Source organism: Carboxylicivirga longa (assembly GCF_050589825.1).
Classification (GTDB): Bacteria; Bacteroidota; Bacteroidia; order Bacteroidales; family Marinilabiliaceae; genus Carboxylicivirga; species Carboxylicivirga longa.
The window spans coordinates 403,700-461,370 of the sequence record NZ_JBNGOZ010000001.1 but is presented as its reverse complement, the minus strand read 5'-3'; the positions used below and the strand labels follow the sequence as shown (position 1 = coordinate 461,370).

At 41.7% G+C, this 57,671-nt stretch carries 41 protein-coding genes and 1 tRNA gene (2 of these 42 running past the window's edge); 18 read left to right on the top strand and 24 right to left on the bottom strand.

The window, feature by feature from the left end; all coding sequences use genetic code 11:
• Window positions 1-1,434, bottom strand: the 5' portion of a protein-coding gene (locus ACRD7A_RS01765; protein WP_430809621.1) for a S9 family peptidase. 699 nt of this gene lie to the left of the window's left edge; the window shows 1,434 of its 2,133 coding nt (coding positions 1-1,434); it begins with the start codon at window positions 1,432-1,434; its stop codon lies off the left edge, out of view.
• A 274-nt stretch (window positions 1,435-1,708) separates the two neighbouring features.
• On the opposite strand from ACRD7A_RS01765, the gene ACRD7A_RS01760 reads away from it, so the two are divergent.
• Window positions 1,709-2,143 carry a hypothetical protein gene (locus ACRD7A_RS01760; protein ID WP_430809620.1) on the top strand — a complete coding sequence of 145 codons (435 nt, stop codon included), beginning with the start codon at window positions 1,709-1,711 and terminating at the stop codon, window positions 2,141-2,143.
• Between the two features lie 56 nt (window positions 2,144-2,199).
• Window positions 2,200-5,286, top strand: coding sequence for an ATP-binding cassette domain-containing protein (locus ACRD7A_RS01755; RefSeq protein ID WP_430809619.1), 3,087 nt, complete (start codon window positions 2,200-2,202; stop codon window positions 5,284-5,286).
• Window positions 5,287-5,331: 45 nt separating this feature from the next.
• Here ACRD7A_RS01755 and ACRD7A_RS01750 read toward each other — a convergent pair whose 3' ends face one another.
• The 8 genes from ACRD7A_RS01750 to ACRD7A_RS01715 form a co-directional block, all read right to left on the bottom strand.
• Window positions 5,332-5,712 (bottom strand): DUF1987 domain-containing protein, encoded by a 381-nt coding sequence (locus tag ACRD7A_RS01750; protein WP_430809618.1) that lies wholly within the window; start codon window positions 5,710-5,712, stop codon window positions 5,332-5,334.
• A 16-nt stretch (window positions 5,713-5,728) separates the two neighbouring features.
• Window positions 5,729-6,277, bottom strand: coding sequence for a SiaB family protein kinase (locus ACRD7A_RS01745; RefSeq protein WP_430809617.1), 549 nt, complete (start codon window positions 6,275-6,277; stop codon window positions 5,729-5,731).
• 155 nt (window positions 6,278-6,432) lie between these two features.
• Window positions 6,433-7,356, bottom strand: a complete 924-nt coding sequence (locus ACRD7A_RS01740) for a serine O-acetyltransferase (protein WP_430809616.1) — start codon at window positions 7,354-7,356, stop codon at window positions 6,433-6,435.
• Entirely contained in the window at window positions 7,349-7,894 is a 546-nt protein-coding gene (locus ACRD7A_RS01735) for an AAA family ATPase (protein ID WP_430809615.1), read from the bottom strand. Before ACRD7A_RS01735 ends, ACRD7A_RS01740 begins: the two co-directional genes overlap by 8 nt.
• Window positions 7,884-8,492 carry a nicotinamide riboside transporter PnuC gene (gene pnuC, locus ACRD7A_RS01730; RefSeq protein ID WP_430809614.1) on the bottom strand — a complete coding sequence of 203 codons (609 nt, stop codon included), beginning with the start codon at window positions 8,490-8,492 and terminating at the stop codon, window positions 7,884-7,886. The genes ACRD7A_RS01735 and pnuC overlap by 11 nt, the downstream gene beginning before the upstream one ends.
• A 23-nt stretch (window positions 8,493-8,515) precedes the next feature.
• Entirely contained in the window at window positions 8,516-10,108 is a 1,593-nt protein-coding gene (locus ACRD7A_RS01725; protein ID WP_430809613.1) for a S41 family peptidase, read from the bottom strand.
• 113 nt (window positions 10,109-10,221) lie between these two features.
• A complete protein-coding gene (gene guaA / locus ACRD7A_RS01720) occupies window positions 10,222-11,751 on the bottom strand; it encodes a glutamine-hydrolyzing GMP synthase (RefSeq protein WP_430809612.1) in 1,530 nt (509 codons plus the stop codon).
• 167 nt (window positions 11,752-11,918) lie between these two features.
• Entirely contained in the window at window positions 11,919-13,097 is a 1,179-nt protein-coding gene (locus ACRD7A_RS01715; protein WP_430809611.1) for an aspartyl protease family protein, read from the bottom strand.
• Between the two features lie 115 nt (window positions 13,098-13,212).
• On the opposite strand from ACRD7A_RS01715, the gene ACRD7A_RS01710 reads away from it, so the two are divergent.
• The 3 genes from ACRD7A_RS01710 (at window position 13,213) to ACRD7A_RS01700 (ending at window position 15,576) form a co-directional block, all read left to right on the top strand.
• The gene (locus tag ACRD7A_RS01710) at window positions 13,213-13,728 is read left to right on the top strand and encodes a UpxY family transcription antiterminator (RefSeq protein ID WP_430809610.1); all 516 of its coding nucleotides are present in this window, start codon (window positions 13,213-13,215) and stop codon (window positions 13,726-13,728) included.
• Window positions 13,729-13,801: 73 nt separating this feature from the next.
• Complete coding sequence (locus ACRD7A_RS01705) at window positions 13,802-14,776, top strand: SDR family NAD(P)-dependent oxidoreductase (protein ID WP_430809609.1); 975 nt, start codon at window positions 13,802-13,804, stop codon at window positions 14,774-14,776.
• 11 nt (window positions 14,777-14,787) lie between these two features.
• Entirely contained in the window at window positions 14,788-15,576 is a 789-nt protein-coding gene (locus ACRD7A_RS01700) for a hypothetical protein (protein ID WP_430809608.1), read from the top strand.
• A 213-nt stretch (window positions 15,577-15,789) separates the two neighbouring features.
• On the opposite strand, the gene clpB is transcribed toward ACRD7A_RS01700, so the two are convergent.
• A complete protein-coding gene (gene clpB / locus ACRD7A_RS01695) occupies window positions 15,790-18,387 on the bottom strand; it encodes an ATP-dependent chaperone ClpB (RefSeq protein ID WP_430809607.1) in 2,598 nt (865 codons plus the stop codon).
• A 532-nt stretch (window positions 18,388-18,919) separates the two neighbouring features.
• Here clpB and ACRD7A_RS01690 point away from each other — a divergent pair.
• From ACRD7A_RS01690 to menB, 7 genes are all read left to right on the top strand, one after another.
• Window positions 18,920-20,863: a glycogen debranching enzyme N-terminal domain-containing protein gene (locus ACRD7A_RS01690; protein WP_430809606.1), complete on the top strand. Its 1,944-nt coding sequence runs from the start codon at window positions 18,920-18,922 to the stop codon at window positions 20,861-20,863.
• Entirely contained in the window at window positions 20,860-22,170 is a 1,311-nt protein-coding gene (locus tag ACRD7A_RS01685; RefSeq protein ID WP_430809605.1) for a glycosyltransferase family 4 protein, read from the top strand. The genes ACRD7A_RS01690 and ACRD7A_RS01685 overlap by 4 nt, the downstream gene beginning before the upstream one ends.
• Before the next feature lie 6 nt (window positions 22,171-22,176).
• Window positions 22,177-23,475, top strand: coding sequence for a glycoside hydrolase family 57 protein (locus tag ACRD7A_RS01680; RefSeq protein ID WP_430809604.1), 1,299 nt, complete (start codon window positions 22,177-22,179; stop codon window positions 23,473-23,475).
• A 130-nt stretch (window positions 23,476-23,605) separates the two neighbouring features.
• Window positions 23,606-27,829 carry an alpha-glucan family phosphorylase gene (glgP, locus tag ACRD7A_RS01675; protein ID WP_430809603.1) on the top strand — a complete coding sequence of 1,408 codons (4,224 nt, stop codon included), beginning with the start codon at window positions 23,606-23,608 and terminating at the stop codon, window positions 27,827-27,829.
• 312 nt (window positions 27,830-28,141) lie between these two features.
• Complete coding sequence (locus tag ACRD7A_RS01670) at window positions 28,142-29,221, top strand: chorismate-binding protein (RefSeq protein ID WP_430809602.1); 1,080 nt, start codon at window positions 28,142-28,144, stop codon at window positions 29,219-29,221.
• A gap of 13 nt (window positions 29,222-29,234) precedes the next feature.
• Window positions 29,235-30,926, top strand: a complete 1,692-nt coding sequence (gene menD, locus ACRD7A_RS01665) for a 2-succinyl-5-enolpyruvyl-6-hydroxy-3-cyclohexene-1-carboxylic-acid synthase (protein ID WP_430809601.1) — start codon at window positions 29,235-29,237, stop codon at window positions 30,924-30,926.
• Complete coding sequence (gene menB, locus ACRD7A_RS01660) at window positions 30,923-31,744, top strand: 1,4-dihydroxy-2-naphthoyl-CoA synthase (protein ID WP_430809600.1); 822 nt, start codon at window positions 30,923-30,925, stop codon at window positions 31,742-31,744. Before menD ends, menB begins: the two co-directional genes overlap by 4 nt.
• 86 nt (window positions 31,745-31,830) lie before the next feature.
• On the opposite strand, the gene ACRD7A_RS01655 is transcribed toward menB, so the two are convergent.
• The gene (locus ACRD7A_RS01655; protein WP_430809599.1) at window positions 31,831-32,469 is read right to left on the bottom strand and encodes a LysE family translocator; all 639 of its coding nucleotides are present in this window, start codon (window positions 32,467-32,469) and stop codon (window positions 31,831-31,833) included.
• A 337-nt stretch (window positions 32,470-32,806) separates the two neighbouring features.
• Here ACRD7A_RS01655 and ACRD7A_RS01650 point away from each other — a divergent pair, with 337 nt between their 5' ends.
• Both ACRD7A_RS01650 and ACRD7A_RS01645 read left to right on the top strand, forming a co-directional pair.
• Complete coding sequence (locus tag ACRD7A_RS01650) at window positions 32,807-35,056, top strand: inorganic phosphate transporter (RefSeq protein WP_430809598.1); 2,250 nt, start codon at window positions 32,807-32,809, stop codon at window positions 35,054-35,056.
• Between the two features lie 162 nt (window positions 35,057-35,218).
• The gene (locus ACRD7A_RS01645) at window positions 35,219-36,238 is read left to right on the top strand and encodes a hypothetical protein (RefSeq protein ID WP_430809597.1); all 1,020 of its coding nucleotides are present in this window, start codon (window positions 35,219-35,221) and stop codon (window positions 36,236-36,238) included.
• On the opposite strand, the gene ACRD7A_RS01640 is transcribed toward ACRD7A_RS01645, so the two are convergent.
• The gene (locus tag ACRD7A_RS01640; protein ID WP_430809596.1) at window positions 36,228-37,157 is read right to left on the bottom strand and encodes a hypothetical protein; all 930 of its coding nucleotides are present in this window, start codon (window positions 37,155-37,157) and stop codon (window positions 36,228-36,230) included. The two genes, ACRD7A_RS01645 and ACRD7A_RS01640, sit on opposite strands and share 11 nt — an antisense overlap.
• Window positions 37,158-37,353: 196 nt before the next feature.
• Here ACRD7A_RS01640 and ACRD7A_RS01635 point away from each other — a divergent pair, with 196 nt between their 5' ends.
• The 4 genes from ACRD7A_RS01635 to ACRD7A_RS01620 all read left to right on the top strand — a co-directional run bounded on the left by ACRD7A_RS01635 (window position 37,354) and on the right by ACRD7A_RS01620 (window position 40,744).
• Window positions 37,354-38,058, top strand: a complete 705-nt coding sequence (locus ACRD7A_RS01635) for an SAM-dependent methyltransferase (RefSeq protein WP_430809595.1) — start codon at window positions 37,354-37,356, stop codon at window positions 38,056-38,058.
• Window positions 38,059-38,217: 159 nt separating this feature from the next.
• Window positions 38,218-38,874 (top strand): BamJ family beta-barrel-assembly machinery protein, encoded by a 657-nt coding sequence (gene bamJ / locus ACRD7A_RS01630; RefSeq protein WP_430809594.1) that lies wholly within the window; start codon window positions 38,218-38,220, stop codon window positions 38,872-38,874.
• 283 nt (window positions 38,875-39,157) lie between these two features.
• Window positions 39,158-39,242 (top strand) — tRNA-Ser (locus tag ACRD7A_RS01625).
• Window positions 39,243-39,514: 272 nt separating this feature from the next.
• On the top strand, window positions 39,515-40,744 hold the full coding sequence (locus ACRD7A_RS01620; protein WP_430809593.1) for a site-specific integrase: 1,230 nt from the start codon (window positions 39,515-39,517) through the stop codon (window positions 40,742-40,744).
• A gap of 70 nt (window positions 40,745-40,814) precedes the next feature.
• Here the strand turns inward: ACRD7A_RS01620 and ACRD7A_RS01615 are convergent, their stop codons facing one another.
• The 12 genes from ACRD7A_RS01615 to ACRD7A_RS01560 form a co-directional block, all read right to left on the bottom strand.
• Window positions 40,815-41,855, bottom strand: a complete 1,041-nt coding sequence (locus ACRD7A_RS01615) for a hypothetical protein (protein WP_430809592.1) — start codon at window positions 41,853-41,855, stop codon at window positions 40,815-40,817.
• Window positions 41,856-41,880: 25 nt separating this feature from the next.
• The gene (locus tag ACRD7A_RS01610; protein WP_430809591.1) at window positions 41,881-44,064 is read right to left on the bottom strand and encodes a trypsin-like peptidase domain-containing protein; all 2,184 of its coding nucleotides are present in this window, start codon (window positions 44,062-44,064) and stop codon (window positions 41,881-41,883) included.
• 249 nt (window positions 44,065-44,313) lie between these two features.
• Window positions 44,314-46,017 carry a hypothetical protein gene (locus ACRD7A_RS01605; RefSeq protein WP_430809590.1) on the bottom strand — a complete coding sequence of 568 codons (1,704 nt, stop codon included), beginning with the start codon at window positions 46,015-46,017 and terminating at the stop codon, window positions 44,314-44,316.
• Between the two features lie 91 nt (window positions 46,018-46,108).
• A complete protein-coding gene (locus tag ACRD7A_RS01600; RefSeq protein WP_430809589.1) occupies window positions 46,109-46,999 on the bottom strand; it encodes a hypothetical protein in 891 nt (296 codons plus the stop codon).
• 64 nt (window positions 47,000-47,063) lie between these two features.
• Entirely contained in the window at window positions 47,064-47,618 is a 555-nt protein-coding gene (locus tag ACRD7A_RS01595) for a glycoside hydrolase family 108 protein (RefSeq protein WP_430809588.1), read from the bottom strand.
• Entirely contained in the window at window positions 47,605-48,027 is a 423-nt protein-coding gene (locus ACRD7A_RS01590) for a hypothetical protein (protein ID WP_430809587.1), read from the bottom strand. The genes ACRD7A_RS01595 and ACRD7A_RS01590 overlap by 14 nt, the downstream gene beginning before the upstream one ends.
• Window positions 48,024-48,356, bottom strand: coding sequence for a hypothetical protein (locus ACRD7A_RS01585; protein WP_430809586.1), 333 nt, complete (start codon window positions 48,354-48,356; stop codon window positions 48,024-48,026). Before ACRD7A_RS01585 ends, ACRD7A_RS01590 begins: the two co-directional genes overlap by 4 nt.
• Before the next feature lies 1 nt (window position 48,357).
• Window positions 48,358-48,885 (bottom strand): P-loop NTPase family protein, encoded by a 528-nt coding sequence (locus tag ACRD7A_RS01580; protein ID WP_430809585.1) that lies wholly within the window; start codon window positions 48,883-48,885, stop codon window positions 48,358-48,360.
• Window positions 48,886-49,004: 119 nt separating this feature from the next.
• Window positions 49,005-49,871, bottom strand: coding sequence for a hypothetical protein (locus tag ACRD7A_RS01575; protein ID WP_430809584.1), 867 nt, complete (start codon window positions 49,869-49,871; stop codon window positions 49,005-49,007).
• 1 nt (window position 49,872) lies between these two features.
• Window positions 49,873-52,197: an LPD1 domain-containing protein gene (locus ACRD7A_RS01570; protein ID WP_430809583.1), complete on the bottom strand. Its 2,325-nt coding sequence runs from the start codon at window positions 52,195-52,197 to the stop codon at window positions 49,873-49,875.
• Window positions 52,194-56,141 carry a strawberry notch-like NTP hydrolase domain-containing protein gene (locus ACRD7A_RS01565; protein WP_430809582.1) on the bottom strand — a complete coding sequence of 1,316 codons (3,948 nt, stop codon included), beginning with the start codon at window positions 56,139-56,141 and terminating at the stop codon, window positions 52,194-52,196. The genes ACRD7A_RS01570 and ACRD7A_RS01565 overlap by 4 nt, the downstream gene beginning before the upstream one ends.
• Before the next feature lies 1 nt (window position 56,142).
• Window positions 56,143-57,671, bottom strand: partial view of a hypothetical protein gene (locus ACRD7A_RS01560; protein ID WP_430809581.1) — the 3' portion only. The gene runs 265 nt beyond the window's last position; 1,529 of the gene's 1,794 nt are visible here — the last part of the coding sequence; its start codon lies off the right edge, out of view; its stop codon occupies window positions 56,143-56,145.

Sequence of the window (57,671 nt, the reverse complement as noted above, 5' to 3'; positions counted from 1 at the left end):
CACCATGCGGGCATTCAAATCGAACTGTCCGTCTTTGGTTTTGAGCTTCAGCAACTCAACCTTGCCGGTCTCAATGTCTTTATAGGGATTATCCACCGTTTGCAAAGTACGAATATGACGTCCTCGTGTGTCGTTAAGGTTAGTTTTGGAAGGCACATCGAGAGATGAAAAAGTGGTTAGTGCATAGCGACCATCCTTGCTGACCTGAACACGATGCACACCGGGCTCACGCGTGATGCGCACCATCTTACCCGATGCCAGACTAAGTTTATACACGTGCCGCTCTATAGCACTTTCCCGGGTAGTTTCGATGAACAAATTTTTCGCTGCCTTATCGAAGCCAAGCACATTGGTCACTTCCCAATCGCCTTGCGTCAACTGCTTCTTTAGCTTACCATCAATACCATAGACGTAGAGGTGGTTATAGCCATCGCGCATGCTTTGCCAGATAAAATCTCCTTTTTTATTGGGGATGAACAAGGCGGGATGCTGTGGCTCGGTCCATCTTTCATCTTTTTCTTCAAACAAAGTAGCCACACAATCGCCCGTTGCGGCATCATATTTTTTCAACTGCATATGATTCTGACCCCTGTTGAGCTCTGCGATCATCAGGTAGCGGTTATCAGGTGTCCAACAAACATTGGTGAAGAAGCGATCTTCAGGCGCGCCAGTCTTCAGATATACCGTAGTCTTCTTTGCCAGGTTATAAACCCCTACGGTAACCTGATGACTCTCCATACCAGCCATAGGATATTTGATATTCTCAAGCTTAGCCACCCGCTGATCCACATCCACCAATGGATAATCCGTAACCATGGTGTTATCCTCGCGGTAAAATGCCAGGCACTCACCATTGGGCGACCAGAAAGTTCCTTTATTGATGCCAAACTCGTTACGATGCACCGTATGACCAAAAATTACTTCGTTATTTTCATCGGATGCAACAGAAATAACCTGTTCGCCCTTATTTATATACAAATTATTATCAACAGTATAAGCAAGGGCAGCCACATCTTTATTTAAATCATAGTTGGCACCTCCTTCGGCACGCGGCACAAACATCATTAGCTCCTCATTAGCAACATCCAGTGTATAATATCCAGCACTTGTAACAAAAGAAATATGACTTTGATCGTCCCAACTCAAACGCGGCAGGCGCTTCAGGGCATCATGTCCGGCCTTCTCAAGAATACCACTCAAGTGTTTGACATCAAATAAAAACTCCTGCTCATCACTGTTGAAGGACTGAGTAAACACAGAATCGCGACGCTGATGTACCAACAAATTAGCATCTCCTTTAAAACCCACATTCAGGGCACGCGGATAATACTTAAAAAAGGATTCGCCCCCGTGTATCACATCCTCTAAAGTCAACTGTGCACTTGCCGAAACCAGCATCATAACAGCGACCATCATTAAGAAAGCTCTTTTCATTATTTGTTTATTTATTGTTATAATAATAATTTACGCACGCACAATTAAGTCCATCTCCCAAGCGTTATTCAAGCGGCGCATAATTGGCAATAATCTGTTAATTAAACAATGACAAAGATAAAATTGGTAAACAGAAATTAAAATTTTGTGATTTATTAGCATAAATAATTATGATTTTTTAATTTTTTTGAGCCGCCGATATTAATAATTAGCAGTTTTTGAATATCTTTCTGAAAATTTTGAACCTGTTAAACCTCAATTAAACAACCTTAAGATGAAGAAGCACTCGCTATTATTCTTGTTACTGGCCTTGCTTACACTAGCGTCGCCACTGAAATTAAACTCGCAAGAAGATGTGTTATTCAGCAATTGCATCAACCAGCTAAAATCTCCTTTTGTAGCCAGCGGTCAACCTTTCAGAGCATTTCTCACCGGCGATGAGGTAGCCGAGTTTCACACCACCTTTTTTTCAGGCAGTTTATACCGTGTGGTGGCGTGCAGCCATCAGGACAATAATATTCTTTTCTCCATTTACGACAAAGATCGCAATCTACTGTTTACCAATGAAGATTATGAAGCTACCGGAGCCTGGGATTTTAAGGTAGAAGGCTCAGTGGAATGCATCGTAGAAGCACGTCTTAACCCCGAAAAATCCACTTCGGGCATTGCCATGCTAATGATTGGCTTTAAAAGCATTGAAGAGGCATAGAAAGCGATGAGCAAGGGTGCCTTACCGCATTACCGAAACCTTAAGTTGATGAGTGTATGAGCGAAGAGATATTAAAAGCCCTGATTCAGCTATTTGCGCTCATCGCCTTTCCTCGCACCGAGATCAAATCACGGCGCATCATCGTTAAGTCATTGCTCAATCAGCAACTGAACTCCCAGCTTGTTGATGAGTACCTTAACCTGTTCGACCGGCTTCAGGAAGAGCATGAGCAGCGCTTATCGGACAAGGATAAATTTCATAAGCGACATGCTGCCAGCTCGGTAAAGGTACTAAAAATAGCCACCGGCATCAATGAGGCACTGACCTATTATCAGAAGCTTATTGTATTGGTTCAGCTAGTTGAGTTCCTGAATATCGACATTGAAATGAGTGACTACGAGCGTGAATTTATCATTACCGTAGCACAAACCTTTAACCTACCTGAGGACGAGTACCAATCCATAATAAAATTCATCACCCGTCCTTTTTCTGAGCTACCGGAATCGGGCAATATACTCCTTGTCAACAGCAATCCCATACCCCCTGCCAATGTAAAGCATCTGTATTGGGAAAACCTGAAAGGCGAGCTGCGTGTGATCCACCTGCAATCAGTCAATCTTTTTGCCTTTCGCTTTAAGGGCTACATGGATTTAAGCATGAATGGCCAGCTGATTAACGAGGGGCGCGTTCAGATACTGAATCCTGGCAGCTCACTGCGCAATAAGCTCATAAACACCATTTTCTACAGTGATATTTTCAGTCAGTTTGTGCGCGATAACGCTGGGAATGAAATTGACTTTCGCTGCGAAAACGTAGAGTATTATTTTAGCAAACGTGCCATTGGCCTGCACAAAACTTCCTTTGCCTCCAAATCGGGTAAGTTAGTGGGCATCATGGGCTCCAGCGGCGCCGGTAAAAGCACACTGGTGAATGTATTGAGCGGTATCAACAAGCCCAGCAACGGTCACGTTTACATCAACGATATTGATGTACACAACAACCTGGATCGGACCAAAGGCCTTATAGGCTATGTGGCGCAGGACGATTTGCTAATGGAGGACTTAACCGTTTACGAAAACCTGTATTACAACGCCTGCCTTTGCTTTGATAACCTGCCGGAATACCAAATAAAGCGCAAAGTACTAAAGCTATTGCAATCGCTGGGACTTTACGAGATACGATTTATGAAGGTGGGTAGCCCACTGAATAAGAAGATAAGCGGTGGACAACGCAAACGACTTAACATCGCCCTGGAGCTTATTCGTGAGCCGTCTATCCTCTTTCTGGACGAGCCCACCTCCGGTTTATCATCGCGTGACTCGGACAATATTATCGACCTGCTCAAAGAATTGTCCATTAAGGGAAAGCTGGTATTTGTGGTGATTCATCAGCCATCGTCCGATATATTTAAGATGTTTAATCAGTTGATTGTGCTCGACACAGGTGGCTACCTGATCTACAACGGCGACCCGGTGGAAAGTGTGAATTACTTTAAGGCGTGCATCAACCATGCCAACCGCGATGAAAGCGAATGCCCCACCTGCGGTAATGTAAATGTGGAACAGGTGCTAAACATTGTTAACTCCCAGGTGCTGGACGAATATGGTAACTTCACACAAACGCGTCGCATCGCCCCTCATGAGTGGTATCAGCTATTTCATGAGGGATGGGAAGCTCACGAACCCACTCCATCGGAACACAACACGCTGCCCAAAGTAAGTTTTCAGATACCCAAACGACTGAAGCAGCTTTGGATTTTTATGAAGCGTGATATCGCCTCGAAGCTGGCCAACACCCAGTATTTACTTATCAACCTACTGGAAACACCTGTATTAGCACTACTACTGGCCAGCATCATACGCTACTACGATGTGGATCAAAGCAAGGCAGCCATCTATCATTTTTCGAAGAATCCGAATGTTACGGTTTATATCATTATTGCGGTTATAATCGCGCTTTTTGTGGGCCTTACAGTCAGTGCTGAAGAGATTATTAACGATCGAAAGATCAAACGGCGTGAGTCTTTCCTGAACCTCAGCCGCCTCAGCTACCTGCTATCCAAACTATTTATCCTATGTGGTATATCCGCCATACAGTCGGCACTGTTTGTACTCATTGGCAACACCATTATCGATTTGCATGGCATGTTCCTGCAATACTGGTTCATCCTCTTTAGCTGCTCGGTATTTGCCAACATTTTGGGACTTAACATTTCCGATACCTTTAAGAAAACCGTTAATATTTACATATCCATCCCATTCCTTATCATCCCCCAACTTATTTTAAGCGGGGTATTTATCAGCTTCGATCGCCTCAACCCAAGACTATCGAGCCCGGAAAAAATACCTTTATATGGCGAAATAATAACCGCCCGTTGGGCTTTTGAAGCCCTTGCCGTAGAGCAATTTACCAACAATGCCTATGGCAAAACTTTTTATCCCTACGAAAAATTAAAAAGCCAGGCCAAGTACCGGAAGGACTTTTGGATACCAGCCTTATACAATCATCTTCAAAGCATTGCCAACAACAAAACATTGGACAATGACAGCATTACAGAGCGTCGCAACTACTCGCTACACTTGTTTAACAAAGAAATTGAAAAGCACCACACACTCTATCCGGGGCGGGTTGCTGATAAGGTACTATTACCCACGAAGGCACTGGGCGATGAGGATCTGACAGCCGCCTTTGACTATATCGAAACCTTAAAAAATTACTATAAGGCACTGTATAATCAATCGGATCAGCAGCTGGATGATAAGATTAAGGAAATGACAAAAACAGATGCTGAACGCCGTGCATTTATTGCCAATAAAAACAAGCATCACAATGCCGACCTGGAGCGCTTTGTTACCAACTCCAATAATTTTTTCTCCAATAAGATTATTGAGTACAATGGGGAGCTGTGGCAAAAGATGGATCCTATCTATCAGGATCCGCAAAGCAAATGTTTAAGGGCACATTTTATATCGCCCACAAAGCGCATCGGCCAGCACCACCTCAGCACTTTTACCGCCAATGCCATTGTTATATGGCTGATCAACCTCTTTTTGTTTGCAACACTTTACCTGCGGGCACTGCCAGCCCTCTTCTCTGCCAAAACAAAGGCTGGTTGGTACTTTAAGGACAAGAAAAAAGGCTGAGCAACACAACGGTCACCCAGCCTTTTTCAAATATTATTCGGCGTATTATTCTTCCATCTCAATCATTTTAAAGGGAATATTGATAATTGACTGATAATCCTCACCAGCCTCAAACATATCTTCATCATCTTCTTCGTAATACCAGTTGATCTCCACCGGATGACCCTTTTTATGAATCAGCTCAAGGCGTTTGAAAATATCCAGGATACATTTTGACGAACTGGTGTTAAAATACTCCAACTGAATATTTACATTGGTTTCATCTGACGGTGAATCACCAAACTTCTCCAGCCAGTCGATGATTGGCTTGTAAAACTCAACAGAATTTTCAGGAATAGAGCGGCCCTTTATTTCAACCACTCCTTTCTCTCCGTCCAGCCTTACAAAAGGTGTTTTAGGACTTCCCTCACGAATTATTGTTTCCATACTCGTAGCTATGCAGTTAACTAATGTATACATCTAGCGAGAAAAAGATGTATTCATCATCAAATTGATAAAAATAATACTCTAACTTATTGCCTGTTTTCCTAACAATATCAAGCATCCCCAGGCCTCCCCCGCCTTTATCAGAATACTCATCGTTATTTAAAATATCCCTGTATAACATACGAACTTCTTCGTCGGACAGGGAATTAACCTGATCAATACGATCCTTAATGTAATTTAATTTTTCTTTTTTTACAAAATTGCCCGTTGAAATACGGTAAAAAGTACCATCCTTGCTCAGTATGATAATTCCAAAGCGTGGACTCTGCTCAACCTGAGCCGAAACCGGAGGATAATCAACATGATGATACAAATTCTGCAAACTCTCTATAAAAACATTATATACTTTTTTTCGAACGCGATTTTTTTCATTTTTCAGGTTCAAACTCTTCTCTATCGATTCCAAAGCCTCCGCAATAACTTCCGGCGTAATACTGCCGTTATATTCTAGTATAACATCGCCTTGCTTCTTCTCTAAATACCAATTTTTTAATTCAAAAGCCATTTCAATTGGTCTAATTGCCTACAAATATATAAAAATTATGATTTCTTCCGATTTCTCGCAAGTTTACATTAAATACGGCATAAATCGTTTAATTGATATACATATTTGGTAAAGACAGTAGAAATGCTGATAAAAACCTTATTTCAGGCGATTTATCAGATGCCTGTACCTTCGTTAAACAACAGATCGCGGTGCTTAAACTGTACTATTTTCGTACCGGCAGGCACCGTATTGGTCACCCATACGTTGCCCCCAATCACTGCATTAGCACCTACGGTAATGCGCCCCAGGATAGTTGCCTGGGCGTAGATAATCACATTGTCTTCTATGATAGGATGGCGCGGAATACCCTTAATCGGATTCCCGTCCCCATCCAAAGGAAAGCTTTTGGCTCCGAGGGTAACTCCCTGAAACAGCTTAACATTATTGCCAATAATGGAAGTGGCACCAATGACCACACCGGTGCCATGGTCAATGCTAAAATAAGTGCCAATGGTGGCGCGTGGATGAATATCAATTCCTGTCTCGGAGTGTGCCATCTCGCTGATCATACGGGGAATAAGTGGTACTCCGATGCGCAGTAGAGCGTGCGCTATGCGGTAATTCGTAATAGCACGGATGGCCGGATAACAGAATATAACTTCTCCCTTACTTTGGGCTGCAGGATCGCCCAGGTAAGCGGCTTCCACATCAGTCACCAGCATACGCCGTATCTCAGGCAGCTCCTCAATAAATTGTCCGGCATAGTCATGGGCTACCTGACGGCGCTCATTCAGGTCGAATGATTCCGGTGTATCACACACAAAACACAGACCCGCAAATATTTGATCGGCCAGCAGGGAAAATAAATTTTCAGTATTCACACCGATATAATAACGCAGGCTATCGGGGCGTATGGAGCTGTCACCAAAATATCCCGGAAACAGGATTTTGCGCGAAAGCGACACAATTTGCTCCAGTGCCTGAATCGACGGCATTTTGTGATCCTTGAAATGAGGATGACATACACCTTTAAAACTCTCTTCCCTTGACAAAGCATCAATGGCCGTTTTTATCCTTTCAAAATCTTGTTTACCCATAACTGGCTACTATCTTTAGGTGTTGATAAATATGCTGTAAAGCGGCATCTCGCCGTGCTTCTCCCTGGCCCCGTACAAGGGCATAATCAAAACCATAATGCTTCAATTCCTGCTCGTAACAGGCATACAAATAATGACGCTTATCCTTGTTCTCGCGCACCCCATCATCCACCCAGTCAATATCCGGATAACACAAGAGGTGCAAATCCACATGCATGGATTGCAAGAAAGCATCAATCCATTGAGGCACCTCACCATACACCTCCTTCATCCATATTTTGGTGATGATCAAAAAGGTATCAAAAACGATCACCTCCTTTTTGCTTCGCAAGGCCTCTTCATAAGCTTCTTTCTGGAGCTTGGCAATGGCTTCCACATCATCAAAAGTATAGGAACGGTTTAAACCTTCCACATAGGTACGGGCATGCTCGGGCACCCAGAATGCATTCAGCTGATGCGCCACCGCTTTAGACACCGTGGACTTGGCCGTTGACTCGGGTCCGGTAAAAACAATGACATAGGGACGGTTATACTGCATCGCGTTTCATATTGCGTTTCCACTCGAAATAACCCATTGCGGCACCAATGGTATAGACCAAAAACAGGAAACTATAAAAATACAAGCCTTTGTAAATATACATCCCCATGGAAACCAGATCAACCACAATCCAAAACAACCAGTGATGAAGATACTTACGAGCCAGCATCCAGGTAGCAATAACCGATGCGGCCGTTGTAAAGGCATCCAGATATGGCATATCTGAGCTGGCAATATGCACCATGGCCGGTAGCTTTAATAAGGCCCACAGCAGCACCAGATAAATGGCTGTACCAATCAACAGTAGCTTAAGCAATAAACGGCCACCCACAGGCCTGATCGGCACATCGGAAGCGCCTTTTCCGGGCTGCCCACTCATCCAGTACCACCAGCCATAGGCACTGATGGACACATAATAGAACTGCAAACCCATATCGGCATATAGCGCCGACTGATAAAATACCAGCAGCGAAACCGCCGAGGCAACGATACCCCAGGGCCACAGCCATACTTTTTCACGGATTGAATAAAAAAGATAAACAAGAGAGGCCACAGTACCCGTTACCTCAAGACCATACTGACTTATTAATTCACTCATGAACAGTTACAGAGATGCTGTTTTTAGTTAAGATGTTGCGAGTAATCGCGTTTTGACTCCACAATGTCGATGGCTTTATTAAAGGCTTCAGACATAGGATTGATGCTTTGAAAATATTCAGACGAACCAAACAGATCGCGGGCGATCAGGGCATGAATCTGTGCCTTAATCATTGGGCGCGACACCTCCAGCTCTTCAGCATTAAGTGACACATCGGCCTTCTCACCTTCCTTGATCAAGCGCTCCATAAGGCTTTCATCCACCTCAAAGTGTTTATTGTAACGTTTAAAATCGCTGAAGTCCGCCTGCAGGGCTTCACGATGATGATCCACATAATTGATTACCATCCGATTGAGAGCACCACTGGCAATCAAGTCGCGATAGTAGTTGGAGTACATACTGGTATCGACCCCCACAAACACATCGGGCATTATACCGCCCCCGCCATAAACGGTTCGGCCACTCACTTTGGTTTTGTATTCCAGGGCATCGTCAAAATGTATGCTATCCACATTGGACAGCTCTCCATGCTGATAACGCTCGCCCAACTCTTGATAATAGGCATCAAATCCATCATTGTAATCCTTTTGGATGCAACGACCCGCCGGCGTATAATATTCGGCTATGGTCAGGCGTATCATCGAACCATCAGGGAAATCAAAGGGACGCTGCACCAGCCCTTTACCAAAACTACGGCGACCTATAACCAGTCCACGATCCCAGTCCTGCACGGCACCCGAAACAATCTCACTAGCAGAGGCAGATCCTTCATCAATAAGCACCACCAGGTTACCCTGTTCAAACAAGCCCTTTTTACTGGCATGATGATTACGGCGCTGACTGTTTTTACCCTCGGTATAGACCAGCAGTTTATCATCATCAAGCAACTCATCGGCGATGTCGATGGCTGCTTTGAGATAACCCCCTCCATTACCACGAAGGTCGAGTATCAGGTTTTCGTAGCCCTCTTCCTCAAGGGTCTTCAGAGCCTCTACAAATTCATCGTGTGTATTAAGTGCGAAGCGTGATATTTTCACATAAGCCGTTTGTGGTGTGGCCATATAAGCTGCTTCAACGCTGTGTAAAGGTATTTTATCGCGTACAACCACAAAGCGCAAGGCTTCAGCGGTTCCCCTTCGCATGATGCGAAGCTCGACCTTGGTACCTTTCTTTCCCCGAAGATACTTAAAAACATCGCTGTTTTTAATTCCCACGCCAGCCACATTTTCGCCATCGATGGCCACAATACGATCACCGGCACGTATACCCACTTTCTCTGAGGGGCCACCAACAATGGGGTTGACCACCATCAGCGTGTCATCTAAAATATTAAACTGAACACCCACGCCTTCGAAGCTTCCATCAAGGGGTTCATTCATGGCAGCCACTTCATCGGCTGAGATATAAACAGAATGAGGATCGAGACTTTTGAGCATCCCCACGATGGCCTCCTCCACCAATGCTTCATTGTTAACCGTATCCACATACAGCGAGTTAATCAACTGGTAGGTCAGCTGAAGCTTTTGCACATTTTGATCAAAGCCCTGTGCACGGACTCCTCCCACCATAGCCATTAAACCTACTGCAAGTGCTATCAAAGGTCGTTTACATCCCATCGTATCCGTTTTTAATCAGGACCCATTTGGCAGATCCATTATTACAAAGATACACAAAGGCCGGAAAGAAAAAATTCTAACCGGCCCTGCTCCTATGCTTTTTTGCCTGTGGCTTACTCCCATTCAATGGTTGCCGGCGGCTTCGAACTGATGTCGTACACCACGCGGTTAACCCCTTTTACCTTATTAATAATATCGTTCGATACTCGTCCTAAGAAGTCATAAGGAAGATGCACCCAATCGGCTGTCATACCATCGGTTGATGTTACGGCACGCAAGGCCACTACCTTTTCATAGGTGCGCTCATCGCCCATTACTCCTACCGACTGTACCGGTAGCAACATAGCACCGGCCTGCCACACCTGATCGTACAAATTATTATCTTTTAGGCCCTGAATAAAGATGTGATCCACTTCTTGCAGCAAGGCTACTTTTTCAGCTGTTATATCACCCAAAATACGAATGGCTAATCCCGGACCCGGGAAAGGATGACGACCCAAGAGGTTCTCATCAATGCCCATGGCACGACCTACACGACGCACCTCATCTTTAAACAGCAACTTGAGTGGTTCCACGATCTTAAGGTCCATCTCTTCGGGCAATCCACCCACATTATGGTGGGATTTAATGGTGGCTGATGGTCCATTTACCGAAACCGACTCAATCACATCAGGATAGATCGTACCCTGTGCCAACCATTTAACATCTTGTATTTTGTGTGCCTCAGCATCGAATACCTCAATGAAGACACGACCAATTATCTTACGCTTAGTTTCAGGATCAGATACTCCATCCAATTCACCCAGGAACTCTTTCTTGGCATCAACACCAATCACATTCAGTCCCATGTGTTTGTATGAGTCAAGTACTGCCTCAAACTCGTTTTTACGCAGCAAACCATTATCTACAAAGATACAGGTAAGATGTTGTCCGATAGCCTTATGCAATAACACACCGGCCACGGTACTATCCACCCCACCTGACAAACCAAGCACCACTTTATCGTTGCCTAGCTTTTCCTTTAGCTCAGCCACGGTTGTTTCAACGAATGAGTCGGGTGTCCAATCCTGGGTACATCCACACACACCCACCACAAAATTCTTAAGAATCTGTGATCCTTCGGTGCTGTGATACACCTCGGGGTGAAATTGCATGCCATAGGTTTGCTCAGCTTCTATTTTATAGGCTGCTACTTTCACATCCTTTGTACTAGCCACAATCTTATATCCCTGGGGCAGATTAACAATGGTATCGCCGTGCGACATCCATACCTGCGAATGGGCACTTACACCGGTCATTAGCTCACTACTGCTATCAACAAACTCGAGGTTAGCACGACCGTACTCACGGGTTTTAGAGGGCTGCACTTCGCCACCGTAAAACTGCGACAGATACTGGGCACCATAGCACACTCCCAGCAAAGGCATCTTCCCTTTAATAGCAGTCAGATCGGGTTTTGGTGCTTCTTCGTCGCGCACACTGTAGGGGCTTCCACTTAAAATAACACCTTTAACGGACTCATCCAGTTCAGGACAGTTGTTAAAGGGATGTATCTCGCAATACACATTAATCTCGCGCACGCGTCGGGCAATCAACTGCGTGTACTGCGAACCAAAATCCAAAATAATGATTTTCTCCTGCATTAATATCTGCCTTTTTATTCTTGGCTAAAATTATTGAACATATTCTTGACTACAAACAGTCAATCAGCATATTTCACTCACTTTAACCAAGGGTTATACCTTTAGAAATTTTGCGCAAATATACGATTTTAAATTTTATTATGGCGTTGATAAGTACACAGAAAGCATTAAAACTTAATCCGCGAGAGGCTTACCTCCCGCTCCATATCATCGCGTCGAAAAACAAATGTTAAGCGCTCTTTACTGCGTGTGGTATGTTTCAGCGAACGATAAATATCACAAGGGGCTTGATTGGCAAAATTAAACCCTTTTATATCCACCAACACATCACCCTTTTGAATACCCGCACTATCGGCAGCAGTGTCCTGCCATACACCATTAACGACAAAGGTGTCGTTATACATAATAAAATCCAGCCCAAAGCTGCGGATTAACAAGTCCACGCATTCCTTATTCGCAGCAATGAAAAAGCGCTTTTGAGGATAATCCATAACAAAATCGCCCCGCTCCAACACCTGCATGCCAATTTTCGACTTACCGGCTCCGGTCTCAATAATAGGCCCATAAAACTGCTGCCTACCAACAGTCATGCTTTCCAAATTGTATATATCAGCAGCATAACTACCGGCTCCCCACGCACCATGCGAATTGGTGCCGTTTGATTGATAAACAGGCGCTGCCAAAACACCTTTTTTACGCAACCAGTTGGCCGTGATATGATACAAGGAAAATGAATCACCGCTACCCGTATCTAATAGTACCCACTTGATATCCTTACCATTCACCTTTACCTTAACAAAGGGTGAACTCTGCTGCTTATTAACCCGCATTTTACTGCCTGCTGATGCATGCATGCCCAGGGTTTGATAATCTTTGGCAATAATGAGTTTATGCGCTGCCCAATCGACTTTAAAAGCTCCAAAACGCAATAAGTTACTGCCAATAATACCTTTGTAACCCAAACACTTAAAAGGACCTTTAAACACATCGATATATAAAGTTGGAATGCCCTCATAGCGCAAACCACCAATTTCAATCAGGGGCATATCTACCACACTGGCCATCTGCTTCTTACCCGTTGCATCACCGATACGCAGCTCCCGTGCATTGGGAAAATCATGAACCACAGAGTCTTTAAACAGAATACACATGGCACCCGTATCCAGCAAATAGCGTCCTTTTACGCCATTTATGGCAGCCTCCACAACAATGGCATCATGCACATAGTCAAAGGGTATTTCGGTATAAAATGCATCACTTACCATACGCCCCCCATTAAACTGAGCCAACACTCTACTGCCCGGCAATAGCATCAGCACTAAAATCATTATTTTACATCTGTACATTATGCAACTGCTTACGTTCATATTCGGAACACTAAAAAAATTATCATCACTACTGATCAAATATGGCTAATTCGTAGCACATTTTTTATTACTTTCGTTTTTAAAAGTAGTCATTTTGGAAAAAAATCAAGTTAAATACTGGTACGCACTATATACAAAGTCGAGAGCCGAAAAAAAAGTTTACGAGCAGCTTAAAGCGCTGAACATAGAGACTTATCTACCCTTAAAGAAGACATTACGGCAGTGGAGCGATCGAAAAAAATGGGTTGAAACACCCGTGATCAGCTCTTATATCTTTATTAAGATACCACGTCGCGATTACGAGATGGTTTTTGAGGTACCCGGCGTTGTTGCCTATGTGTCGTACAAAGGACAAGCCTGTATTATACCCGAAAAAGACCTGGTTGCTATGCAACGAGCCATTGAGAGCAAACTGGACTTTAGCGTGGAGACTAATGAAATACAAAAGGGACAGGAAATAACCGTTACATCCGGACCGCTGGAAGGCGTGCAGGGTGAGGTTATGGAGGTGCAAGGCAGTAAAAAAATCATCCTGCGCATAAAAGAGATTGGCTATACCCTGATTGTGAACCTGGAGGAGTCCACTTTTACTAGAAACCCGAAAGCCTGAGGCACCTAAAAGCAAGAAGACCTCGCCCAAACACCTGATCCGCCATAAGCAAAAAGATAAAACACTGCCATAAATGAAAATATTAATTACAGGTGCCGCCGGGTTTATTGGCTTTCACCTGTGCAAACAACTGTGCAAAAGCGGATTCAACATCGTGGGCATTGACTCCATCAACAGCTACTATTCGACCGCTCTAAAGGAAGATCGCCTGAAGCAGTTGGAAGAATATACCAATTTTCGATTTTTAAGAATTGATATCTGTGACAAGAAGAGTCTGGACGATTTATTTGAAAAAGAACAATTTGAGACTGTCATCAACCTGGCAGCCCAAGCCGGCGTGAGACATAGCATTGAGCAACCTTATGCCTACATCGACAGTAACCTCATCGGCTTTATAAACATCCTGGAGGCTTGCCGTCATTTTCCTGTGAAACACCTGCTGTACGCCTCTTCCAGCTCAGTATATGGTAATTCCAACCAGACACCCTTCACTACTTCAGCCGCCTGCAACGAGCCCGTTTCCTTGTATGCCGCTACTAAAAAATCCAATGAGATGATGGCGCACAGCTACGCCCACCTCTACAAGGTACCGATTACCGGGCTTCGTTTCTTCACTGTTTATGGCCCCTGGGGACGCCCCGATATGGCCTACTTCTCCTTCACACGCAAAATTATGCTGGGAGAAACCATTCAGATATATAACGAAGGACAAATGGAACGCGACTTTACCTACGTGGATGACATTAGCACAGCCATTGAGAAATTGATTGATTTGCCCTTTAACAAAACAGAAGAAAGGGATAAACCCTACCGCTTATTCAATATTGGCAATAACAAACCGGTTGAGCTGATGCAATTTATTACTACCCTGGAAAAGCACCTTGGAAAAACAGCCCGTAAAGAATTTATGCCCATGCAAAAAGGGGATGTATACCGTACCTATGCAGACATAAGCGCTTTGGAACAGCGTATCAATTTTAGGCCTGTAACCGGTATTGAGGAAGGACTGAAGAGATTTACCGACTGGTATAAAACGTATTACCAATAAAACACAACAACATGTACGAAGAAGATTTACCCATTGAAGAATATATCTATACCGAACCCTTAAAGGAACGTCACTACGATACAGAACGCTTTAGAGCATTGATTGCACTTAACGACAGCAACGATGAAGAGGCAGCCACCGAACTACTATTTGTAAGCAAGCGCCTTTTTTATAATCACCATGGCCTTGACCAAATTATGGCAGCTCGCAATACTTTGCTGCATTTTTTTGATGTGGAAACCAACGACGACATCATACCCAACTCCATGAATGGTGGCATTGCCGAGCACAACGAACTAATTGAAACAGTGCTAAATGCCCTGAATGATACGGAAGATCTAAAAAAACTTAACCCTAAAAAGCTGGCCAATCGCTATCCGGAGGTTGCCTTCTTATCGCTGGTTAAGATCATTCTCATGGAGATACAGGAAGAAGCCCCTAAAAAAATCATGCAACAGCTTGAAGATGCCCTGTCTATCTACCCCGATGACTTACTGCTGCAATTGGAAAAAGAAGCACTGCTCAATCGCCAGGGAAAAGAAGGCTCACTTATCAAGCGGAAACTCCTTGAAGAACACACGGCAGCACACCTGTTTAAGCGCAGCATGCTCCACTCCTTCGAGCTAATGAGTCTTCACACCGCTTTATTTGAATACCTGGTTACCCAAAAGGATTTATTGCACCTTGATGCATTTATCTTTGCCACCCAAACACTCTACCCTGAGTGGACTGAAACCTGGAGCGACAAGGAGCTGTACAGCGAAATTATGAAAGTTGAGTTTTGCAAAATGATCGTTTAAGATAACAGTAAAAACCTGCAAAGCCACCACCAAAGAGGTGAGGTACAAAAATAGCTTACCACATTCAACACCTAAGGCGCTTTCCCTTACCCATGCGAGAAAAAGGAAGCGCCTTAGATATTTTACCCACTAAGAGCCACTGGTATTAAACATTTTCACATTTTGATATAAACCCGCAGCCCTATAACAGATTCTTCTGCCATTCTCAAAACATTAGCCGGGCATTTCATTACTAAAAACCAACTCTCCGTCCTGAACATCAATTGATATAATTGCCGACTGACTTAATTCGCCAGATAATATCTTCTTGGACAAAGCATTCAGCACCATACGCTGAATCACGCGCTTAATGGGACGGGCACCGAACTGCGGCTCATAACCACTTTGCGCCAGCAAATCAATGGCCTTATCACTCACACGCAGCGTCCAGTTCTTCTGCGCCAAGGTCTTTTGCAAAGAAGCCATCTGGAGACTCACAATTTCCTTCACCTCTTCAACATTCAAAGGCGTAAACATCACCACCTCATCAATACGATTCAGAAACTCAGGACGTATGCTCTGCTTAAGCAATGCCAATACATCCCTTTTGGTATCCTCCACAAACTGTGCACGGGCATCCATATTAAGTCCTTCCAGCTTACCCTGTATAATATGAGCACCCATATTCGAGGTCATGATAATGATGGTATTCTTAAAATCAGCCACCCGCCCTTTATTATCCGTCAAGCGCCCTTCATCCAGCACCTGCAACAAAATATTAAAGGTATCAGGATGCGCCTTCTCAATCTCATCGAGCAACACCACCGAGTAGGGCTTACGCCGCACCGCTTCGGTCAACTGTCCACCCTCATCATACCCCACATATCCCGGAGGGGCTCCTACCAGACGACTCACCGCATGCCGCTCCTGATACTCACTCATATCGATGCGCGTCAGGGCGTTTTCATCGTTAAAAAGATAGTCAGCCAGGGTTTTGGCCAGTTCGGTCTTACCCACTCCTGTAGTACCTAAAAACAGGAAAGAACCGATGGGTCGCCGACTATCCTGAAGGTCGGCACGCGAACGCCGCACAGCATCCGACACCACCTCAATGGCTTCGTCCTGACCCACTACACGGCGGTGCAGTTCATCTTCGAGCCGCAATAGCTTTTCGCGCTCACTACTCATCATCTTAGAAACCGGAATACCGGTCCAGCGTGCCACCACCTCGGCAATATCATCGCTGGTCACCTCCTCTTTAATCAAGGCATTCTCCTGATTTTCATTCACCAGCCGCTGCGCCTCATCCAGTTTACCCTCTTCTGTCTTAATCATACCATAACGCAACTCGGCCACACGACCAAAATCACCTTCACGTTCGGCGCGATCTGCCTCCTGTTTAAGCTGATCAATACGTGTTTTTATGGCCTGCACATCTTCGGCAGCCTTGCGCTCGGTCTCCCATTTGGCATAAATACTATTGCGTCGCTCCTTTAAATCGGCCAGCTCCTTTTTAATCTGTGTAATCTTCGGTTTATCATTCTCCCGCTTAATAGCCTCCAGTTCAATCTCAAATTGCATAATGCGACGATCGAGCACATCCAACTCCTCGGGTTTGGAATTCATCTCCAAACGAAGCTTTGAGGCCGCTTCATCCATCAGGTCAATAGCCTTATCGGGCAGGAAACGATCACTGATATAGCGATGCGACAGCTCCACAGCCGAAATAATAGCACTATCCTTTATCCGCACCTTATGATGTTTCTCGTAGCGATCTTTAATGCCGCGCAGGATAGAGATGGCACTTTCCTTATCCGGCTCGTTCACCATCACCTTCTGAAACCGGCGCTCCAAGGCCTTATCCTTCTCAAAATACTTCTGAAACTCATCAAGTGTAGTGGCACCGATGGCACGCAACTCACCCCGCGCCAATGCAGGCTTCAGAATATTGGCCGCATCCATGGCCCCCTGACCACCACCGGCTCCAACCAGTGTATGTATCTCATCGATAAACAATACTATACGACCTTCTTCCGACACCACTTCTTTTACCACAGCCTTCAGGCGCTCCTCAAACTCTCCTTTATATTTAGCCCCGGCAATCAGAGCTCCCATATCCAGAGAGTAAATAATTTTATCTTTCAGGTTCTCGGGTACATCACCGCGCACCAAACGATGTGCCAGCCCCTCAGCAATGGCTGTTTTACCGGTACCAGGCTCACCTACCAGCATAGGGTTATTCTTGGTACGGCGCGATAATATCTGAAGGATACGGCGTATCTCATCATCACGACCTATCACCGGGTCGAGCTTTCCCTCATTGGCCAACGCATTCAAATTGCGGGCGTATTTCTCCAGGGACTGATAGGTCTCTTCCTGCGACTGAGAAGTCACACGCTTACCTTTGCGCAGCTCATCAATGGCTGCCATCAGCTCTTTCTCGGCAACACCACTGTCTTTCATCATTCGGGCCAACTCATCTTTAGCACTTAACATGGCCAGCAATATATGTTCGATGGATACATATTCATCCTTCATAGCCTTAGCCTTAGCAGCTGCCTTAGTAAGCATCTCGCCCGCCTGACGCGACAACATGAGATCACCCCCCTGCACCTTTGGGTAACTTTGCAGCACACTATCCAAGGTATTCTGAAAAACACCGGTATTTACTCCGAGCTTATTAAGTATGAAAGGCAATACATTTTCGTCAACAGCAAAAACACCCTTCAATATATGGGCATTTTCAATTTGCTGATGCTCCAGGCCCTGCGCAATCTGTTGCGCTTGCTGAATGGCCTCCTGCGATTTAATTGTATAATTATTGAAGTTCATGGCTTGTTTAATTTTAAAAAACTCAGTCAAAACCCATGCCCGATGATAAAGCACGCCACACCGACATACTAAGCAAGTACAAGGGAGTCATTTTGTCGGTATTTCATTGTTTTACATGACAAAAAATCACATATGAGCTGTTTTTTTATTCACTACCCCACCCAAATATTATGCCTCACCACAATTAATACCTAGTAAAAATCACATACTTCTTCAGGGTAAAGGGAGCTATATTGCAACCAGATACTCAGATATAGCTTCAAATTAACACAAGCAATGCGAATAAGCTTGCATTTTTCTACCGAATACTCTTAATCATTAAAAAAATGATTTTCATCGCATTTTTTCTCGCTTTGATTATAAAAATACTTAAATTTGAGAGAGTAATGGAAGATTAACACCTCACATACAAGCACTAACAAAAGTCCATTTTTACGGAACTGTTCCCGAAGGGAGTCACAATAATAATCATTGCAAGAAAAGAAAGTAGGCCAACATAAACATTGTATAATCCAGCAATTACCATTTGCGTATGAGTTACCTTAAATTTGATAAAGCACAACTGGTCAACACAGAGTACTCGCTACAAAGAGAATTTTTACGAACCAATAAAGCGGGATCTTTCGCCAGTTCAACCATAATAAACTGCAATACACGTAAATATCACGGCCTACTCATCTGCCCAATCAACACTTTTAACGGACAGAATCATGTGCTGCTATCATCGGTCGATGAAACGCTCATACAGCGAGGTGCCGAGTTTAATCTGGGCATTCATAGATATCCGGGCACCTATCAGCCCAGAGGACATAAATATATTAGCGAATACGAGGTAGACCCCACCCCGGCCATCACCTATCAGGTGGGGGATATTAAATTAAAGAAAGAACAGTTACTGGTAGAAAAAGAACAGCGCATATTGATTAAGTATACTCTTTTGGAGGCTCAGTCTCCCACAGTAATCCGCTTTCAACCCTTTGTTGCCTTTCGCAATATACACGACCTTACCCGCGCTAACATGACTGCTAATACACGCACCGGTAAAGTCAATAATGGCATCAGCCTAAAGCTTTACGAAGGCTTTCCAACCCTTTATATGCAAACTTCGCGCGAGTCTGAGTTTATTCACGTACCCGATTGGTACCACGACATTGAATATACAGAAGAGAAAAAACGTGGATACGACTGCCATGAAGATCTTTTTGTGCCGGGTTACTTTGAGCTGCGCATGAAAAAAGAAGTACCCATTATTTTTGCAGCAGGAACCAAAGTGGCCAACCCAGCATTTATGGTACGCCAGTTTAATGCTGAAATAAAAAAATGGGTCAGTCGCGATAGCTTTGAACGCTGCATGGACAACGCAGCAGAGCTATCCATTGCGCGCAAAGGGAAGGCGACCAGCGTCATCAACGGACTGCCCTTTCTCAGCTATAGCGAACGCAACACATACCTGGCGATTCCGGGCCTATGCCTGGCCCGCAACGATGAAAAAACCTTTCTAAGCATATTGGATGCCACTAGCCAAAAGCTGCTTCATCGTTTTTCGCCCGATCCAAGCCTTAACAATGAACGCACCTCGGTGGATGTGCCCCTTTGGTTCTTCTGGACCCTCCAGAAATACATTGAATACGGTGCTGACAAAAAAAATGTATGGCAAAAATATAAACGCACATTAAAAACCATACTCAACACGTATCAGCAGGGATCTCACCTACCTATTGACCTTCATGACAATGGCCTTTTATGGGTTCGACAAAAGGGAGTTACCTGGATGAAGGTAAGAAACAACGGCACCTTTCTGCAACAACGAATGGGTTATTTAGTGGAGATCAATGCCCTTTGGTACAATGCCGTTTGCTTTACACTGGAGCTTGCAGCCACCACGCGCGACCGCACCTTTATCAGTAAATGGAAAGATCTGCCTGAGAAAATCACAAACAGCTTCAATGCCGTTTTTTGGAACGCCGAAAAGGAGTATCTGGCAGACTACGCAACCGATGACTATACCAGTTGGAGCACCCGCCCCAACATGCTTTTTGCCGCCTCCTTGCCCCATTCCTGCTTACAAGCAGAGCAAAAAAAGACCATCCTTGATAAAATCGAACGAGATCTGCTGACGCCCCGCGGCCTCCGCACACTATCGCCCGATAATCCAGATTATGTGGGAATCATCAATGGCAACGAATATGAGCGCAACAAATCTTTTCACAATGGCTCGGTGTTTCCTTGGCTATTTGGTCACTATGCCGATGCCTATTTATCACTCTACAAAAATTCGGGTATTGCTCATATTAAGCGATTATACGAAGGATTTGAAGACTGCGTTAATGAACACGGCATCGGCTCAATATCACAGTTATACGATGGCAATCCTCCATACAAACCGAATGAAGCCACCTCCTATGCTCTCAGCGTTGCTGAAATCATCAGGGTGGGTAAAATGATCGATAACCTAACAAAAGAACTGAGCGAATGAAAGTATTAATGTTTGGCTGGGAGTTTCCTCCTCACATATCCGGTGGACTGGGCACCGCTTGCTACGGTTTAACGAAAGGATTATCACAAATCAACGATCTCGACATCATTTTTGTGGTACCTAAAGCTTATGGTGATGAAGATCAGCGCAAAATGAAACTAATTGGCGCCAACAATACGCATATCAAGCAGGTTCAAAGCCACATACAGCAATTTAAGAGCAAACACACCTATTTAGAAGTGGATTCGAGACTGATTCCTTACAACGACCCCGAAGAGTATTATTCCTTTCGCGAAGCCGATGTATTTGGGAAAGATAAATTATTCAAGGTCAACACAGAAGGAAAGCTTGAATTTTCTGGCACCTACGGCACCAATCTTATTGATGAAATTTATAAATACGCCTATGTAGCTTCAACCATCAGCCACGATAATGAACATGACGTAATACATGCCCACGACTGGCTATGTTATCCGGCTGGCATTGCCGCCAAAGAAATATCAGGTAAGCCCCTGGTGGTGCATGTACATGCCACGGATTTCGATCGCAGCGGCGGCAACGTTAACCCCGCGGTTTTTGAGATTGAAAAAATGGGCATGGATGCTGCCGACCGCATCATTGCGGTGAGTAACTTAACCCGTCAGATAGTGATAGATAAATGCGGACAAGATCCGGCCAAAGTAGAAACGGTTTACAACGCCGTAGAACCGGTTAACGCAACACAGAAGAACAGCATTAAAAAGGGTGTACGCGAGAAGGTAGTGACCTTCCTTGGTCGAATCACCATGCAAAAGGGCCCTGAGTATTTTGTGGAGGCTGCACATGCCGTGTTGCAACGCACCGACAATGTCCGCTTTGTAATGGCCGGCAGTGGCGATATGCTGGAAAAAATGGTAGATCGTGCGGCTCAGCTGGGCATTACCGACCGCTTCCACTTCACTGGTTTCCTGCGGGGCGATGATGTATTTAAGATGTTTACCATGAGTGATGTTTATGTGATGCCCTCAGTATCTGAGCCTTTCGGCATTTCACCACTCGAAGCCATGCAGTCCAACGTGCCGGTCATCATTTCCAAGCAATCGGGCGTATCCGAAATACTCACCCACGCCATTAAGGTCGATTACTGGGACATCGATGCCCTGGCCGACGCCATTTATGGACTCATTAACTACAACTCACTATCGGCCACCTTTAAGGAAAAAGGCAAAGAAGAGGTGGATAACCTTAAGTGGACCAATGCCGCACGACATGTATATCAAGTCTATACCCAGGCCATCAACATTACTTACTCATCCCTAAAAAACTAGAATACAATGAAATCCATTTGTCTATACTTTCAAATTCATCAACCTCTGCGCCTTAAAAGATACCGTTTCTTTGATATTGGCTACGACCATTATTACTACGATGATTTTACCAACGAATCCATCATTCGCAAGATAATTAAGGAGAGCTACCTGCCGGCCAACAATATACTTTTGTCGCTACTGAAAAACCATGACAAGCAGTTTAAGGTCAGTTTTTCCATCACCGGCACTGCGTTGGATCAGTTTGCCTCTTACGCACCTGAAATGATTGATAGCTTTAGACAATTAGCCAACACCGGCGGGGTTGAATTTATTGCCGAGACAGACGCTCACTCATTGGCATCGCTTAAAGATCAGGAAGAATTTAAGGCCCAGGTAATGACACACAGCCGACGCATTGAAGAATTATTTGGTCAGAAACCCAAAGTTTTTCGAAATACAGAGTTGATCTATTCCGATGAGATAGGTAACACGGTTGCCAGCATGGGCTTCAAAGGTATGATTACCGAAGGAGCTAAACATATACTCGGCTGGAAAAGCCCCAACTACCTATACTGCAACGCCATTAATCCCAAGCTAAAACTACTGATGCGCAACTACGCGCTGAGTAATGATATATCCATGCGCTTTGGCCAGCAGGAATGGAACGAGTGGCCCCTTACTACCGAAAAGATGATGAACTGGCTGAAGCAGCTGGATGCCAAGGAAGAAATTGTGAATATTTTCATGGACTACGAAACCTTTGGTAATCACCAAAAGAAAGAATCGGGCATCTTTGAGTTTCTAAAGCACCTACCGTCAACAGTACTGGAGGAGGGCAGCTTTGAGTTTACCACACCATCGGAAGCCATACGCACGCTGCAACCCATTGCAGCAGCACACGTACCTCATCCTATCTCCTGGGTAGACGAAGAACGCGATCTGTCAGCCTGGCTGGGTAACGCGCTGCAGGACGAAGCCTTTGCGAAGCTTTACCGCTTACGCCAGCCTGTGGTCGAACTAAACAATAAGCGCATCAACAAGGACTGGAATTACCTGCAATGCAGTAGTCACTTTTACTACATGTGCACCAAATTCTTCTCAGACAACAATATACATGCATATTACAACCCCTACAACTCGCCCTACGATGCCTTTATCAACTACATGAATGTGCTGAGTGATTTTGAATTGCGGGTTAAATCCCTGCTTGAGGAGAAAGCACAGGCTTCCAATCAGGAGAGCGAGCTTATGAAGAAAGATAAACAGATAAAGCAATATGAAGCGGAGATCAGAAAGCTACAAAAACAAATATACCCACACTGAAAAAATGATGAGTCAATACAGATATTCATATATTCGTTGGGTAACAAACACCATCTAAGCTAATTAGGGTTCAGCACGTGGGGATGTGCGATGATTTTTTATAATATCTATTAATTTTAAACTTGTGGGTATGAAAAAAATAAAGCCAACGCCGGATTTTATTTTCGAAGTTAGTTGGGAAGTCTGCAATAAGGTAGGTGGCATTCATACGGTCATCTCTACCAAGGCCTTAACTCTTAAGCAAAGCTTTAAAGACAATATTATCTATATTGGTCCTGATTTCAATGATAATGAGCAGATTAATAAAGAGTTTAGTGAAGACCCTACGCTCTTTCCTGAATGGCGACAAAAAGCAGCCAAACTAAATATCCCCTTTCGCATTGGGCGATGGAAAATACCTGGCGAACCCCTGGTGATACTCATTGACTTTAAGCCCCTGCTGAAAGACAGGGATGCCTTTTATGCCAAAATGTGGGAGATATACCGTTTAGAATCACTCTATGGCGCTGACGACTACCACGAACCCACCATTTTTGGCTATGCAGCCGGACAGATTATTGAGAGCTTTGTGAAAGAACGCATCTCGGTGCGCGAGAAAGTAGTGGCACACTTTCACGAGTGGATGACAGGCGCAGGCTGCCTGTATATTGAGCACCGCATGCCCGAGATAGCCACCCTCTTTACTACCCATGCCACCATGCTGGGACGGGTACTGGCCAGCAATAATGAAGCCCTTTATGATCATCTCTATCAGTTTGACATACAACAAAAAACCTCTCAATACAACGTATCGGCCAAATGCTCGCTAGAGAAAAAAGCAGCCCTGGCAGCCGACTGCCTGAGCACGGTAAGTGAAATTACGGCACGCGAGTGTAAACAGTTTTATGGTAAGGGCGTTGATGTAGTAATGCCTAACGGTTTTGAAGATGATTTTGTACCAGAAGAAACACTCCTGCAACAAAAGCGAACCACATCGCAACAGCTGCTAAAAAACGTGACCGAATGCCTGCTGGGTCATTCTTTGTCCGATGACGTCCTACTACTGGGCACCGGTGGGCGTTATGAATTTAAGAACAAAGGACTCGATATTTTTCTGGATACACTGTCACACATCAACCACGACAAGGTTCATGAGCGCGAAATGGTTGCATTCTTCTTTATACCCGGCGATCAGCGCGGTCCTCGTAAAGACCTATTGGAAAACCTATCACAAAACAGAAAAGATGAAATGCTGGTGTCACCTTTCATCACCCACTACCTGGGCAATGTAGATGACGACCCCATACTCAATAAGATTAAAAGCCTGGGCTTTACCAATAAACCCGAGGACAAGGTAAAGGTCATATTTGTACCCTCCTACCTTACAGGGCAGGACGGAATCTTTAATAAGCCCTACTACGACCTGCTGATGGGTCTTGATTTGTCGGTGTTTCCATCCTATTACGAGCCCTGGGGCTACACACCCATGGAGAGCATAGCCTTTGGTGTACCTACCATCACCACCTCCCTGGCCGGTTTTGGCAAGTGGGTAACCCAAATTGATGAACAGGGCAAAGGCGGTGTTGAAGTAATTACCCGCAGCGATGCCAACAGCCATGAACTCATTCTGAATATGAGTCATTATATACAACGCTTCGCCCTCCTATCGGACGACAACATTCAGGCCTACCGTGTAAATGCTCGCTCAATTGCAAACAAGGCCCTCTGGAAAAACTTTATCGGATATTACTACAAAGCCTACGAAATAGCCATTAAAAACAATATGAACAAGGGAAAAGATAAGCACGAAACCAAGCACCTTAAGGTTGCAAAAAGCAATCAGCTACAGTGGCGCAAATTAATCGTTGAATCGAATCTTCCGGCCTCTTTGTTGGGACTTGAGAAACTATCGAAAAACCTGTGGTGGTGCTGGAATTATCAAGCCATCGACTTGTTTGCTTCCATCGATCCGATTTTATGGCGCAAGGTTAAGAAAAACCCGATCGCATTGCTCAAATCAATCAGTAGTGCCCGCCTAAGGGAGTTGGAGCAAGATCAGGATTTTATTGAACACTACAAAGCTGTTTACCAGCGTTTTCAAAACTACATGAGCGACAAACCCGATGAAAATCAGCCACAAATCGCATATTTCAGTATGGAATACGGGCTTAGTGACACCATGAAAATATACTCGGGTGGTTTAGGTATCCTGGCCGGCGATTACCTGAAAGAGGCCAGTGATTCGAAAGTAAATATGGTGGCCATCGGCTTCCTTTATAAGTACGGCTATTTCACACAACGTCTCTCGCTCAATGGGGAGCAACTAGTGGAACTAAACGCACAGAAATTCTCTTTTCTACCCGTTACTCTGGTGCGCGATGCAGCCGGCATACCCAAAACCATTAATTTTCACCTGGAAGGACGCAATGTAAAAGCCCTCATCTGGCAAGTAAATGTAGGACGCATCAAGCTATACTTGCTCGATACTGAAACTGACCTAAACAGTAAACAAGACCGTACCATCACGCACCAGCTCTATGGTGGCGACTGGGACAACCGCATCAAACAAGAGATTTTACTGGGTATTGGTGGAATACGCGCCCTGGACGAGCTGGAGATTGCCCCCGACCTATACCACTGCAACGAGGGACACGCGGCCCTGATTAATGTAGAACGCTTACGACAGTTAATTATAGAAGGTTATTCATACGACGAAGCACTGGAGATTGTGCGAGCCACCTCCCTCTTTACTACGCACACGCCCGTGCCGGCAGGTCACGATACCTTTGCGCCCGATATGATTCGTCATTACCTCTATTACATACCCGATGAGTTGGGTATCAGCTGGGATAAATTCCTGGCACTTGGCCGGGCTAACCCACTTGACAGTAAAGAGAAATTCTCCATGAGCAACTTGGCAGCACACACCTCTGTTGCCATGAATGGTGTAAGCTGGCTACATGGTAAAATATCGCAGGAAATGTTTAACAACCTATATGATGGCTACTTCCCCGAGGAACTCCACATAGGCTATGTAACCAACGGGGTACACTACCCCACCTGGACTGCCAAAGAGTGGCGCACCCTCTACGAAGAAGTATTTGACAAGGACTTTATCAACGACCTGTCGAACCAAAATCATTGGCAAAAAATACACAGCATTGCTGACGAAAAGATTTGGGGCACTAAAAACACTTTGCGTAAACAGCTGATTGACTATACCAAGGAGCGCTTTCATCGTAACTGGATACGACGCTTTGAGGATCCCAGGCGCCTGGTGGACATTATCGACACCATTAATGAAAACACGCTTACCATCGGTTTTGCCAGACGCTTTGCAACCTATAAACGAGCACACCTTTTGTTCAGCGACATAGACCGCCTCTCAAAAATCCTGAATAACCCGGATAAGCCCGTTCAGTTTATTTTTGCGGGCAAAGCACACCCGGCTGATAAAGCCGGTCAGGATCTGATTAAACTGATTGTGGATATATCACGTCGACCCGAGTTTGTAGGTAAAATACTCTTCCTTGAAAATTATGACATGGAGCTGGGGCAAATACTGGTAAAAGGAGTTGATATATGGATGAATACACCCACTCGACCCTTAGAGGCTTCAGGCACCTCAGGTGAAAAAGCCGTAATGAACGGAGTGATGAATTTTAGCGTGCTGGACGGATGGTGGCTCGAAGGTTATCGCAAGGGAGCCGGATGGGCACTAACAGAGAAACGCACTTATGAGAATCAGGATTACCAGGATGAATTAGATGCACAAACCATCTATTCTATGCTGGAAAACGAAATTGTACCGCTGTTTTACAAACGGGATGAAAACAACATCCCCCATGACTGGGTGAAGTATATCAAAAATTGCATTGCTGAGATTGCGCCCGATTACACCACTAAGCGCATGATGGATGACTATAAAAAACGCTATTATGCGCCCATGTATGAGCGCATCCTGAAGCTAAGACAAAATAGCTTTGAACAGGTAAAAAGCATAGCAGCCTGGAAGCAGAAGGTTCTGTCGGCATGGGATACCATTGAAGTAGTATCAGTAGATGCACCGAGCACCCCCAAACACAAATACCTATCGGGCGAATCGTACCACCTGGAAGTAGCTCTGGATCTTAAAACACTCATTGAGGAGAATATTTGTGTTGAGCTGGTAATTCGCACCTCCTCTGATAATCATCAGAAAACACCCATTACCACCCGCAAATTCAAGCAGAAACGCAAGGTGGACACCCTCGCCTTTTATGAACTGGACCTTGAATTACAAGACCCGGGTATTTTTGATTTTGGCCTGCGTGTGTATGCCTGTAATAAGGCTTTACCACATCGCCAGGACTTCAATTATGTAAAGTGGATTTAGCCGAAAGAGGCCTTAATGGAATTAAATGAGTGTCGCCAATAAAGGCGACATTACGCACGGCAGTATAAGCCTTAAATAAACGCCAGAAAGCAATAACACACGGCTTCTGGCGTTCTTTACATTTTTTTGCTAACGCCTACTATCACTCTATCGAGTGAATAATAACGACAATTTAAGGAACCACAATTTTACTCATCAAACAAACCACACACTTTATTGCTACCATACCCTTTGCTTACCAACAAAACCAGCGCCACGCACCTCTAATTGCAGGGTTTATTATATCTTTGCAGCGACTATCAAGCTTGAAAAGTGAAAAAAAAATTAGAACAGGTACTTGAAGAAAAGCATTTTGATTCGGTGGTATTATATCGTGCCCCTTATCAAAGTGATTCACAGATTATTCTTGGTAATGCTGAGCTTATACACAACGGCATCAACGAGCATCATCTGACCAGCGATGGCTTTGTATTTGAGCCCTTTGACAACACCATCACCCCAGGTATTTTTATCCCAACACATTTTAGTGCCACCTTTACACAACTCGCCAAAAATGAGCAAAAGCTGATTGGGTCACTTTTTAAAACAGAGAAAAATCGTGCCCCTCAAAAAGCAGATGATTATAGCGACTATGTAGCACATTTTGATAAAATGCATAATGCCATTACCAATAATCAACTGTCGAAAGTAATTCTATCGCGCACGGTGAAAGGACCCCATCTACCTTCCAACAGCGTACCCCGAGTGTTTGAGGCGCTGAGACAGAAATATCCCCACGCCTTTGTTTATGCCATCAGCACACCCAATGGTGGCACCTGGATGGGTGCAGGTCCCGAACTACTGCTCAAACACGATGGACAGCGACTGTCAACCGTATCGCTGGCCGGCACCCTGCCCAATACACCATCGGCTAAGTGGTCGGAAAAAGAACTAAAAGAACAGGGTCTGGTAACCGAATTTATTGAGAATGTACTGATACACCATCAGGTAGACAGCATTGAATATAAAAACGCCGAAACGATTAGCGCCGGACAAGTCAAACACTTATGCTCCCGCTTTCAATTTGAGATGCAAAAAACTAACGGTAATCACATCGGCATTTTATACGATTTGCACCCAACGCCTGCTGTATGTGGGTTGCCCAAAGAAAATGCCTTCAACCTGATTACTGACACCGAGCAGCATGAGCGACGATATTACGCAGGTTTTCTGGGGCCGGTAAAGAATGGCCATTACGAATTTTATGTTAACATACGCTGTTTGAGCCTTACCGAAGATGCCACCTGCCTTTATGTAGGCGGAGGATTGACCATTGACAGCGTAGCTGAAAAGGAGTGGCAGGAAACTGCCCTTAAGGCCGAGACACTTTTGTCGGTTATAAAAAATATTTAACCTTTGCATTGCTATGAATAAAGCCGTTTCTGATAAAAAAGTTGTTAAAACATTAATTGATATATGCCTGACTGAAGGACTGCGCGAAGTGGTCATTTCACCGGGTTCTCGCAATGCGCCACTAACCATCACCTTTAATGCCTGCCCCGATATTCAATGTTTCAGCATTGTGGACGAGCGCAGTGCCGCATTTTTTGCCCTGGGCATGGCGCAGCAAACCGGACGACCTGTTGCGCTCGTATGCACAAGTGGTTCAGCCTTACTTAACTATGCACCGGCCATTGCCGAAGCCTATTACCAAAACATACCCTTATTGGTAATCAGTGCCGATCGCCCCATGGAATGGATTGATCAGGGCGACGGACAAACCATACGCCAGACGGGTGCACTGGATAATATTGTGAAATACAGCTGCGTACTACCAACCTCTAAAAATGCCAACACCTGGTATGTTAACCGACTGGTGAGTGAGGCCTTTTTCCATTGCCGCCACAACATGGCCGGACCGGTACATATCAATGTTCCTTTGGACGAACCCCTCTATGGCAAAACCGTACACCCTGAGGAACATAAACCTCCTGTAAAACAGCTGAGAGCCACCGGATGCATTGCCGATCAGGATATGGATGAATTGTGCGAGGCATGGCACAAGCACGACAAGGTATTACTCATTGTAGGGCAACAAACTCCTAATGATGCACTTCAGACAATCGTAGAAAAGCTGGCTGACCTTGAACAGATTGTTGTGCTGGTCGAGAACACTTCTAACCTAGTTGGTGGTAAAATAATAGCAGGAGTAGATAAAGTAGTATCGACCATTACCGAAGACGAAGCTCACTTTTTTAAACCCTCCCTGCTCATCACCACGGATGGTGCGGTAGTATCAAAAATGATTAAAAGCTTTTTGAGAAGCTACAAAGCCAAGGAACACTGGCACATCAGCCCTGTTCATCATCACTTTGATACCTACCAGCAGTTGAGTATAAGCATACAGTCCACACCGCTCGACTTTTTTAAGCAACTGCTACCCCGCGTTAGCCCGGTGAAAAGCCGTTATGCTAATACCTGGCATAAACGAAACGAGCGATCGGTTCAACACCATGATGAATACCTGTCTAAAACAACCTGGAATGACTTAAAGGCACACGCTGTGCTGGCCAAACAGCTACCCGAAAACTGGCAGCTTCAATGGGGTAACAGCTCTACCATACGTTACGCCCAGCTATTTACGGCCTTCTACAACCGCAATAGCTTTTGTAACCGAGGCACAAGCGGCATTGACGGAAGTCTCAGCACATCCGTGGGTGCCTGTCATATCAGCCAGCAGCCCACACTTCTGATCGTGGGCGACCTTTCCTTCCTTTACGACAGCAATGGACTGTGGAACAAATACATGAGCAATAAGTTGCGTATTGTTGTAATCAACAACGGCGGGGGAGGTATTTTTCGTTTTATACCGGGCCCATCAAATACTGATGAGCTGGAGACGTATTTCGAAGCTGCTCACCAACTAAACATGAAACCACTTGCCGAAATGTATGGGCTGAAATACTTGCATGCCGACAGTGAAGCATCCATGGACGATTGTCTGCAACAATTGTTTGCTGATAGTGAGCAACCCATTCTATTAGAAGTAAAAACACCAGCCAAAGAAAATGCGGGTGTACTTAAATCGTATTTTAAATGCTTAAAAGAGGAATTATGAGTCAACGTAACTGGACATCAGTAAAAGAATATGAAGATATTAAATTTGAATTCTTTGAGGGCATAGGTAAGATAACCATCAACCGACCACGCGTTTATAATGCCTTTCGACCCAAAACCGTAAAGGAGCTGATTGATGCCTTTGACATCTGTCGCGAACGTCAGGATATTGGCGTTGTTGTTCTCACCGGAGAAGGTGATAAGGCATTCTGCTCGGGCGGCGACCAAAATGTTAAAGGCCATGGTGGTTATATCGACGAAGGTGGCGTGCCCCGCCTAAATGTACTTGACCTACATAAGCGCATTCGCTCACTACCCAAACCAGTGGTAGCCATGGTGAACGGATATGCCATTGGCGGTGGTCATGTTCTGCATGTGGTATGCGACCTCACCATTGCAGCTGACAGTGCCCTCTTCGGACAGAGTGGTCCCAAAGTAGGTAGTTTCGATGGTGGATTTGGTTCATCGTACCTGGCGCGCCACGTGGGGCAGAAAAAAGCCCGTGAAATATGGTTCCTGTGCAAACAATATTCGGCCAAAGAAGCAGAAGACATGGGACTTGTTAACACCGTAGTGCCTTTGGAAGAACTGGAAGATACGACGGTAGAATGGTGCAAAACGATGCTTCAACGCAGCCCTATGGCACTGCGCATGATTAAACGAGGCTTAAATGCCGAGCTGGACGGACAAACGGGTATTATGGAGATGGCTGGTGATGCAACACTAATGTTTTACCTGATGGAAGAAGCCCAGGAAGGACGTAATGCTTTCCTTGAAAAGCGTGACCCTGACTTTCAGCAGTTTCCTAAATTTCCTTAACCTACAGGAAATATCGTACTCATCATCAATGATGAAAAAATTAAGAAAGGCTGTCTCGCATGAGATGGCCTTTAATATTATATCTACTAGAAAAGATACTCCTGCCCTACCCAGATGCTGAAAGCCAGCACCACCAATACAATAATGGTACTTCCCGCAATCTTATTGATCCAAAAAAGGCGTCTTAAGTTAATTCTGGAGCGAAATAAATTAATCAGAGAACTTAGAATCAACCACCAGGCAGCAGCCCCGGCCATTACCCCCATGATGAGCAGAAGATTATCAAAAGCTGTATTTTCAGTACCCACAACCCTAAAGCTGGCAAAAAATGCCAGGAACAGAAACACAGCCAATGGGTTAGCTATAGTAAGTGCAAAGGTAGAAAGAAAATCCTGCAGCAAACTGGTACTTTTCTTCTTCTGACGTCGCAATTGAATAGCCGGATTGGTATAAAATATTTTAAGCCCCAGCAATATTAAAATGATAGCGCCAAAAATCTGAATCCATAACAATTGCGATTCAACAAAACCAATAATAAAAGATAGACTAAAACCGGCAATAATGGCATAAATAGTATCCGAAAGCGCCGCCCCCAAACCTGATATAAAGCCTGAAAGATGACCTTTGTTAAGTGTACGCTGCACCACCAAAACACCAATAGGGCCCAGAGGTATAGACGCTAACATGCCAATTTTAATACCCTCAATTATATTTCCAACACTCATTCAATCCATTTTTAAAGACTGCTTTCACCTCTTTAAGATAAGCATCATCTACAAGTTTATCACTTACTTGCCCTATTTTATTGCAAAAGTAGCGCAAAACTACAAAAAACCTTTTAAGATATGAGGACTCACTAACGATAATAACACAGATTTATTCCCTCGCACATATCCTCTGTATAACTAGCCTAATGCCTTTCAGCTCTTGAAAAAGTAGAAAGAATAGCCTAACTTAATGAGCGTTAACACAAAGTTAACATTCACCTAATATTAAATCAACATCAGGCAGCACAGTACATGGTTAGTTTGCCGCGCAAAAAAACATTAAACTACTTTTCTGATGGAAAATATATATTTAGTATTGGTCGCAGTACTTTTTGTACTTGCCATTTCAGACCTGATTGTTGGAGTAAGTAACGATGCGGTCAACTTTCTGAATTCAGCCATTGGCGCTAAGGCAGCACCATACAAATATATTATGATAGTAGCTGCTGCAGGCATCCTGTTTGGCGCCACCTTTTCGAGCGGCATGATGGAGGTAGCACGCAAGGGTATTTTCAACCCTCAATACTTCATCTTCTCAGAGATTATGATCATTTTTCTGGCTGTGATGATTACCGATGTAATACTGCTGGATGTATTTAACACCTTTGGGATGCCCACATCCACTACGGTATCCATTGTTTTTGAAATTCTGGGTGCCGCAGTAGCCATTGCTCTTGTAAAGATGTCAAATAACCCGGATCTGAGCCTAAGCGATCATATTAATACCGCCAAGGCATTAGCCATCATCATCGGCATCTTGCTATCCGTAGTCATCTCATTTAGCGCAGGAGCTTTGATACAGTATTTTACAAGGCTTATCTTTTCGTTTGACTATTGGCGACGTCTCATTTATTTTGGCGCAATATGGGGTGGTATCGCTATCACAGCCATCACCTACTTTATACTTGTTAAAGGAGCCAAAGGGGCTTCTTTTATGGATGCTGCCTCCAAAGAGTGGATCAAAAATAACGGCTTAACTATTATAGCCCTCAGCCTGGTTGGTTGGACCGTTATCCTCCAAGGGCTTAAGCTCCTGTTTAAAACTGATATCCTGAAAATTATTGTACTGACAGGCACCTTCGCACTGGCCATGGCCTTTGCCGGAAACGACCTGGTTAACTTCATTGGGGTTCCACTGGCCGGGTTTGAATCATTTAAAATATTCACAGCAACAGGCGACGTGAATACCGGCATGAATGCACTAACGGGAGAGGTAAGTACTCCTACTTATATGCTTATTATAGCCGGTGCCATTATGGTAGTAACCTTATGGACCTCCAAGAAAGCCAAGGCTGTAGTGAAGACCTCGCTCGACTTAAGCCGACAACAGGAGGGCGATGAACGCTTTGGCTCATCCTATTTCGCTCGTTCCATCGTTCGTGCCTCCATCAATACCTCTAATACTTTTAAAAAAATACTGCCAAAATCGCTAAGTCGGCTGATCAGCCGGCAATTTGACGCCACGAACTACGAAGAACGACGCAAGGTACTGGGCAAGGAAGCTCCGGCTTTTGATATGCTGCGTGCTTCAGTTAACCTAGTGGTGGCCAGCATCCTTATCTCCATAGCCACCAACATGAAGCTACCACTTTCAACTACCTACGTTACTTTTATGGTAGCCATGGGTAGCTCACTGGCCGACCGCGCCTGGGGACGCGAGAGTGCCGTTTATCGAATCACCGGCGTATTATCCGTTATTGGCGGCTGGTTCTTCACAGCCTTTTCTGCATTTACGGTAGCTTTTATCATGGCGGCATTAATTAGCACCATCGGCACCTGGTTTGTCATTATACTCATAGCCATCGCCATTTATGTTGTGTTCAGAACCCACCTTACCCATAAGAAAAAAACAAATTCGGAAACCGAAATTGATGAGTTTGAGATTGAGGAAGTCAATGGCGAAATACCTGTTGAAAATGTATTGGAAAAATGCAAATACAGCGTTACTGATATCCTGAAAAAAGCCGAACAACTATACGTGCAAGCCCTTTATGATTTTGAGGCCGAAGACAGACGCAGCCTGAAAGAAATTAATAAAGAGGTGAAGACGCTGAATAAAAAGGTGAAAAAGCTTAAAACTAACGTTTATCCAACTGTAAAAAAGCTTCAGGAGCAAGCCATCGACTCCAGCTTATACTATATTCAGGTAATTGACTACTTACGCGAACTGGCACACTGTCTATCATACGTCACAGAGCCAATCTACGAGCACATCGATAATAACCACAAAATATTTACCCCTGAACAGTTTGAAGAGCTCAATACCACACGCAGCGCAGTACAGGATTTTATGGCTCGCGCTATACTCATCATTAACCAAAGCGACTATGCACAGTTAGACAGCTTAATCGAACAACAACAAAGCATAATCAGCCAGATGCGTGAAAACCGCAAAAAGCAACTGAAACGCATAAAAAACGAAAAAGCGGGCACCAAAGTAAGTCTTCTCTACCTAAATGTGCTGCACGAAACACAAAACCTGATGCTACATCTGGTAAACCTTGTGAAAGCACAACGAGACTTCATCAACTACCCGGGCCAATAAGACGGTGCCTGAACTTAAAGGAGGCATTCTTTAGAGATTGTCTCTTTTTCTTATATTTGACTTCACATAAGGTAACATTTTTAGAAGTATTGCGTAGTGAAGCAAGCCAATGGGCTATGCCAAATAAACCTATAAGCTACGGATAAAAATAACAGGGAAATTATGACACATAAATTAAGGCTATTAATCATACTATTTAGCATACAAACACTTGTATTATCGCAAGAAAACACACCCTTTAAAGCACATGGCGAGCTGGAAGGTCGTCTCTTCTTGAATTTTAATGCTGATATAGTGGGTGATGAGCATGATAAAGCCTTTGAATTAAAGCGTGCCTATCTAGGCTACCGCTACCAGATAACACCGCAGTGGCGTGCCCACCTGCGCGTGGATGTGGGTGGCAGCGAGTTTGTAATTGAGGATGCCCAAGGGCAATATGTATTTTTTAAGACTGCGGCAGTGTATTACGAGCAAGATCAGTGGTTTGCAGCCTTCGGACTTCACGATACCTACCAGTTTAAGCCGCAGGAAAGACTGTGGGGCAAGCGTTACATACTACCGTCAATGCTGGATCGTCAGAAATTCGATTTCAGTGCTGATATCGGAGCATCAGGGAGCTACCGAGGCAATAATTTTACGATTGATATGGCCCTGTTCAATGGAGAAGGCTACAAGCAATGGCAGGCCGATGATGCCTTTCGGGGAAGCCTGGGGGTAACCAGTTGGTTAATTGATCGAAAAATCATCGCCCGCTTGTACACCGACTACTCAACAGCATCGGTTCCTTTAGCTTCCATCACCGGATTTATCGGTTTCGACCTGAAAACCTTTACCCTGGGTGCCGAATATACTTTTCAGAATAACTACGGCTACTTCGACGGGCACGATCGCGCTGCCTATTCCCTTTTTACACAATACAATGTAACAAAGCGTTTCGGCCTGTGGGCTCGTATCGATGGCATGAACTCCACCTTTAATATGGGTAATGCTTTCGATGGCGATGAAGCTGAACACATCGCCCATTGGCAAGAGAGAGATGGAGAAGATATATTTGCCGGCGTAGAGTACCATGTAGTGCCTAAACACATAAAGGCCTCATTAAACTATCAGCACCACCGCACTAACCAGGCCACACCTGTCAATAGTGGCAAGCTATTTTTCAATGTGGAGGTTAGTTTTTAAGTCGATTCCGCAAATCCATGCGGAACGATAGAAAAAGAAGATAGAGCAGCACAAAAATTGCCAAACCGGCCGTTGGTATGGCTGCCTTTTGCCCAAATAGTGTAATGGCCGTCACCACCGCAAACCCTGAACTCTTCACCGTTAGCAAAAGGTTTTCAGACATGGCACGTACAGTATCACGCCCCAGAAAATAACACAAGCGCTCGTATAACAAGCCCATAATAAAATGCACAATAAATAACACCACTGCAATACGCAACAAAATTGCGGGATCGCTAAAAAACACGTTTCTGTTAAGCCCCACAGCAATGAAGATGAGGGTAGCAAAGCCCCAATCAACCACCTTACCTCGAACCTGATCAACCACAAAAAATAATTTTGGCAGAAGAAGAATGCGCGATAACAGTAAGGGCAATACAATGGTTTTGAGCATCAATAGAAACAGATCCCAAGCCGCAATACCCTCATTACCTGTGATCCACCCCACAGCAAAAGGAGTGATCAATACCGTACACAGGAAAGCACCCAATACTCCTTTGATGGCATATTCAACATCTCCTTTTAAAATATGGGAAAAAGGGATAATAGCCACTCCGGGCGGAGTTGTTGCAATCACCACAAAACCATAGAATAAATCCCGATCATCGATGAGCCAGTATGCCAGTCCAATCATCACCAGGGCATAAACCACATAGTTAAGCAGGATGCCCATAAGCATGGGTTTAATAAGCCGTTGCGGCGGATATAGGCTGGTGGTGCGTATGTTCGTCATGGAAAAGGTCATTACAAGCGCCAGCACAAAAATTGTATAATCCTTAATGCTGTGCGCCCACTGACCAAGTGTGAGCCCCATAAGTACGGCAAAAACAAGAACAAAATTTCGGTTACGTAATATATTAATAAGTATTCGCATGGGCATACTCGAAAGGTTTGAACATTAATGTATTTGAACAAACTTACAAATTTTATTTAGAACGGATCTACATTAAAAACATGATTAATTATATATGGCGGCACGCACGGTATTTGTTTACTTTTGCTCACTGTTACAAAAGGGTGCCACAGACAAAGTAAACATAAGCGTGCTGTATCGGGCATCCTCAAAATACGAGACCATGAAAGGTAAGCTATATTTAATACCCAACACACTGGGCGAAAGTCCTATAGAACGAAATCTATCCACTGACACAATTGATCTCATCCGATCCGTCAAATACTTTGTTGTTGAGAATATCCGATCAGCACGACGCTTTCTCAAAAAAGTAGATAAAGCCATTGACATTGATGAGTTACAGTTTTTTGTGCTTGACAAACACACCAACCCCAATGACATACCGGGATTTTTAAATCCTCTCTTTGACGGACATAATTTGGGCTTACTATCCGAGGCTGGCTGTCCGGGTGTGGCCGATCCGGGTGCCGATGTAGTGTACCTAGCCCATACAAAAAATGTGCAGGTGATACCCCTTGTGGGTCCCTCCTCCATCCTACTATCTGTGATGGCCTCAGGACTGAATGGCCAGAGCTTTGCTTTTAATGGCTACATCCCGCTTAAGAAAGGCGAGGTAGGCAAACACATTAAGCACCTTGAAGAGCGATCAATACGCGAAAAACAGACTCAGCTATTTATTGAAGCCCCTTACCGAAACACCAAGCTACTGCAAGAGCTGGTGAATGCCTGTCGCCCCCAAACACGCCTTTGCATCGCTTGCGATATTACGCTAGACAGCGAATACATCCAAACAAAAACCATTGCACAGTGGAAAGGGAAGTTGCCGGATATCAATAAAAGACCCGCCATATTTCTTTTGTTGGGCTAGGCACCTGAGTATTGCTTATCCAACTATTTCAATACCTTTGGCATTAATGCATATCGCTATGAAATGAACATTTTAATTTGATTACCCATTTTTACATGCGGCGAAATAATCAAACTCATTTGTACATTTACCATGGCCTATAAAATTAAATACAATAGCATGAAACAAGTATTGACAAAAATTACAATGGGCAGCATCGCTTTGGCTGCTATCGTTTTATCACCCTCTTGCACCAGCCCGTCAGCACCGGCTAAAATGACCAGCCAGGCCGACAGCCTGAGCTATAGCTACGGCCTTATGATGGCTCGTGAGCTGGCATCAGAAAATGGCTTAGACCCCAACATGGTGGCAGCTGGTCTTCGTGAAGGAATGACCGAGGCAGGACAGCTATCGATGGAAGAAGCCAGCAGCGTGATTGCAGCAAGCAAAGCACAGGTGGGCATTGATTTTTTAGCTGCCAACGCCAAAAAAGAGGGTGTAGTAAGCACTGAAAGCGGACTGCAATATAAAGTAGTGAAAGAAGGTACAGGAGCCTCTCCCAAAGCCACCGATATAGTAACGGTACACTACAAAGGATCACTGATCAATGGGCAGGTATTCGATAGCTCAGAAGGTGGTGATGCAGTTTCATTTCCCCTCAATAGGGTAATACCCGGGTGGACAGAAGGCCTTCAACTGATGAAAGAAGGTGGGAAAAGCATTTTTTACATCCCCTATAACCTTGCCTATGGCAAGCGCGGAGCAGGCCAGGTAATACCGCCTTATGCTGCTCTTATTTTTGAGGTGGAGCTACTGAAAATTGGTGCTGAAGACTAAATTAAATTAGCCTATACAAGCATACAGAAAAAGGATTGGCCAGTGGTCAGTTCTTTTTTTTTCGCTACACCGGAAAAGTAAAATGCTAACAATTAAAAACATAGAATAACCCACTTGAAAAACCTCATTTTTTCTTGCTTTTTTTATTTTGCAATTCAAAAAATTACTCTACTTTTGCAACCGTTATCGAAAGAGATAACACAACAGAATGCCCAACAACAAAGGGCTACAGAAATTTTACCAGAAGCAAAAAGTGTTTATAACACTTCACGCATATCGACTTGGAGAGATGGCAGAGTGGTCGAATGCGGCGGTCTTGAAAACCGTTGTACCGCGAGGTACCGGGGGTTCGAATCCCTCTCTCTCCGCTTAGTTAAATGTCAATAGAAGACAGAAAAGAGACAAATCCTACAATATCAAGATATTGTAGGATTTTTTTATACCCTTTTGTCTGTAAGTACTTTGAAGAAAATGCCAAAAAGCGACATAGTTTTGTGGCTAAATCGTACCCTATTTTTAAAAATCAAAAATAGGTCACAAATTGTCGCAAATTGGCATAGTAATGTCGCGAATTGGCATACCTGCAATCATTTCATTTTGAGATTAATAAACTAGTTTTACAATTCAAAAAATGAAGCAAATGAGAAGTACATTTAAAGTTCTTTTTTACATTAAGAAAAGTGCAAAAAGGAAAGACGGAACAGCACCTATTATTGCAAGAATCAGTGTTAATGGTAAAATGGCGCAATTCAGCACAAAGCAATATATAAAGGTTACTGAATGGAGCGTTAGCCTGGGAAAAGTAAAAGGGCGAAGCTCGGAAGCAATGGCCACAAATAGCCTTTTGGAAGAAATAAAAACCTCCATTCATAAAACATACAATGAACTTATCCGAAAAGAAATCACAGTAACTGCTGAAAAGGTTAAAAACACATTTTTAGGTATCGGACAAGAGCAATTCTTTTTAATGGAGCTTTTTGAGGACAGCAATAACCTCCTAAAGAAACAAGTTGGCATAAGTAAATCTAAAGCCACTTACCAAAAAGCAGAGGTCTGTAAACGACACCTAGCAAATTACCTGAAAACCGAATATAAACGAAACGATATTGATTTAAGGGAAATCAACCACTCCTTTATTGTTGGATTTGAAACTTACCTGAATACACAATGTAGCTGCAATGCGAACACAACGGCTAAGTTTATTCAGAAATTTAAAAGCGTAGTACTTACCGCCCAAAAGAACGGGTGGATTCAAACTGACCCTTTTGCCAATTACAGAATCTCTATCAAGAAAGTTGACAGAGGTTATTTGAACGATGACGAGCTGAAACTCATTATGCAGAAAAGCTTTTGTAGTGAACGACTTGAACGAATTCGTGATATTTTTATTTTCTCTTGCTATACCGGACTTTCATATATTGACATTAAAAATCTTAGGCAGGAACATATCTCTAAAGGTTTTGACGGAAATTTATGGATTAACACCAAACGCCAGAAAACCTCTATTAAAACAGTTGTGCCTTTATTGGATATAGCCCAATTAATTCTTGATAAATACAAAGGCTTACCGAATGGAGTGCTCTTGCCAATTCCGACAAATCAAAAAACAAACCAGTACTTGAAAGAAATTGCTGATGTATGCGGTATAAATAAAAACCTGACTTTTCACTTGGCACGACACACATTTGCTACTACCGTTACCCTATCAAAAGGAGTTCCTATTGAATCCGTTAGTAAAATGCTTGGTCATACCAATATTAAAACGACACAAATTTATGCCAGGATTACAAACGAAAAGATAAGTTCTGATATGCAGGTGTTAGCTGCTAAATTAAAGTATGATGATTTAAGTCAGCATATGGCTTTATAATTCTTAGCGCAAAGCTTGACTAATAAAAAACTCCCATTGATTAATTTCAATAGGGAGTTTTATTTTTGTATCAATCTTCTAACTTAATTGGCTGCACTTTTAAATTAAATATCTTCTGCATTTTACTCCATTCAGAAAGTGTTGCAGAATAAAAATCACTATCTAAGAAATGATTTAGTGTAAAACGGTAATTTTTTCTATCATTTGCGACATCTGTTCGTTTCGCTATGCATATATCGGATATCATGAGTTTACCTTTACCAAAATTCATAGTATCTCTTTTTACCTCACCCATTAAAAGCTTGATATTTTGATTGGAATCAATAGAATCTATATAAGTGATTTCTCTGCCAACAATTGAAAGAACACCTTTAGCATCTTTCCAACCTCCTTTTTTACTCTTACTTAAAATAATATAATCAAACACCCCTTCTTCACCAATTGGTTGCCAGTTAACTCTTTCTCGTATATACAATTCCATCCTTTTCAAATAATCAATGGAATCTTGAGCTGTTCTTAAATAATGTTTACTTGGTTGATTAACAACCTTAAAATCACTCTTTGGATTAGCTTTTATCACAGCCTTTTTTAGGGCTTCTATTTCTTTGGAGTTATTAGCTTGAATACGATTTATTGAGTAATTATCAGATAAACTCCAAATCGCAGTCTGGATGTTATAATCACTAAAATCGTTTAGGTCAATTATTTGAGCAACATCTACCCATCTTTCTTCGATATAACCCATTTTAAACTTACAACCGTAAACTGGAGCACTATCAAATGCTTGGCAGCAATATGCTATAGCATCGAAGCTATATGTTGCCTTAGGTTTAATAGAAAACTGACACTCTTTGACGACAAACATATTCTGAAATTTGTCATCCTCAGGAATCAATTTCCAACCTCTATCTAATTTTAAAAATAATTCCTTATCTGATTGATTGGTAATATTAAAAGTTAGGCATTTACCCATGTGACCGCCTCTACTTGTAATTGAGGTATTTATTATTGTCTTTATTTCATTACTACCCAACGAGATATATTTCAATTCATTTGCAGATCCAAATTGAATTAGAGTAATTAAATATATTACAAATAAAACCTTTTTCATACCCTTTTCTATTTAACCATTAAAACTATTCAGGAATAGCTTCTATTATGTAGACGAAATTCTTAACCATAGATACTTGATTTGTTAAGGGCTTATTAGATATCAAATTTACACTTGGTAATTGTGGCGGGTACTCCAGAGAATTAACTAGATTTAATAAATAACTCACTTTAACAGCATATGATGCATTTTCTGCCCCAGTATGCTTCGCATTTATAATTCCAACAATATTACCTTTCTTATCAAATAGAGGACCTCCACTGTTTCCTGGTTGAACAGGAGCAGAAATCTGATAAGAAGTAATATCACCCTGAAATCCACTTCTTGAGCTAATAATTCCGTCTGTTAATTTAATTTCATCCCCCATTGTTGCTCTTAAAGGATAACCCAGAACAAATATATTTTCACCCACAGAGGAATTAGACATTTTAATACTATAAGGTATACGTCCTAAGCTATTAAAACTATAATCGTCAATTTTTATTATCGCGAGATCATTTTTTTTATCTGTTGTTACAACACGAGCAGAATATGTTCGATTAAAGTTCCCACCAACACCTCTAACATTTATTTTTTTTGCCCCTCTTATTACGTGATTGTTTGTAACAATTAGTCCATTTTTTGTAAGAGCAAACCCAGTACCTGAAGATGGTAAATTTGAATATTGATCTATATTATCACCAACAGATGGGTATAACTTGACATACATATTTTTATCATCTTCAGGATTTAGGACGTTCATTAGACCATTTTCAAAAGAAATGTAAAAATCATTATTCTCAGTTTTATTTGCCATATACCATTTTGCTTTAAAAAAGCCATGTGTGGATGTTTTTTCTAAAACAGCTTTTACTTCCCCCTCAATCCATTCTTGTGGATTAATTGCTCCAGATAAATATATTAAATGATGTTTTCCAGATATCTTTTTTACTGCAACTTTATATTTAGCTTCGTTGCCGCTTGAGCTTACTGTATTTTCATATATTCCTTCAAAACTATCAACGCCATTATTGGAATAAAATTGCTTAATCTTCCGTTCATTCCAACATGAAATTCTTTTTGGTAAAACAACTTTGGCAGATGGGTTTTTAGTGACAGAATAACAAATCTCATTTTTCAATATTCTCTTATATTTTTCATAAGAATTTGGAATATTTATTTCATAATCCCATGTATAGGAATTATTAAAGTCTACAAAAGTAATTTTTGCGGTATTTCTACTTCCTGCATGCGTACTTGCTGCATTAAGAGTATTAAGTACTGCTCCAAGATTATTAGCATTATCATTTTTTACAAAATCAGAACCTTGGTATATTGTATAAACACCTATTACCGTACCTAAATCAACTGTTTTCTTCTCGAATTGCTTTTGTATTGTAACAACATCTAAACCTAAGCCTCGCAAATAACTAATGAAACCTTGCCATGCAAAAGAAGAACTATTCGGCACTGGCACATAAATCTTATTACACCCACTAAGCCTGCGTGATAAGCTTGGTTTTGAAGTGTAATTCTTTCCTTTTATATATTTTATTTCATTGCAATTTTGATTTGTAGATTTATTTTGGACTGGCTTATTACTGCTCTGTATTCCACTTGATTCAAAATATATACTACTAATATACCCATGCTTTCCATTGTACTCAACTTCATAATATCCCCCGTCATTGCCAATAATCCTTACTTCTTTTCCGGCTGGAATCATGCAAAGAACGTCAGATAAAACATCCGGTGTAGATCTCATTTTACCATTGCTCTTAAGCGCCATTGAGCCAAATGTTTTATTATTTAGTGAAACTCCATAAAAGTTAAAAGCTCTTCCATTTTCATCCTCAATTACATCAATTTCATTAACAGTTAGAGGCAAAGCTTTAAAAATCAAATTAAATTCTAAGACTTGACCTTTATATTTAAAATAATGTTTATCTGGTGTGATAGGAATATTATTGGCCTTTATTAAGGGGTATTTTTTATTCGTTCTCTTATCTCTAATAAAAAAGTCTTTATCAATGCGCACCCATGGTCCATAAGATGCATCATGCTTATTAGTATATTTAAAATATACTACTGTATTATTACTGTTTTTCTCAACTTTAATAATATCACATTCCTCTACATCTTTTTTTAAATATGAAGGGTTATTAATTTGACAAAATGAGGAGAGTGTAACAGATAAACTTATTACTACTAGGGTTATAATTTTAATCATTGCTATTGTTATTAAACTTAAATAAATCCAATTTTAACAAAAACTGACTCATTGATAAACTGTTGGCACAAAATTCTACATGAGAAAAAACATATTATACGCACAAGCATAGAATTTGTTATAAATTATAATATTAATTGGAAATATATCAGAACCGAGACTTCCAAATCTCAATTATTCATGATTTGACCTACAACTTGCGTTGCAATTTTTATTGAATTTAGCAACAATTTAAACATCATATTTGGATTAACTTAAAATTGATATGCCTTTTTCTTCGAATAGGTTCGGAACTTTAAAGCTAAATCTATTTTGTATGTACATATTAAATGAAGCTAACTGGTTCTGCATTTCTGCATGTAGTTCTGCTTCGTTTTTGTATCTCTTAGCTTTAATTCGTTTATCGCTAATGTAATATTGATATTCTTCTAATATTTTTTCTAGCTTAATCTCATTTCTAGATAACATTTCATGAATCAAAATCAGTGTTTCAATGCCAATAATTGTGGGCATTTGAATATTACTAATTTTTAATGTTTTGTCTTCAATTAATTCTGTTTCAATTTTAAACCAAACATTGATTAGATTATTAAGCCCAACAATATCTAATTGTCTATTATGCAAGACTATGATTGGATAAATTTTTATTGAATTGCTTTTATATCTTGAATCCTCTCTAAAAGAACCATCTAAAAGGGATCTTGAAAAATTGCATAACTGTTTTACTGCTTTGGGTGATTCTCTATGATTTCTTATGTGGTAATAAAGCTTATCCTTTAGTTCTGATTCATATTTTTCAAAATCGTAACTTTCTTTCACATCAGCATTAATCAATATATCCTTAGACTCAAAAATAAAAACCTTATTACCATTCCTAATATAATAATCTGGTGCTCCAGGAGTAGTCATTTGTTCTCCCCGAAGCTTTAAATACTTTTTTTCAAATGCACGCTCAATAATAGAATACAATATATACTTTTCTGAAAAATCAAAAGTGACCAATTGTCTTAGATTAACTCTATTAGCCCTGTCTAATGTGTCATTCACTTCTTTTAAAAGAAAATACAGCCCGTTGAAATTTTTCTCTAAAACAAATAAGGGGTAAATTATACGATAAGTATCACGGCTTATTTTTATAAGTGGATTTGCTCGAAGTGTTAAAAAATCGGCAGACCTTTCATCATTAATATTGTTAATAGATAGTCTATCTAGAAATGCAGAATTAGAATCGAATTCTGCATCATCATTTAAAACTATATCAATGTTTCCCTTTTGATTTGAAGCAATGACATTAAATGAGACCGGTAAAAGCTTGCCTAAAAACTCTTTATATCCATTAACCTCAAATTTTCTATAAAACTCTTGTAGAAGCATTTGAGTATCTAGTCTACTTTCTAGAAATTCAAGTAAATAAATGGCTTTTACAACTTGTGATACAAATACGGAATTGCTATCATAATTCGTAATGTCAAATGTTGGTAAGGAATTAGCGATTGCTAAGCAAAATATTCTTGAATAAGGCACGTCATCTTTTACTGAACTAAGAACTTTATCATCGTTTAGATTTAATTGTTCATTTATAGCCAGATATATTTTAAATAGTAGAACTTCAAACTCTTCATTACTAATTTCAGATGAAGTATTATCTGATGATAATACACTTTCAAAAAGTGTAAGGCTACTCCTGGCATTTAATATTATAGTTTTATTAGGCAGTGAGTTTATCCTATCGTTGATTTCGTTTGCAAAAGCATTATTGCCTTCGCAAAACCATTGACTTAAAAGTTCCTTATGGTCTTTAGCAATTGATTCTGTATGATAAAAGCTTAATAAATGAGTAGCCGTGTTTATTAATAAATCTCTTGGAATTTCATCTATCCTCGATAAATAATCTTCAAATATTTCATCTTCAAATATTTTAGAAAAACTTAATATTTCATGTAAACCTAACATACAGTAACTTCTTAATTCAAATATAAATAGCTTTAAATCAATATCAAAAAACAGGTTAATTTTAGAATATAATGGAGCGGATCAAGTCTGTTTATTTTAAACTCTCTAAATATGAATGCCCCTCAAATGACAACCATTTATTCTCTTTAAAATTAATCCTAGCATTGAAATACGATTCTCGCTCCCTTAATCTACCTGCAAATGCAATTTCATTTACTTTAACAGAATAAATCAAATCGCTTTCAAGAAACATTTTAATAGTCAATTCTTTTAATCCAGTTCTAGAAAATTTATGCTGAATCGTATCCGTTTTTTCCTTATCAGAATTTATAAAATCAATAATATTTACTCTTGCAAAATCTAAATTCTTATCATTAAAAAAAAAGATATCTCCACAGGCATAATTTGCAAAAACAATACAAGGTAAAGCAAAGGAATAGTTGAAAATACTATTATTATATTCTACTTCATTTAAATTAGCTAAATCTAATACAGCATATGTTTTAGGTGCTATTTGATTAATAATAATCTTACCAATATGCTCAGTTTTGCCAGTAGCAATATTTGTATAAAAGTGTAAACGTTTATTTGCTTTCGAATAATTGTTAGTGGTTTTATAATTTTCGCACAATAAAAAGGCATTTCCTCTTGAACAAGAAATTTTTGATGCCATTGTGCGATATGTTTTTTCAACGGTATCTTTTAATTGATGTAAATCTTCTCCTTTCAGTGGTTTGAAGTTAGAATATGGAATTCTTATACCACAATTTAAAGCTCTAGAATTACTTTTTTCATTGGGGTTTTTACTATCAAATGCAAAGTGATGGATTTGATTAAAACTATTTATAAAAATATCATAAAAAGAATTACACCTGAAAAAAGTTGGGCTAGTTTTATAATTATCATCATCAATAATTGATAATATTTCATTTTTGAATTCGTTAAAGTAATCTTCTTCATGAAATCTTGATAACTGTTTCATACATAATCTATGTTTTAAAGTCAGATATCAAATTTAATACAACTTACTAGACTTCGGTAATATCTTAATAAACAATGTTGTCAATTCTTCTTAACCACCCCTTTAAAAACTTATGGTTCTGACCTTTCTGAGCAATGGTGTTGTAATAATGGATGCGAGCAGATTTAATGGCATTAAACAGTGTTTCCGGAGGACAAGAATTAATTGCTTTAACCGTATTCTTCCCAATTATCCCATCTAGTTTAAGGTTATAATCAAAAAAACGGTTCAATACTTTTTGAACTCCACAGCTACCCCAGTAACCACTATTTACGCACCAATCAAAAATAATTTCCTGCAAAGGATCAGAAACAATATAGCCTATTTTATATTTATCGTAGAAGTTATGCTTGTAGAAATCCTTAACCAATTCCGTTAATCCTGGAATATCTAGCTTTGTATTCCGCTTTATTTCTCCAAACACTTGTTTGTATTCATCAATAAGCTGCCATCCTTCCCAATCGGGATGTAAATTCCGGGCAACACCCATATACGTTTCTCCACCTTTATCTCCAGTTACATTGGCATAATATCCCTCGTGTTTTATTACTCCATCAAAGAGTTCATCAAAAGTCTTCATTTTTACGTTTAGTTTTAAGTTTTACATTGTTTACACCGGAAATTGCACCCCCGAAAAGAAAGTCGATAATGGTGCTGAGTTTTGTAGAAATACCACCGTTAATGCTACTAATAAAGGCTATTTGCCAATCCTGCAATTCAATGGTTTGAAATACAAAATAGTTGAGCATCACGAAGGTCAGACCGCACCATGCAACCAGGAAAAAGATGGCAAAAATCTTTTGCAACCAGCTATCCTGTGCATACATGGTTCTTGCAGAATCACGGTCAGCAACTGCCATTTTAAAAAGCTCCATTTTCCCCTGGAGCTTTTCTTCCTGAGTAGTAAAAATCTCATCAATGAGTTTTGTGCCAACCTTGAGCGTTTCAGCAACCCCGGCATTGGTTAGTTTTCCGAATATCTTTCTCATCGCTCTACAAATTTTAAGATGGTATCCAACTTGTCATTAAGCTGCTTGATGGTCTGATGAAACAATTCCTTACTCACATAGATTTCTTTGGAGCTATCCCTTAAATCTGAAACACGCTTATGCAGTATGGCAAACTTGTTTTCAGCCCCATCCAGTTCTTTTGTCAGGTGCTTAATGTCTTTCTCCAGTAAATCGGTTTTGGCTTCCACCGTTTCCTTGGTCGCATTTTTTGAAATGGCATTGCGGATGATAAAAGAGAGTACCCCAATCGTTAATGAGCTCAATCCGGCTATAACCACCCAATAAAATTTAATTGTCATTTCTTCCATGCTAAAAGACTTTAATGGTTTCTGTACTACCCTCCGGAAAGCGGTTTTTCTCCATCGTTGCACTTTGGTTTTCGATGTGCATGATGGCATCCACAATATGCTCCCACTTAGTTCCGCCTTTAGAGCTTCCATCCCGGTTTGCCTGATTAATGATTACAAATGAGGTGTTCGGGAACTGTTTCTTGAGCTCTTTAAATTCCTCGTGAGAAATATCGGTCGTTTGAGTACTGTCGATAAATACCACATCATAATCCCTGAATAGCTTTGGATTGTAATCCTCGATGATTCCAATCGGGCTGTTGATTCCAAGTCTTACCACTTTCTCCTGCATTGTTCCTTTTGCACCTTCTTCATTGGCTACATACAGGACTTTATATCCGTGCTGTTTTACTAATTCATCGGCAAACATCAGGGCTACGGTACTTTTCCCATGAAAGCGTGAGCCGTAAATCATTATATAGAATGGGATATACAGCTTGCCTAATAGTTTGCCGAACTTTCCCCTGATGGAGATGGTCTTAAAATTCATCTTGGCAAGGTCATTTGCCAATACAACCTGGTCGGGTGCTATTGTTGTGGTTCTGGTGGTGCTTCGTGTTGTTGCCCTTGGCTTTGTGCCACTACTTTTGGGCGTGGAAGTAGTGGCATTTACTTTCCCAATCCGGCAATGCCTTGAAGCCCTTTCAACTGCACATTGGTAACAAGTAGCTTGTCGCTCTCCAGATAATCATGCAAATGCTTTTGGACGTTTTTCACCTGTTCAAATTCTTTGTCGGACTTATTGACCTTACCGTTTTTCAATGAATTGGTAACTGTGGTAAGTAAGCGTTGGGCTTTTGCTTTAGTGATATTGCCATACAAATTGATAAACCTTTTAATCAAAGCAACTGCCGGAGTAACACCGTAATCATCCACAATCTTTTTTAGCTTCGTGTACAATGAATTCGGAACTTCAAACTTGCAAGTACCATTCATATCCTTGTAAGTCTTAATCAGGTCATTGCTGATACTTTTAATTTCAGAAGCATACTTGCTAGTAAGGCGGATGGTCTTTTCGGTAGCAGCCTTTTGAATCACCTTGTACAAAAGCGATACCTGACGTTCTGTTACCTTCTTATTGTGGAAGTTCAGATAACGCCTGATTACTTTTATTTCCAATGGTATTAAATCAACCTCGATGGGTTTACGTTGTGCCTTTTTAGGTTCTGTAGTTTTCTTTGTGGCAGTTCGCTTTGATGAAGCTTTCTTCGTCACATTTTTTGTCGATTTTTGTGACGAGGTAGTCTTCTTTTTCGCTGGTGTTTTCTTGGTTGCAGGGCTTTTCTTTCCTGAATCCTTTAGATATGGTTCAACGATTTTGAAATGATTATCCAACATCTCTTTAATGTCCTTATCCTCATTGTAGAAATCGGCAAATGAATCAAACTCTTTATGTGCTTCCTGTGCTGCTTCCGGCAACTTTTTGAAGTCAATATTTTTGGTGGCTTCCTTGTAGTTTTTGATTGTAAGTTTCATATCACGATATTTTTAACTGTTTTTGTTTAATGCGAATTGCTTTAGCCCTGATTTTGGCAAGTTTCAGTTTGCGTTCTTTTCCCACTATCACACCTTTGTTCACGCTACCTTTCTCGGTCAGGTCGATGTATTCATCGGCTCGTTTGTCGGTAAATGGTTCAAATGATTTAATGGATAAATGCTTCTTGATGGCATAAATCAGGTTGTCAAAGCACTTGTTGATGTAAATGCGTTCCTTGCCTTGTGGATAAACAGGATGAGAAAACATCCCACCCGATACCAGATAGTTATTTACCCGGTCCTTTGCTTTTAGCTTGTCGTACACATAACATTCAAAGCTTCGGGCAAATAACTCTGCAATATCTTTCCAATAAGCACCTTGAAGTTTGGAGTAGTGATATAAGTAGCTGTCTGTTGGACGCTTTTTAGAGCCATCGGAATTGAAATTATCATAGCTCACACAGATACCGCCTTCTGCACCATAATAGCCAAATCGAAGCATGACGATTAATTGTGCAAAGCTCTGATGAAGGATTGTTTTAGGAACATCATCTTCTAAAGCAACCTTTAATATCGACTTGAACCAATCTTTTGTTGGGGATGATTTACCTCCGATGAAATACTTCTTACGATAGCCTAAACTTTCAATAATGGTGTTCAGGCAGCTTTCAGAACGTAATGGTTTGGTTGATAATTCTAAACCATTTAAAAAGTGGTCAAAGAAATGTCCCCACTCATGAGCTACGGAACCGTCACCATTTCGTTTAGTCAAGTTGATGAGCTGTCGTGTTGGGTAATAAGTAGCCATTGCTTTACCACCACGACCGAATGCGCCAAAAGCAATAGCCAGGGCTTCGTTTATGGATAGGTTGATGTCAAGCACCTCGCATAAATCAACGATGGCTGCAACAAAGTGGCGAATGTGTTCCCTGGCTTCATCATCCTTTACATAGTTTCCTAATGTGAGTGATTTAAAATGAAGCTTCTTGATAACCGTGTTTTCGTCCGCTTCTTCAATTAATAAACCGCCTGTGCGTTTGATATACGATAGCGGTATGGCTTCTATTTTAGGCTTGCTGCTGCTTTTTGATTTGCTTGTTTTCTTTGTTTCTGCCCAGCTCCAATCCGGTTTAAATTCCTTGTATGGAAATTGCTCTTTTTTTTGGTCGTATTCCTTTATTTGATTCTTGATAAAACGCAGGCATACATGCTCAACATACTTAATATATTCTGGTATGGTTTTAATACTGCTTAATAAACCACCACTAAATACAAGAGCTTCTTTTTTATGAAATTGCATATCAGATTTTGTGATGATTCGTTTTGCTGATTCAATACATTTTCTGAAAACCTGATTCTTTAGCTCATATTCTGCTCTTAGATTCTCTAAGTTCTGTCGGGCGAGTAAACGGTTAATTCCACTATATTTATTTGCTTCCTTTAGGACATTTTTAGCTTTACCTACATTATATGAATAGCCGTATAGAACAAACACTATATTGCGTAGCTGTTTACCAAATATTATCCCAAAGTCTGTTTTCTCGATAATTTCCCCATTGTTAGCAATAGAAAACAAAGCTTTCAGGTCTCCAATAGTTATGGCACCTTGCAAAACTTTAAAGATTGCCTCTGCCATTAGAACATATTGCTCTCTGGCTTCTTTGGTATTGTTATTTGGTTTAGCCGGGAATGCCTGACGAATTTTTGTTTTCAGGTAAGCACAACCAGCATCTGTTCCATTTTCTTTCTCGGTTTGCGGCTCTATTTTAGGAAATACCTTATCCTTCTTAATGAGTTCGATAGCAGTGGCTTCATCCTGTTCAATACTGCTTAAATCGCTACTTCGAATAAGCTTGTTGTACATCGCTTGTTCTTTGCGTGAGCCATGTACTCGTTTCCCAGCATCTTTAAACTGTCTGTTTTTTTGCTTGTCCCGAAGAGCTATTTCAACTTCTTGGTCAATATCACCTAGGTCACCAATCAACTCAATCTTATTTGCACAGTAGTTCTCATACAAGGTTTTATCATCACTTATAATAAAGAAACCGTCATCAGGATTTGGTTTATAACCTTTCTTTGTTCTATAGCCGTTTCGTCCTTCGGTAAAACCTTCATTAGTTAAAATCCAGACGAAATCACCTTTCCTTGGATTATAGCGTTTACGGACAATGTTTGTTTCTTTCTCAAAGCCTTTGTAAACAGGCAAAGCATTGACATTTACTCCCTCCTTAAATCCATCAGTCAATATGGAAAGTTTGGATTTACCATTTGAGCGAATATCCTTGTGGATAGCCTTGTATTTTTTATAGAATTCCTTTTCTGTCATAATATGGTCCTAATTTTAGGGTGAGAACCAAGACCTGCTACAGCTTTAAGCTGTTTTTGCTTTATCAGGATTGCCTTTGCCCGGAGTTTCACAAGCTTTAATTTCTTTGAACTATCAAGCTTTATGGTTTTGCCTTTGGGGGCAGCTTGCTTTTGCCTGGCCAGACGTTTGGGAAATTCCTTTTTGTCTTGCTCAAACATCTTCATCGCCTCATTGGTAAGGCTATCAGTTGAATAGCCTCGCTTTGTTCCCTTATCCAAAAACTCATCGTAATAATGGCGAGGAATTTTAACCGATAAACTAAACCGCTCACCAAGCAGATTAAGAAGTTTAGGCATCTTACTTTCTTCAACCGAAGCTCTCATATTGCCCGAAACCATTTCAAAACCATCCCGATTATTAACCAGGAGCTTCACCACTTCTTTATCGGTGTAAATGGGAATATGCGTTTTGGTTTTAGGCATAATGACCTTAAAAGTGCCATCATAATGCCTGGCTATTGTAATCCTGTTTTCGGTGGCAATGGTAGCACCATTACGAAGGCTCATAATGTGTTTTTGCAGCTTGGCAATTGGAGCTACAACATAGTTGTCCGCTTTATTATCATTATTGTCGGGCGACCATGCCTCACTCATTAAAATACCTTTCTGAACACCTCTTCCTTTGGTGGTGAAGCTTACCAACTTGCCTGAAAAATCCGCAGAACCTTGAAGTATGTTTCCTGTAACGATGTATCGGATTTGTCGGTCTGCCGTGAAGTCTTTAATGGCTTCATCCCAACGCTCAATCAAACTTTCCTTTTGACCTGTTGTGAGCTGCATACTTCGGCTCATTACACGCTCAATTTCTTTGGCAGTATCGCCAGATGCAGGGAGAACAATATATTTTCTGCTATCAGAAATAGCAAAACGAAGTTTTACCGATGACGGAGCATAAGGATTCTTGCGTTTAGGATTAATGTCAAAACCAAGAAATACGCAATAGGAGTTGGAACTGCTATCGGTTTCAAAACTGACTGCCGGATAGAAATAGCCATGACCGACTTTAAAGAACTTGAAAAAGTTGTTCAGGTAGCGTTTACGATTCTCGCTTTGTGTTTTGGTCTTGGTAATTTCGGCTTGTTTACCTTCCTGAATTTCTTCTGTTCGTTCAGCGACATAATCTCTTTGGGCTGCTTTGTCATATACAGGAATTTTCTGATAGCCTTTCTCATCGGTAATACCATTAAAAAGCTCTTTGTATTTTTCTTCCAACGCCTTTAAATCGTCAGATAACTTGTTTTGCACGAACTTTTCATGTGCCAATACAATTTCTTCAGAAATAGTGTCCGGGTCTTTACTATCCAGGTACTTCTTAATCAGCTTTTCAAGTTCAGCCTTGCCATAGGGCTTTTTCAGAACGTTACATTCGCATTTTTCCAAATAGGTATCGTTACCAAATACCGAACGTCCACCTTTCCCGGCAATCACCACACGCTTTTCAAGGGATTCAGCTTTAAGATTCAATACTTCAACTTCAAGGTCGTACTCATCGGCTTGCTTGAGGTACTCGATGTAATCGTTGTATCGCTCAATTACCTCGGTATAAAATTTCTCCTGTTCCTTAACCGATAAAACAGCCACACGCCCTGTTACCTTTGAAGCATCACCTTCGGATGCAGTCTCATCGCTGTCTTTACCTTCAAATTTGAGTGGATTATCCAAGGCTTTGTTTAGCTCCGGATTCTCCAACATGTACCCACGAACCACTTTGTCACCGTACTTATTTAAAAAGTCATCGGATTCCAATTGTGATTTGCTGCTTTTCTGGTTGGAGGTGGTATTGGCATCCAATGATTTCAGCTTCTTTTTAAGCATCATCATAAACCGCTTTTGTGCAGGGATGGACGAAATAATGTAATCGTAAATCGGTTTCATTATCTGTCCTGTGCGATTGATGCGTCCACGCTTTTGGATTTCGGTATTGATATTCAGTTCTGGTTGGAGTATCACCATTACTCGCTGCTTTACCTTTTCTGCTGGCACCTTGTCTGTTACAATGGCATGTGCCGAAGCTCCTGTCGAACCACTTTGGTTAATCAGCAAACAGTCAATTTCATTGTCGTTGAATTGACGAAACAAGTCGGCTGTGTTTTCCTTTTTTCGGCTCATCACCAAAGCCGTTGTATTCTTTGCTTTAGTGGAATTGTACTGAACACAAAGCTTTCGCCCTGTAACTTCGCCAACCGAATATCCGGCTTCTTTTATCTTTTGGATTACCAAATCAAGCGGACTGATAGTAATGCCAGTTGAAGCCTGTTCGATTCTTCTGATAATATCGTAATAAGCCAATTGAGCATCTTCCGACAAATCGGCAATATTAAATTGCTTACCCTGTGATTCTCCATCAATATCTTTCTCGGTATAGCGAAAAACAGAATCCAAACCCTTTTCCAATACGGTAGAAAAATCACCATTTATCACATCATCAGGTTTTGCCATTCCCTCTAAAAAGCTTCCCATCGTTGAAGCAAAGGCAATGATGGGTTTCTTACCTTCTTTCAATCGCTTAATGGCATGGTCAGCTACATCAGAAGCATTCAGACTAAATAGTAATTGATTAATGACGTTAAAGACCTTTGAGAAATACGGAATATTATCAACCCCGGCTTTCTCAGTTCCTTTGCGTGTTTCAACCTCTTTACTTTCGGCTGCTGCAATTTTATCAAGCTCATCAACTTGTTTGTTAATGTACTTCTCTTGGAATCCGATAATATCACGGATGATTGAGGTTACTTTGTCTGCGGTATCAGCTTGCTCTTTGGCTTTTTCTTTCAGCTCGATGTAGTTTACTTCGACACCTTCAAAAGAGCGTTCACGCCTAATCATTTGCCCCTCTGAAACCAATTGGGCTGCTAATACTTCCTGCAATGCAACACCGCCTTTGGTGATGGCTTCTACCAAATCCTCTTTGCTCATATTGGCATCGCTCATAGAAGTCTTTTGAGCATAAATAGGCATGTTATCAGGTCGTTTTGCAAAGGTGGCAGATAGGAAACAAACGCCTTTGGTTTGCCTTAACACACCTTGCATAAATTCACCTGTATTGGAGCTTCCCGAAGCATTGTGAGCTTCATCCATAATGATGATATTACCGCTACTTGCAGCATTTAAAAACTCTTGTTTGGCTGGCTTTTTCGGCTGATTGAACTGCGAATAAGTGGCACAAACAAAGTTGTAATTGTTGGGTACTTTCTTACCCTTGATAATCCTTTCTTGTGTAGTTTTTTCGGGAGCTGTATAGATAACTTCACCGCTTTTGTCCTTTACATTGGTTTTGCTCTCTTTGGTATTCACGATAAACGGAACTAAAGCAGAACTGCCTATGTCGGATAAATCCCGATAAAGGTCAGTAAATAGATTGGGCTTTTCGGATAAGAACACAGGTTGCATACCACTTTTTACACCATAGCGGATTAAAGCTGCTGCGGTTCTTCCTTTACCGATTCCTGTTTGGTCGCCAACAATAATTCCCTGGCCACGCTTCTCGATATTGTAAATAGCTAACGATACTGCATCAATCTGTTCGCATGAAAGCGACTTAACAAGCTCGTCATTGCTGTAATCGAGTTTCTCGGCAACATAGTCAAACAAAGGCATCCCGATACTTTTCTTTACTTTTCGGATAGCGATGTGCATTTCGTGTCCCATTGAATCGGGAACTGTTGTATCCAGGATAAAACCTTTTTCGGCTGTTGGGATATATGCCATGCCCAGCCCTTTATGACCGAACATTCCTTGTAAATACTCATGCTCGTTCTGAGCCAGCTTTTTAGTGCGAACAAAGCTTTTGTTGTTGTTGGTTTTAAAACCCAATTCAATAAGTCTTGCCGATATATGTTTTGGTGGAACGCTGCCAAACTTAATGGTAATGTTGCTTTTGCATATTTTAATGTCTGATTTCATACTATACTGCTATTGAATAAATATTCTTTGTTGTCCACTGGTCAGCCATTGCATTGGCAATCCCCTGAAAGGTCTTACTGCGAACCCTACGTCTTTCTTCATCGCTTAAATCCCTTGCCTGATAGTACCAAAGTGGTTGCCGTCTCCAACGTTTTTTCTTTTTGTCGTACCAATGCTTGTATTCCAATTGGTCTTCATCAAGCATATCTGTTGGTTCTAGCAGAGGTAAATTCTTTAACCACAAGCAAGTTGATTTCTTTGCGTTGTCACCAAAGAAGTATGGCTGAATAATTTGGTCAGGCTTGCGGATGGCGGTACTGATAACACCAATAGGGTTTTCAATGGCAATTTTATCAATTGGAGCTTTCATCAGTTTGCGGATAAAAGCCAGTGCTTTCTTACGTTCCTTTTGACGTTCCGGGTCATGCATCCACGCATTGCCTGAAACAGTCAGGTAGGTGCATGGAGGAAAAGCAATCATCATATCCCAACCCTTATCCAATTGGTTCAATACATCATCCTGGATGTGCCATTCGGGATGTTTGCCTGTGGTTGGAAGAATGTCACAGCTATAAGCTTCATGCCCCCGACTACGAAGTGCCATTGTAACGGTTTGGCTTTCTTCACAAGCTACCAAAATGCGTAGCGATCGGTTTGCCGTTGGAAGTTTACCAAGTGATAACTGTTTTTGCTTTATCAGAATGGCTTTAGCACGAAGTTTAATGACCTTCACATCTTTGGTTTGTGGCTTTGGGCTTGTGCCTTTGCCTAAACCAACCCTATCCCAAAGTTCTTCATGAGTATTGACAACGGTGCTGTATAATTTATTTTTAAGTGGAGCTGCTCCTTCGGGAACTGCTTTTGCTCCATCAATCAGAATCAATCGGGTATTGATTGAAGTTCCTTGTCTGGAGTAAAGCTTTTTGCCGTTAATCGGGATAATATCTTCAACGTTGTAAAAGTGATAGAGGTAATTCAGGAAAATGCGGTTAGTTCCTGCGGTTACCCGACCGTGTTCGTCCCAAGTGGTGTGACCACCAATGATAATGGCTGCCTTACCATCATCCTTCATGCAACGCAAAGCGTTTAATGCCATTGCATGTTCCAATCGCTTGATTTTAAACTTTCCAAAAAGTTCAGGTTGAGAAAGTGAACCGAAAGGTGGATTCGTAACTATACCATCAAAAGTTCTGTCATAAGCTGCCGGAGGCTTTAACGCATCCCAAGAGCTGACCTTTTCAAAAGGTTGTTCTTTCAGGTTGGCAAGCCTTATATCGTCCAGCTCGTTGACATGGGTATAGTGATAAGGCAAAGCAATGGTTAAAAGTCCGTTTCCTGCCGATGGTTCTAAATACCTTGGAAAGTCTTTTTTATCATTCGTAAGATGAGCATTGCCGACAATTTTCCCCTTAGTACTTCCCTTTACGATATTCTTAAAAGCCTTGTAGCCTAATAAGCTGCCTGATTTTAAGATATAACTTGATGCCAGGAACGAGATGGGTGCCGGAGTGGAATATTGCTGCATCAACA

Coding starts and splice junctions, on each gene's coding strand:
- ACRD7A_RS01760 (WP_430809620.1), top strand. CDS start 1,709: ATGAAGAAGCACTCGCTATTATTCTTGTTACTGGCCTTGCTTACACTA.
- ACRD7A_RS01755 (WP_430809619.1), top strand. CDS start 2,200: ATGAGCGAAGAGATATTAAAAGCCCTGATTCAGCTATTTGCGCTCATC.
- ACRD7A_RS01750 (WP_430809618.1), bottom strand. CDS start 5,712: ATGGAAACAATAATTCGTGAGGGAAGTCCTAAAACACCTTTTGTAAGG.
- ACRD7A_RS01745 (WP_430809617.1), bottom strand. CDS start 6,277: ATGGCTTTTGAATTAAAAAATTGGTATTTAGAGAAGAAGCAAGGCGAT.
- ACRD7A_RS01740 (WP_430809616.1), bottom strand. CDS start 7,356: ATGGGTAAACAAGATTTTGAAAGGATAAAAACGGCCATTGATGCTTTG.
- ACRD7A_RS01735 (WP_430809615.1), bottom strand. CDS start 7,894: ATGCAGTATAACCGTCCCTATGTCATTGTTTTTACCGGACCCGAGTCA.
- pnuC (WP_430809614.1), bottom strand. CDS start 8,492: ATGAGTGAATTAATAAGTCAGTATGGTCTTGAGGTAACGGGTACTGTG.
- ACRD7A_RS01725 (WP_430809613.1), bottom strand. CDS start 10,108: ATGGGATGTAAACGACCTTTGATAGCACTTGCAGTAGGTTTAATGGCT.
- guaA (WP_430809612.1), bottom strand. CDS start 11,751: ATGCAGGAGAAAATCATTATTTTGGATTTTGGTTCGCAGTACACGCAG.
- ACRD7A_RS01715 (WP_430809611.1), bottom strand. CDS start 13,097: ATGTACAGATGTAAAATAATGATTTTAGTGCTGATGCTATTGCCGGGC.
- ACRD7A_RS01705 (WP_430809609.1), top strand. CDS start 13,802: ATGAAAATATTAATTACAGGTGCCGCCGGGTTTATTGGCTTTCACCTG.
- ACRD7A_RS01700 (WP_430809608.1), top strand. CDS start 14,788: ATGTACGAAGAAGATTTACCCATTGAAGAATATATCTATACCGAACCC.
- clpB (WP_430809607.1), bottom strand. CDS start 18,387: ATGAACTTCAATAATTATACAATTAAATCGCAGGAGGCCATTCAGCAA.
- ACRD7A_RS01690 (WP_430809606.1), top strand. CDS start 18,920: ATGAGTTACCTTAAATTTGATAAAGCACAACTGGTCAACACAGAGTAC.
- ACRD7A_RS01685 (WP_430809605.1), top strand. CDS start 20,860: ATGAAAGTATTAATGTTTGGCTGGGAGTTTCCTCCTCACATATCCGGT.
- ACRD7A_RS01680 (WP_430809604.1), top strand. CDS start 22,177: ATGAAATCCATTTGTCTATACTTTCAAATTCATCAACCTCTGCGCCTT.
- glgP (WP_430809603.1), top strand. CDS start 23,606: ATGAAAAAAATAAAGCCAACGCCGGATTTTATTTTCGAAGTTAGTTGG.
- menD (WP_430809601.1), top strand. CDS start 29,235: ATGAATAAAGCCGTTTCTGATAAAAAAGTTGTTAAAACATTAATTGAT.
- menB (WP_430809600.1), top strand. CDS start 30,923: ATGAGTCAACGTAACTGGACATCAGTAAAAGAATATGAAGATATTAAA.
- ACRD7A_RS01655 (WP_430809599.1), bottom strand. CDS start 32,469: ATGAGTGTTGGAAATATAATTGAGGGTATTAAAATTGGCATGTTAGCG.
- ACRD7A_RS01650 (WP_430809598.1), top strand. CDS start 32,807: ATGGAAAATATATATTTAGTATTGGTCGCAGTACTTTTTGTACTTGCC.
- ACRD7A_RS01645 (WP_430809597.1), top strand. CDS start 35,219: ATGACACATAAATTAAGGCTATTAATCATACTATTTAGCATACAAACA.
- ACRD7A_RS01640 (WP_430809596.1), bottom strand. CDS start 37,157: ATGCCCATGCGAATACTTATTAATATATTACGTAACCGAAATTTTGTT.
- ACRD7A_RS01635 (WP_430809595.1), top strand. CDS start 37,354: ATGAAAGGTAAGCTATATTTAATACCCAACACACTGGGCGAAAGTCCT.
- bamJ (WP_430809594.1), top strand. CDS start 38,218: ATGAAACAAGTATTGACAAAAATTACAATGGGCAGCATCGCTTTGGCT.
- ACRD7A_RS01620 (WP_430809593.1), top strand. CDS start 39,515: ATGAGAAGTACATTTAAAGTTCTTTTTTACATTAAGAAAAGTGCAAAA.
- ACRD7A_RS01615 (WP_430809592.1), bottom strand. CDS start 41,855: ATGAAAAAGGTTTTATTTGTAATATATTTAATTACTCTAATTCAATTT.
- ACRD7A_RS01610 (WP_430809591.1), bottom strand. CDS start 44,064: ATGATTAAAATTATAACCCTAGTAGTAATAAGTTTATCTGTTACACTC.
- ACRD7A_RS01605 (WP_430809590.1), bottom strand. CDS start 46,017: ATGTTAGGTTTACATGAAATATTAAGTTTTTCTAAAATATTTGAAGAT.
- ACRD7A_RS01600 (WP_430809589.1), bottom strand. CDS start 46,999: ATGAAACAGTTATCAAGATTTCATGAAGAAGATTACTTTAACGAATTC.
- ACRD7A_RS01595 (WP_430809588.1), bottom strand. CDS start 47,618: ATGAAGACTTTTGATGAACTCTTTGATGGAGTAATAAAACACGAGGGA.
- ACRD7A_RS01590 (WP_430809587.1), bottom strand. CDS start 48,027: ATGAGAAAGATATTCGGAAAACTAACCAATGCCGGGGTTGCTGAAACG.
- ACRD7A_RS01585 (WP_430809586.1), bottom strand. CDS start 48,356: ATGGAAGAAATGACAATTAAATTTTATTGGGTGGTTATAGCCGGATTG.
- ACRD7A_RS01580 (WP_430809585.1), bottom strand. CDS start 48,885: ATGAATTTTAAGACCATCTCCATCAGGGGAAAGTTCGGCAAACTATTA.
- ACRD7A_RS01575 (WP_430809584.1), bottom strand. CDS start 49,871: ATGAAACTTACAATCAAAAACTACAAGGAAGCCACCAAAAATATTGAC.
- ACRD7A_RS01570 (WP_430809583.1), bottom strand. CDS start 52,197: ATGACAGAAAAGGAATTCTATAAAAAATACAAGGCTATCCACAAGGAT.
- ACRD7A_RS01565 (WP_430809582.1), bottom strand. CDS start 56,141: ATGAAATCAGACATTAAAATATGCAAAAGCAACATTACCATTAAGTTT.